The 57,152-nt window shown below is 61.7% G+C and carries 53 protein-coding genes and 1 pseudogene (1 of these 54 running past the window's edge); 31 read left to right on the top strand and 23 right to left on the bottom strand.

Going from position 1 to position 57,152, the window contains the following annotated elements:
• Positions 1-785, bottom strand: partial view of a penicillin-binding protein 1B gene (gene mrcB / locus AC1RMG_RS32180; protein ID WP_011063492.1) — the start only. Its footprint begins 1,540 nt before the window's first position; the window shows 785 of its 2,325 coding nt (coding positions 1-785); the start codon lies at positions 783-785; its stop codon lies beyond the left edge, outside the window.
• A gap of 115 nt (positions 786-900) precedes the next feature.
• Here mrcB and AC1RMG_RS32175 point away from each other — a divergent pair, with 115 nt between their 5' ends.
• The 4 genes from AC1RMG_RS32175 (at position 901) to AC1RMG_RS32160 (ending at position 4,210) form a co-directional block, all read left to right on the top strand.
• Complete coding sequence (locus AC1RMG_RS32175; RefSeq protein ID WP_493171062.1) at positions 901-2,457, top strand: bifunctional aminoglycoside phosphotransferase/ATP-binding protein; 1,557 nt, start codon at positions 901-903, stop codon at positions 2,455-2,457.
• 93 nt (positions 2,458-2,550) lie between these two features.
• Entirely contained in the window at positions 2,551-2,895 is a 345-nt protein-coding gene (locus AC1RMG_RS32170; RefSeq protein WP_011063494.1) for a pentapeptide repeat-containing protein, read from the top strand.
• 228 nt (positions 2,896-3,123) lie between these two features.
• The gene (locus AC1RMG_RS32165; protein ID WP_011063495.1) at positions 3,124-3,396 is read left to right on the top strand and encodes a TfoX/Sxy family protein; all 273 of its coding nucleotides are present in this window, start codon (positions 3,124-3,126) and stop codon (positions 3,394-3,396) included.
• A 13-nt stretch (positions 3,397-3,409) separates the two neighbouring features.
• Positions 3,410-4,210: a Crp/Fnr family transcriptional regulator gene (locus tag AC1RMG_RS32160; RefSeq protein ID WP_011063496.1), complete on the top strand. Its 801-nt coding sequence runs from the start codon at positions 3,410-3,412 to the stop codon at positions 4,208-4,210.
• A 234-nt stretch (positions 4,211-4,444) separates the two neighbouring features.
• Here AC1RMG_RS32160 and AC1RMG_RS32155 read toward each other — a convergent pair whose 3' ends face one another.
• The 4 genes from AC1RMG_RS32155 to AC1RMG_RS32140 are packed head-to-tail and all read right to left on the bottom strand — an operon-like array spanning position 4,445 to position 8,006.
• Positions 4,445-5,308, bottom strand: coding sequence for a ChaN family lipoprotein (locus AC1RMG_RS32155; protein ID WP_493171060.1), 864 nt, complete (start codon positions 5,306-5,308; stop codon positions 4,445-4,447).
• 21 nt (positions 5,309-5,329) lie between these two features.
• Positions 5,330-6,097, bottom strand: a complete 768-nt coding sequence (locus tag AC1RMG_RS32150) for a heme ABC transporter ATP-binding protein (protein ID WP_072445072.1) — start codon at positions 6,095-6,097, stop codon at positions 5,330-5,332.
• Positions 6,097-7,134, bottom strand: coding sequence for a FecCD family ABC transporter permease (locus tag AC1RMG_RS32145; RefSeq protein WP_019092860.1), 1,038 nt, complete (start codon positions 7,132-7,134; stop codon positions 6,097-6,099). The genes AC1RMG_RS32150 and AC1RMG_RS32145 overlap by 1 nt, the downstream gene beginning before the upstream one ends.
• On the bottom strand, positions 7,131-8,006 hold the full coding sequence (locus AC1RMG_RS32140; protein WP_493171057.1) for a heme/hemin ABC transporter substrate-binding protein: 876 nt from the start codon (positions 8,004-8,006) through the stop codon (positions 7,131-7,133). The genes AC1RMG_RS32145 and AC1RMG_RS32140 overlap by 4 nt, the downstream gene beginning before the upstream one ends.
• A 219-nt stretch (positions 8,007-8,225) precedes the next feature.
• Between AC1RMG_RS32140 and AC1RMG_RS32135 the strand changes: the two genes are divergently transcribed.
• Positions 8,226-8,543 (top strand): Rieske (2Fe-2S) protein, encoded by a 318-nt coding sequence (locus tag AC1RMG_RS32135; protein ID WP_015637056.1) that lies wholly within the window; start codon positions 8,226-8,228, stop codon positions 8,541-8,543.
• Here the strand turns inward: AC1RMG_RS32135 and sfsA are convergent.
• Positions 8,540-9,253 carry a DNA/RNA nuclease SfsA gene (gene sfsA / locus AC1RMG_RS32130; RefSeq protein WP_493171053.1) on the bottom strand — a complete coding sequence of 238 codons (714 nt, stop codon included), beginning with the start codon at positions 9,251-9,253 and terminating at the stop codon, positions 8,540-8,542. The genes AC1RMG_RS32135 and sfsA overlap by 4 nt on opposite strands.
• Positions 9,253-10,425, bottom strand: coding sequence for a pyridoxal phosphate-dependent aminotransferase (locus tag AC1RMG_RS32125; RefSeq protein ID WP_011063503.1), 1,173 nt, complete (start codon positions 10,423-10,425; stop codon positions 9,253-9,255). The genes sfsA and AC1RMG_RS32125 overlap by 1 nt, the downstream gene beginning before the upstream one ends.
• Positions 10,426-10,767: 342 nt before the next feature.
• Here AC1RMG_RS32125 and dksA point away from each other — a divergent pair, with 342 nt between their 5' ends.
• The 16 genes and pseudogenes from dksA (at position 10,768) to AC1RMG_RS32045 (ending at position 32,299) form a co-directional block, all read left to right on the top strand.
• A complete protein-coding gene (gene dksA, locus AC1RMG_RS32120; protein WP_011063504.1) occupies positions 10,768-11,208 on the top strand; it encodes an RNA polymerase-binding protein DksA in 441 nt (146 codons plus the stop codon).
• 138 nt (positions 11,209-11,346) lie between these two features.
• The gene (gene gluQRS, locus AC1RMG_RS32115) at positions 11,347-12,243 is read left to right on the top strand and encodes a tRNA glutamyl-Q(34) synthetase GluQRS (RefSeq protein ID WP_011063505.1); all 897 of its coding nucleotides are present in this window, start codon (positions 11,347-11,349) and stop codon (positions 12,241-12,243) included.
• Positions 12,244-12,320: 77 nt separating this feature from the next.
• Positions 12,321-12,497, top strand: coding sequence for a hypothetical protein (locus AC1RMG_RS32110; RefSeq protein WP_003176118.1), 177 nt, complete (start codon positions 12,321-12,323; stop codon positions 12,495-12,497).
• Complete coding sequence (locus AC1RMG_RS32105; protein WP_011063507.1) at positions 12,481-15,435, top strand: sensor histidine kinase; 2,955 nt, start codon at positions 12,481-12,483, stop codon at positions 15,433-15,435. Before AC1RMG_RS32110 ends, AC1RMG_RS32105 begins: the two co-directional genes overlap by 17 nt.
• A gap of 22 nt (positions 15,436-15,457) precedes the next feature.
• Positions 15,458-16,885 carry a sigma-54-dependent transcriptional regulator gene (locus AC1RMG_RS32100; protein ID WP_011063508.1) on the top strand — a complete coding sequence of 476 codons (1,428 nt, stop codon included), beginning with the start codon at positions 15,458-15,460 and terminating at the stop codon, positions 16,883-16,885.
• A 745-nt stretch (positions 16,886-17,630) separates the two neighbouring features.
• Positions 17,631-19,022 (top strand): polynucleotide adenylyltransferase PcnB, encoded by a 1,392-nt coding sequence (locus AC1RMG_RS32095; protein WP_011063509.1) that lies wholly within the window; start codon positions 17,631-17,633, stop codon positions 19,020-19,022.
• Positions 19,023-19,025: 3 nt separating this feature from the next.
• Entirely contained in the window at positions 19,026-19,505 is a 480-nt protein-coding gene (folK, locus tag AC1RMG_RS32090) for a 2-amino-4-hydroxy-6-hydroxymethyldihydropteridine diphosphokinase (protein ID WP_493171051.1), read from the top strand.
• 394 nt (positions 19,506-19,899) lie between these two features.
• Positions 19,900-20,700, top strand: a complete 801-nt coding sequence (gene panB, locus AC1RMG_RS32085) for a 3-methyl-2-oxobutanoate hydroxymethyltransferase (protein ID WP_015637061.1) — start codon at positions 19,900-19,902, stop codon at positions 20,698-20,700.
• Positions 20,697-21,557: a pantoate--beta-alanine ligase gene (panC, locus tag AC1RMG_RS32080; protein WP_011063512.1), complete on the top strand. Its 861-nt coding sequence runs from the start codon at positions 20,697-20,699 to the stop codon at positions 21,555-21,557. Before panB ends, panC begins: the two co-directional genes overlap by 4 nt.
• A gap of 123 nt (positions 21,558-21,680) precedes the next feature.
• A pseudogene (locus AC1RMG_RS32075) lies at positions 21,681-21,830 on the top strand (aspartate 1-decarboxylase); the annotation flags it as partial.
• A gap of 246 nt (positions 21,831-22,076) precedes the next feature.
• Positions 22,077-23,741 (top strand): glucose-6-phosphate isomerase, encoded by a 1,665-nt coding sequence (gene pgi, locus AC1RMG_RS32070; RefSeq protein ID WP_011063513.1) that lies wholly within the window; start codon positions 22,077-22,079, stop codon positions 23,739-23,741.
• 128 nt (positions 23,742-23,869) lie between these two features.
• Positions 23,870-25,807: an acetate--CoA ligase gene (gene acs / locus AC1RMG_RS32065; protein ID WP_125063811.1), complete on the top strand. Its 1,938-nt coding sequence runs from the start codon at positions 23,870-23,872 to the stop codon at positions 25,805-25,807.
• A 53-nt stretch (positions 25,808-25,860) separates the two neighbouring features.
• Positions 25,861-26,727: an oxygenase MpaB family protein gene (locus AC1RMG_RS32060; protein ID WP_011063515.1), complete on the top strand. Its 867-nt coding sequence runs from the start codon at positions 25,861-25,863 to the stop codon at positions 26,725-26,727.
• 159 nt (positions 26,728-26,886) lie between these two features.
• Positions 26,887-28,065 (top strand): acetyl-CoA C-acetyltransferase, encoded by a 1,179-nt coding sequence (locus tag AC1RMG_RS32055; RefSeq protein WP_077935048.1) that lies wholly within the window; start codon positions 26,887-26,889, stop codon positions 28,063-28,065.
• A gap of 193 nt (positions 28,066-28,258) precedes the next feature.
• Complete coding sequence (locus AC1RMG_RS32050; RefSeq protein WP_011063517.1) at positions 28,259-29,275, top strand: class I SAM-dependent rRNA methyltransferase; 1,017 nt, start codon at positions 28,259-28,261, stop codon at positions 29,273-29,275.
• Positions 29,276-29,380: 105 nt separating this feature from the next.
• On the top strand, positions 29,381-32,299 hold the full coding sequence (locus tag AC1RMG_RS32045) for a DUF748 domain-containing protein (protein ID WP_125063618.1): 2,919 nt from the start codon (positions 29,381-29,383) through the stop codon (positions 32,297-32,299).
• A gap of 210 nt (positions 32,300-32,509) precedes the next feature.
• Here AC1RMG_RS32045 and AC1RMG_RS32040 read toward each other — a convergent pair whose 3' ends face one another.
• Complete coding sequence (locus tag AC1RMG_RS32040; protein WP_011063519.1) at positions 32,510-32,866, bottom strand: BON domain-containing protein; 357 nt, start codon at positions 32,864-32,866, stop codon at positions 32,510-32,512.
• Positions 32,867-33,094: 228 nt separating this feature from the next.
• Complete coding sequence (locus AC1RMG_RS32035; RefSeq protein WP_011063520.1) at positions 33,095-33,511, bottom strand: pilin; 417 nt, start codon at positions 33,509-33,511, stop codon at positions 33,095-33,097.
• A gap of 329 nt (positions 33,512-33,840) precedes the next feature.
• Here AC1RMG_RS32035 and AC1RMG_RS32030 point away from each other — a divergent pair, with 329 nt between their 5' ends.
• Genes AC1RMG_RS32030 through yacG form a run of 4 tightly spaced genes read left to right on the top strand, consistent with a single transcriptional unit; the run spans position 33,841 to position 36,753 of the window.
• Complete coding sequence (locus AC1RMG_RS32030) at positions 33,841-35,058, top strand: type II secretion system F family protein (RefSeq protein WP_125063617.1); 1,218 nt, start codon at positions 33,841-33,843, stop codon at positions 35,056-35,058.
• Between the two features lie 2 nt (positions 35,059-35,060).
• A complete protein-coding gene (locus AC1RMG_RS32025) occupies positions 35,061-35,933 on the top strand; it encodes a prepilin peptidase (protein ID WP_072445006.1) in 873 nt (290 codons plus the stop codon).
• Positions 35,930-36,553, top strand: coding sequence for a dephospho-CoA kinase (coaE, locus tag AC1RMG_RS32020; protein WP_125063616.1), 624 nt, complete (start codon positions 35,930-35,932; stop codon positions 36,551-36,553). The genes AC1RMG_RS32025 and coaE overlap by 4 nt, the downstream gene beginning before the upstream one ends.
• Positions 36,550-36,753: a DNA gyrase inhibitor YacG gene (gene yacG / locus AC1RMG_RS32015; protein WP_011063524.1), complete on the top strand. Its 204-nt coding sequence runs from the start codon at positions 36,550-36,552 to the stop codon at positions 36,751-36,753. Before coaE ends, yacG begins: the two co-directional genes overlap by 4 nt.
• Before the next feature lie 19 nt (positions 36,754-36,772).
• On the opposite strand, the gene AC1RMG_RS32010 is transcribed toward yacG, so the two are convergent.
• From AC1RMG_RS32010 to AC1RMG_RS32000, 3 genes are all read right to left on the bottom strand, one after another.
• Entirely contained in the window at positions 36,773-36,988 is a 216-nt protein-coding gene (locus AC1RMG_RS32010; protein WP_011063525.1) for a hypothetical protein, read from the bottom strand.
• A gap of 63 nt (positions 36,989-37,051) precedes the next feature.
• Positions 37,052-37,741, bottom strand: coding sequence for an energy-coupling factor ABC transporter permease (locus AC1RMG_RS32005; protein ID WP_047289276.1), 690 nt, complete (start codon positions 37,739-37,741; stop codon positions 37,052-37,054).
• Positions 37,738-38,205 (bottom strand): hypothetical protein, encoded by a 468-nt coding sequence (locus AC1RMG_RS32000; RefSeq protein ID WP_026019989.1) that lies wholly within the window; start codon positions 38,203-38,205, stop codon positions 37,738-37,740. The genes AC1RMG_RS32005 and AC1RMG_RS32000 overlap by 4 nt, the downstream gene beginning before the upstream one ends.
• A 143-nt stretch (positions 38,206-38,348) precedes the next feature.
• On the opposite strand from AC1RMG_RS32000, the gene AC1RMG_RS31995 reads away from it, so the two are divergent.
• The 3 genes from AC1RMG_RS31995 to AC1RMG_RS31985 all read left to right on the top strand — a co-directional run bounded on the left by AC1RMG_RS31995 (position 38,349) and on the right by AC1RMG_RS31985 (position 40,700).
• On the top strand, positions 38,349-38,978 hold the full coding sequence (locus tag AC1RMG_RS31995; protein WP_011063528.1) for a DUF1780 domain-containing protein: 630 nt from the start codon (positions 38,349-38,351) through the stop codon (positions 38,976-38,978).
• Between the two features lie 189 nt (positions 38,979-39,167).
• A complete protein-coding gene (locus AC1RMG_RS31990; protein ID WP_015637073.1) occupies positions 39,168-39,341 on the top strand; it encodes a DUF3094 family protein in 174 nt (57 codons plus the stop codon).
• Between the two features lie 60 nt (positions 39,342-39,401).
• Positions 39,402-40,700 carry an NAD(P)/FAD-dependent oxidoreductase gene (locus AC1RMG_RS31985; RefSeq protein WP_125063615.1) on the top strand — a complete coding sequence of 433 codons (1,299 nt, stop codon included), beginning with the start codon at positions 39,402-39,404 and terminating at the stop codon, positions 40,698-40,700.
• A gap of 57 nt (positions 40,701-40,757) precedes the next feature.
• Here the strand turns inward: AC1RMG_RS31985 and AC1RMG_RS31980 are convergent, their stop codons facing one another.
• Both AC1RMG_RS31980 and AC1RMG_RS31975 read right to left on the bottom strand, forming a co-directional pair.
• The gene (locus tag AC1RMG_RS31980) at positions 40,758-41,648 is read right to left on the bottom strand and encodes a proline iminopeptidase-family hydrolase (protein WP_125063614.1); all 891 of its coding nucleotides are present in this window, start codon (positions 41,646-41,648) and stop codon (positions 40,758-40,760) included.
• Positions 41,649-41,743: 95 nt separating this feature from the next.
• Positions 41,744-42,502 (bottom strand): LuxR family transcriptional regulator, encoded by a 759-nt coding sequence (locus AC1RMG_RS31975; RefSeq protein ID WP_053160093.1) that lies wholly within the window; start codon positions 42,500-42,502, stop codon positions 41,744-41,746.
• 284 nt (positions 42,503-42,786) lie between these two features.
• Between AC1RMG_RS31975 and AC1RMG_RS31970 the strand changes: the two genes are divergently transcribed.
• Complete coding sequence (locus tag AC1RMG_RS31970) at positions 42,787-43,998, top strand: aminopeptidase P family protein (RefSeq protein ID WP_125063613.1); 1,212 nt, start codon at positions 42,787-42,789, stop codon at positions 43,996-43,998.
• 64 nt (positions 43,999-44,062) lie between these two features.
• Here the strand turns inward: AC1RMG_RS31970 and AC1RMG_RS31965 are convergent, their stop codons facing one another.
• The 9 genes from AC1RMG_RS31965 to AC1RMG_RS31925 form a co-directional block, all read right to left on the bottom strand.
• Complete coding sequence (locus tag AC1RMG_RS31965) at positions 44,063-44,617, bottom strand: fimbrial protein (protein ID WP_125063612.1); 555 nt, start codon at positions 44,615-44,617, stop codon at positions 44,063-44,065.
• A gap of 8 nt (positions 44,618-44,625) precedes the next feature.
• The gene (locus tag AC1RMG_RS31960; protein WP_125063611.1) at positions 44,626-45,135 is read right to left on the bottom strand and encodes a fimbrial protein; all 510 of its coding nucleotides are present in this window, start codon (positions 45,133-45,135) and stop codon (positions 44,626-44,628) included.
• Positions 45,132-45,626, bottom strand: a complete 495-nt coding sequence (locus tag AC1RMG_RS31955; RefSeq protein WP_125063610.1) for a fimbrial protein — start codon at positions 45,624-45,626, stop codon at positions 45,132-45,134. The genes AC1RMG_RS31960 and AC1RMG_RS31955 overlap by 4 nt, the downstream gene beginning before the upstream one ends.
• Positions 45,627-45,636: 10 nt before the next feature.
• Positions 45,637-46,188, bottom strand: coding sequence for a fimbrial protein (locus AC1RMG_RS31950; RefSeq protein WP_262211772.1), 552 nt, complete (start codon positions 46,186-46,188; stop codon positions 45,637-45,639).
• A gap of 94 nt (positions 46,189-46,282) precedes the next feature.
• A complete protein-coding gene (locus AC1RMG_RS31945; RefSeq protein ID WP_125063608.1) occupies positions 46,283-47,038 on the bottom strand; it encodes a fimbria/pilus periplasmic chaperone in 756 nt (251 codons plus the stop codon).
• Positions 47,039-47,053: 15 nt separating this feature from the next.
• The gene (locus tag AC1RMG_RS31940) at positions 47,054-49,555 is read right to left on the bottom strand and encodes an outer membrane usher protein (RefSeq protein ID WP_262211771.1); all 2,502 of its coding nucleotides are present in this window, start codon (positions 49,553-49,555) and stop codon (positions 47,054-47,056) included.
• A 46-nt stretch (positions 49,556-49,601) separates the two neighbouring features.
• Positions 49,602-50,144: a fimbrial protein gene (locus tag AC1RMG_RS31935; protein WP_125063606.1), complete on the bottom strand. Its 543-nt coding sequence runs from the start codon at positions 50,142-50,144 to the stop codon at positions 49,602-49,604.
• 74 nt (positions 50,145-50,218) lie between these two features.
• Positions 50,219-50,752 carry a fimbrial protein gene (locus AC1RMG_RS31930; RefSeq protein ID WP_262211770.1) on the bottom strand — a complete coding sequence of 178 codons (534 nt, stop codon included), beginning with the start codon at positions 50,750-50,752 and terminating at the stop codon, positions 50,219-50,221.
• A gap of 354 nt (positions 50,753-51,106) precedes the next feature.
• Entirely contained in the window at positions 51,107-51,736 is a 630-nt protein-coding gene (locus AC1RMG_RS31925; protein ID WP_493171041.1) for a response regulator, read from the bottom strand.
• 308 nt (positions 51,737-52,044) lie between these two features.
• Here AC1RMG_RS31925 and AC1RMG_RS31920 point away from each other — a divergent pair, with 308 nt between their 5' ends.
• Positions 52,045-53,220: an EAL domain-containing response regulator gene (locus AC1RMG_RS31920; protein WP_125063603.1), complete on the top strand. Its 1,176-nt coding sequence runs from the start codon at positions 52,045-52,047 to the stop codon at positions 53,218-53,220.
• A gap of 111 nt (positions 53,221-53,331) precedes the next feature.
• Positions 53,332-56,976, top strand: coding sequence for a transporter substrate-binding domain-containing protein (locus AC1RMG_RS31915; protein ID WP_493171039.1), 3,645 nt, complete (start codon positions 53,332-53,334; stop codon positions 56,974-56,976).
• Positions 56,977-57,152 lie beyond the last annotated feature (176 nt).

Below are 57,152 nucleotides of genomic sequence, written 5' to 3'. Positions count from 1 at the left end.
AGAATCTCGCGCTTGTCGTAATGCAGCTCCAGCAACAACGCCATCATCGCTTCATTGAGCTTGCGCGACAGGCTGCGCTCGTTGGTCAGGAAGAAGTTTTTCACCAACTGCTGGGTCAGGGTACTGCCGCCCTGGCGCATCTGGCCGGACGAGGTGTTGACCCAGATCGCACGGGCAATCGACTTGGGCGACACCCCGTGGTGTGAATAGAAGTCGCGGTCTTCGACCGCCACCAGAGTTTCCAGCAGATACGGCGGAACCTGATCGATCTTGATCAGGATCCGGTCTTCGAGGTTCTTCGGGTACAGGCCGCCGATCAGCAATGGCTCCAGGCGCACCACCGCGAGCTTGGCCCCCTTGCTGCCGGACAGTTCCGCCACGTAATCGCCGGAGAAGCGCACGCGCACTGGCTGAGCCTGCTCCAGCCCTTCATAGAACTGGAAGCCGCGGGTGTTCAGGTCCACGGTATTGCCATTGACCGAGGCTGCGCCCGGGCCGTTGGCGACACTTTCACGGCGATAGCCCAGAGCGTCGAGTTCCGTGAGGAAATCGTCCTTGCTGAGCTTTTGTCCGACGAACAGCTCAAGCGGGCGGGCGTAGACCTTGGCCGGAATGGTCCAGCGCTTGCCGGAGAACTTTTCCTGGACCACGGCATCGAGGTAAACCGCAAAGCCGGCGAGCACCACCAGACCGACCAGACTGAGCTTGAGGGCCCAGCCCAGCCAGGGGCGCAGGCCACCAGACGGCGTTTTTTTAGCAGAACGAGGGGATCGGGTACGAGTCATGGCGGCGGATTATACGCACTTTATTCATCGTCAACATGCGCCACCCGAGGTTTGCCTTAGCGCGCTCAGCGGCCATAATGGCGCCCTCGATTTTCCCGACTCTGAAGGATCGCCTGTGAGCCAGTCACTGATCGCTGCCCTGCAAAACCCCGCCTTGTTTCCTCATCCCGTAGAAGGGTTTCAGGTCATCGAAACCCACATCTCCTGGGTTCTGCTCACCGGCCCCTTTGCCTATAAAGTGAAGAAGCCGGTCAATTTCGGCTTCCTCGACTTCACCAGCCTGGACGCCCGCGAGCACTTCTGCGGCGAAGAGCTGCGCCTGAACCAGCGCCTGACCGAAGACCTGTACCTGGAAGTCCTGCCGATCACCGGTAGCGCCGAAGCCCCGGTACTGGGCGGCGATGGTCCGGCTATCGAATACGTACTGAAAATGCGTCAGTTCCCGCAAAGCCAGTTGCTCAGCACCTTGCAGGCCAACAGCGAGCTGACCACTGCGCACATCGATGAGATGGCCAGGCAGATCGCCCACTTCCACCTCAACGCGCCCAAGGTTCCAGCTGAGCATGAAGCCGGCACCCCGGAGAGCGTGATGGCTCCGGTGCGTCAGAACTTCGAGCAAATCCGCCCGTTCCTCAGCGACAAGGCCGACCTGCAACAACTTGAAGCCCTGCAAGCCTGGGCCGAAACCAGCTTCGAACGCCTCAAGCCTCTGCTGGCCCAACGCAAGAACGAAGGTTTCATCCGTGAATGCCATGGCGATATCCACCTGGGCAACGCCACCCTGATCGACGGCAAGGTGGTGATTTTCGACTGCATCGAATTCAACGAACCGTTTCGTTTCACCGACGTCTACGCCGATACCGGCTTCCTTGCCATGGACCTGGAAGACCGCGGCCTGAAGAGCCTGGCGCGACGCTTCATCAGCCAGTACCTGGAGCTGACCGGCGACTACCAGGGCCTAGAGCTGCTCAATTTCTACAAGGCCTACCGTGCCCTGGTACGCGCCAAGGTCAGTCTGTTCAGCATGCCTGCCGATGCCACGCCGGTGCAGCGCGCTACCACCCTGCGCCAGTACCGCAACTACGCCAATCTGGCGGAGAGCTACAGCACCATTCCATCGCGTTTCCTGGCCATCACCTCAGGCATTTCGGCGGTCGGCAAGAGCCGCGTGGCCATGCGCCTGGTAGAGGCACTGGGCGCCATTCGCCTGCGCTCCGACGTAGAGCGCAAGCGCCTGTTCGGCGAGCAACAGGTGCCCAACGACCCACACGCTGGCATCTATAGCAGCGAAGCCAGCAGCGCCACCTACGCGCGCCTGCATGAAATCGCCGAAACCATCCTGCGTGCCGGCTTCCCGGTAGTGATCGACGCGACCTACCTCAAACGTGCCCAGCGCGATGCCGCGGCCAAAGTGGCCGAGGCCACTGGTACGCCCTGCCTGATCATCGACTGCAACGCTCCTGAGGCAGTGGTTGCCAGCTGGCTGGCCCAGCGCCAGGCCGATCAGAACGATCCATCCGACGCCACTTTGGAAGTGATTGCCAACCAGCAAGCCACTCGCGAAGCGCTGACCGACGAAGAGCTGCTGCGCAGCAAGCGCATAGAAACCAACGAAAGCGGCAGCCTGGACGCCCTGGTTGCCAACATTCGCCAACGCCTCCCAGGCCTGTAAACGGTCATTTCAGCCGTGAAGTGGCAAAGACTTCACGGCTGAAAAATAGTGGCACTATACTGGCGTCATAAATCCAACACTGGTGACGTCGCCATGAGCCAACCGAAACTTCTCGACACTCCGCTTTACGCCCTGCTGCATAAAGACGACATCGTCGGCTTCAACCGCGAACGCCCGAAAGATCAACCCATCGACATGCGCGGCGGGGATTTCCGCGGCCTCGACCTGCGGGAACTGAACGCACAAGGCATCGATTTCACTGACGCCTACTTTCGCTCCGCGGATCTGCGGGGGCTGGACTTGAGAAACTCGTCCATGGAAGGCGCCAGCCTCGCCCATGCACAGATTTCCGGCGCCTACTTTCCGGTGGAACTGAGCGCCGACGAGATTCTCATGTCGGTCAATTTCGGCACCCGCCTGCGTTACCGCACTCGCTGACCCCCGCCACCCGTCTTTGTCCGGCGCTCTGTTCAGCGCCGGACCTGGTCCGCTTTCTCGCCTGCACCCTGCCCTTCGCATGGCCTGCCCCCTCCTCCCTCCGAGCTTCACCGCTGCGCCCTTAGAAGCATTTGCGCCAAACCCGACCAAAGAACAGCGCGTTTTCTACTGAGCGCTACACTCCTCTGAGGCTGCCCACTCACCATTCGGCCATCGCCAGGAGGCTTAATGAATGATGAACTGCAACACCTGAAGAACCTTGGCAAGACATCGGCACAATGGCTGCATGCAGTGGGCATCCATAGCGCTTCCGACTTGCGCCGCCTGGGTGCGGTGGACGCCTACCGGGCCGTGCGGACCCGTGGTTTTCGTGCGTCGAAAGTCTTGCTCTATGCCATCGAGGGCGCCCTGATGGACATGCACTGGAACGACCTTCCCGCCGAACGCAAAGAGGCGTTGAACAAGCAACTGGACGCCATTTCCTCTCGTCACAAAAACTGACTGGCAGAGCCAAATGTATCTAATGGGGGAGCAGCCGGCTTACGCCGACGCCTTGATCAACAGACTGCAGAGCATTCCGCCGCAATTGCTGGACGGGCTTGCGCCCAGCGGCCCGACGTTGGAACTTGGCCCCATCGCTGAGCTGTCCAGCGTATTGCCCGGCGACCAGTTGTTCCTGCTGGCAAGTGGCGTGATCCAGGCCAGTGTCGAAGAGCGGCCACTGTTCTACCTGCATGAAGGCGACCTGGTGGGGCTGCGGCGCGGCATCGAACTCCCGCAGTGGCAACTGCACTGCGATACGCCGCTGCAACTGATTCCCTATCTGAGGACTGAAGTGTTTCGGCACATCCAGGCCGACGTACAACGCTCGGAACTGCTCGTACAGTACCTGATCGGCCAGACCGCCCTGCTGTCCGATGCCATTGCTCGTCTCAAGCCGCCAGAGTTGCGCAGCAGCAACGGCTTCAAGCGCGTGGAGGCGGGCGAAAGGCTGATTACCCAGGGGGATGAGGCAGATCATGTGTTTGTAATACTCGAAGGCCATGCACAGGCCTTCGTCGACGGGCACAAGGTCGGCGACGTCCCCAAGGACGAGATTTTCGGCGCCATGGCAGTGTTCACCGGAGAAAAACGCAGCGCCAGCGTGATCGCCAGCGAACCCAGCACCATCATGCTGATTCCCAAGGACCAGTTTCTCAGCCTGACCCAGAGCAATCCGCGCATTGCCCACAGCCTGATCGAAAGCATGGCGCGCCGCATCGACCTGTTGAACAAGGAAGTGACCCGGCTCATGACCTTGAACAACCCGAACTGACCCCGGATTCCAGGCAGATCCAAACGGACGTTTGGCAAAATATGCAGAAATCTGAAAAGCCTTGTTGACTTCGAAATGAGAATCGTTATGATTATCACAACTGGTCGCGAGATCAGTCGATAACCTGGAAGACCAGTGGTTCGGACTCTCAGATTATCTCCTCATCAGGCTAATCACGGTTATTTGACCCGGCTCTTGCCGGGTCTTTTTTTTGCCCGCAGAAAAGCCCTCCGATCAGGGCCTCAGTTGCGCGCAATAGTCCTGGGCGGGCTGGGGCGGCGTATACCAGACGTAGTCGGCCGATGCCGCGGCAACCTGATGCCCCTGCTCCGCCAGAATCAACACCACCACCTCCTGGCTTCGGTCCAGATCGGCAAGATGCAGGGGCACGCCAAGATCCTTGCGACCGTGAAACGCCCCGGCCAGCAACAGGGCCGGAGCCGGAGCCGCCAGCAGCTGTTCAGCCATGCGCCGGTCCCGTTGCTGCTGCACCGCCCGCATTGCCGGCACCTGGCTCTCCGGCAGCAAGCCACAGTGCGATTCGCGGATTTGCCCGGCCAATGCCTCGATCACCGACGGTGCGTTGCTCCGTGTGCCGGTCAGGACGGGCGCCCGTGCATAAATGGCACGCACCTCCTGGCGATCCAGATTGGCAGCGAGCAAGGGATAGGGCTGACGCAGGGCAAAACCCACCAGCGGGCCGTAGAGGCTCCAGTCCCAGCCTGATTGCCAGGCCAACCTGCCGGGTAGGTCATCAGGCAAACGCCCCCCATCAATGGAGCGTTTTACCCCATCGACTTCTGGCTGCTGATCCGGGTTGAGCATTTCCAGCAACAGGCTGCCCTGTGGCCGCTCCCGGGCCATGGAGCGCAAGAGCCAGAGTTGCAGGGCATGATGATCGGGATTGTCATGCTGCTCGCCAATGATCACTCGGGGGGCCCGTGCCAGGCGCCCTACCAGTTCGACAGGGGTCAGCGCCTTGGCACTGCGCAGCTCAATGATACTGCCGGGCGCCGAAGCCACCGGCGGCGGCAGGATCCCCGGCATGCTGTGACAGGCGGCCAGCAGCATGGCCAGCAACAATGGCAATACGCGCATCAGGTCTCTCCGGGCTTCGCCTCAGCGGGCGATGATCAACGGGTGCCCGCGTTCGGGATGCTCCTGCACCAGAACTTCCAGGCCGAACACCGCCTTCAAGGGCTCGGGCCGCAGTACTGCGGTCGGTGTTCCCAATGAATGCGGGCGGCCGCCTTCAAGCAACAAGACCCGGTCACAATAACGCGCAGCCAGATTCAGGTCATGCAGGATGACCAGCACCGCCGCGCCGCGGTCGGCGAAGGCTCGAATGGCCTGCAAGGTGACGTGCTGGTGCAAGGGGTCGAGTGCAGAAGTGGGCTCATCCAGCAGCAGGTTGTGCCCTGGCTGGCCCGGCCACAGTTGCGCCAGGACCCGCGCCAGATGCACCCGCTGGCGCTCGCCGCCGGACAGCGCGAGATAGCTGCGCCCCGACAGGTGCGCCACATCGGCAGCATTCAAAGCAGCGTCGACGATTTCCTCGTCACGCACGCGCCCGGTCTGATGGGGCAAACGCCCCAGCGCCACCACCTCCTCCACACGAAAGGCGAAATCCAGGCTCGAAGCCTGGGGCAGCACTGCCAGGCGCTGCGCACGCTCGGCGCCCGACCAATGAGCCAGTTCCTGATCATCCAGCAGCACCTGTCCCTGATGAGCCGCCAGTTCACCACTCAAGCCCCCCAAGAGGCTGCTTTTACCTGCACCATTAGGGCCGAGGACTCCCAGCACCTCGCCCGGCAGCAACTGCAGGTCGATGCCAGCCAGGACGTCTTTGCCTCCGCGCCGCACATGCAGGTTCTCGACTCGCAGCATCAGGCACGCCCTCGCAACAACAGGTACAGAAAGAATGGCGCACCGATAAAGGCCGTGACGATACCGATGGGCAACTCGGCAGGCGCCAGCGCCAGGCGCGCCACCAGGTCAGCCAACAGCAGCAGGCTGGCTCCGGCCAGGATCGAGGCCGGGAGCAAGGTTCGGTGATCCGGACCGGACAACAGGCGCACCAGATGCGGCACCACCAGGCCGACAAAACCGATCATTCCCGCCGCCGCCACGGCAGCGCCCACACCCAGCGCGGTGCAGAACACCAGCTCGCGCTTGAGACCTTCGACATCGATGCCAAGGTGCTTGGCCTCGGACTCGCCCAACAGCAGTGCATTCAACGCCTTGGCCCGGCGCGGCAGCCACAGCGCAACCGCGGCGGTCACCAGCAGCAAGGGCCACAAGCGCTGGTAACTGGCACCATTCAGGCTGCCCAGGTTCCAGAAAGTCAGAGTGCGCAACGTGGCGTCGTCCGCCAGATAGGTGAACAACCCCACCGCCGAACTGGCCAGCGCCGTCAGGGCAATCCCCGCCAGCAGCATGGTTGCCACATGGGTCTGCCCGTTGCGCCGCCCCAGGCGATACACCAGCGCCGTCACCCCCAGGCCGCCAAGGAAGGCACACAGGGAGAGCAAATAAGGGCCGACAGCCTCTGGCAGGCCGCCGAACATCGAGCCGCCAACAATGGCGATGGCCGCACCCAATGCTGCACCACTGGAAACCCCCACCAACCCCGGGTCCGCCAGGGGGTTGCGAAACAGCCCCTGCATGGCGACCCCGGACAGCGCCAGAACTCCGCCCACCGCAAGACCGAGCAGAGTCCGGGGCAAGCGAATCTGTCCCAGGATCAGTTCCGCCTGCTCCAGGCCCTGCCCGTCGATCGGCAATCCAAGCAGGCGCAAGGCGGCACGCAAGGTATCAAACAAGGGCAGGCTGACAGGGCCCAGGGCCAGGGACAGCCAGATCGCCACAAGGCACAGGACGCCCAGCCCGATAAACAGTGTTCGAGGCTTGACCAGACGATTCATTGGGCCGGCTTGGCCTGGGGATAAAAGGCGCTGGAGAGGCGTTTCAGGCTATCAGGCAAGCGAGGGCCCAGGCCTCCCACCAGCAAGGTCGGGTCCAGTTCCACCACCCGCCCGGCCTTGGCCGCCGGTATGGATGCCAGCACCGGGTTCTCCTTGAACAGTGCGGCACGAGCGGCATCGCCGGTCAGGCTGCGATCGGAGAACACCAGCACATCCGGATTCAAGCCCGCCAGGGATTCGACCGAGAATGGCTTATAGCCGGTATGAGTCGCCAGGTTGCGCCCACCGGCCTGTTGCAATAGCCAATTCGCGGCGGTGTCCTTGCCGGCGATCAGGGGTTTGCCGCCGGCATGCCCGAGCAACAACAGCACCCCGGGCGCCGCGTGCTGCGCTTGAGCCTGGGCGACCCACGCCTGCTGCTGCCCAAGTTGTTGCTGATAGCCCTGGAACAGTTGCCCGGCCTGCTCTTCTCGGCCCAGCAATAGCCCCAGGTGCTGCAGGGTAGCTTGCAAGGTCGGCAAGTCGGCCTTGGCAGAAAACAGTTCGACCTTGACCCCGGCACTGCGGATCTGCGAAAGCACTGGCGGCGGCCCCATCTCCTCGGTACCCACCAGAATCTGCGGCCGCAGGCTGAGAATGCCTTCGGCCGACAACTGACGCTGATAGCCGATGCTCGGCAGCGCCTTGAGCGACTCCGGGTGCTGGCTGGTGGTATCGACGCCCACCAGCTTGGACTCGGCCCCCAGAGCCGTTATCCACTCGGACAAGGCCCCACCGGCACTGACCCAACGCTGCGGCAACTCATCAGCGGTGGCCCACTGGCTCACCAGCAATCCGGCACAGAACGCAATGGCGCAGGCACTCAGGCGCATAAGAACATTTCCTTCATTAAAGTGGGGGCCCGCGCAGCTGCTGTCCATGTGACATGCCGGACAGGCCGGGCATCGAAAGGAACAAGCGCCCCGTAACGGGCGGGGCGGCCATTTGATAATTGTTTTCATTTAGCCGTCAAGCGCCGACATGTTTCATCCTGCAGCCGGAAAGAAACTGTGACAGCCTGGACGCAGAGCCTTCGGACCAAGAGGATAGCCATGAAATTTCTTTGCGCCGGCAACGATCTGCCCGAAGCCGGCAGCCGGGGCTTCCAGCTCGCGGGGCTGAAGCTGTTCGCCGTGCGGCGCGAGCAGCGGGCCTATGTCTATGCCAATCGCTGCCCGCACCGGGGAGTGGCGCTGGAGTGGCAGGCTGACCAGTTCCTCGACCCCAGCGCCAGCCTGATCCAGTGCGCCACCCATGGCGCCCTGTTTCTGATCGAGAGCGGAGAGTGCGTGGCCGGACCTTGCGCCGGCCAGTTCCTGGAGAGCATCGGCTGCCATGAAGACAGCCTGGGGATCTGGGTGGACCTCTAATCCCCGAGCAACACTTCAAGACGTCGGTCGATGCACACTTGCTCGGCCGTCAGGCACACACCATAGGCCAGCACCTCAACCCCCGCCGCGCGGGCTTCGCGCAGGGCAGCGGCGTAACCCGGATCGATCTCCTGCGCCGGCCGCACCGCGTCGATGCCCGAAAGGTTGACGCAATACAGCTGAACCGCCCGCACGCCCTCCCGGGCCAGGCTCGCCAGTTCCCGCAGATGCTTGGCGCCGCGCTGGGTCACGGCATCGGGAAACGCTGCCACCGGCGTGCCATCGAAGCCCAGGGTGACGCTTTTGACCTCGACGTACGCCGGACCGTCCGGGTAATCCAGGCGAAAATCGATACGGCTGTTCTCTTGCCCGTAAGGCACCTCGCGCTTGAGCCCGGTGAAGCCGTTCAACTCGCTGATAAGCCCCGAGCGCAAGGCTTCTTCCACCAGCACGTTGGCCCGCCCGGTGTTGACGCAGGCCAGGCGGCCTTGAGGGGTTTCGCTGATTTCCCAGGTGCCCGGCAACTTGCGCTTGGGGTCATTGGAGCGGCTGAACCACACCTGCCCGCCCTCGACCATGCAATTGAGCATCGAGCCGGTATTGGGGCAATGGATGGTCAACAGCTCGCCGGTGGTGGTTTCGATGTCCGCCAGGAAGCGCTTGTAACGACGCAGCAGACGCCCCTCTTCCAGGGGAGGATCGAAGCGCATCAGGCGTGCCAGCTCTGCAGGCCACGGGCGATACGCTCAACCGCCTCCTGCAGGCGTTCCAGGCTCTGGGTATAGGCAAAGCGCACATGATGGCCAGCCTGATGCCGGCCGAAGTCCAGGCCAGGGGTAAAGGCCAGGTGCTCGGTTTCCAGGAAGTGCCGGCAAAAGGCGAAGGCATCACCGCCGAAGGCGCTGATGTCCGCGTACAAGTAGAACGCCCCTTCAGGTTCCACAGCGATGCCGAAGCCCAACTCACGCAAGGCTGGCAGCAGGAAATCCCGGCGGCGCCCGAACTCGGCGCGGCGCTCCTCGAGGATCTCCAGGGTCTGCGGTTCGAAGCAAGCCAGCGCAGCATACTGGGCCATGCTCGGCGCACTGATATAGAGGTTCTGTGCCAGCTTTTCCAGTTCACCCACGGCTGCCGGCGGAGCTACCAGCCAGCCCAGGCGCCAGCCGGTCATGCCGAAATATTTGGAGAAACTATTCAGGACGAAAGCGCTGTCATCCACTTCCAGAACGCTGGCGGCATCGGTGCCATAGGTCAGGCCATGGTAGATCTCGTCCACCACCAGATGCCCGTTGCGAGCCTTGATCGCGGTGGACAACCCCGCCAACTCGTCCCGGCTCAGGACCGTGCCGGTGGGGTTCGCCGGCGAGGCCACCAGGGCGCCCACGCTGTCCTGATCCCAATAGCGCTCCACCAGGTCCGGCGTCAGTTGGTAACGCACATCCGGCCCCACCGGGACCAACTGCGCAGCCCCTTCCACCAGACGCAGAAAATGCCGGTTGCACGGATAACCCGGGTCCGCCAGCAGCCAGTGCTTGCCCGGGTCCACCAGCAGGCTGCTGGTCAACAGCAGGGCACCGGAACCACCGGGGGTGATCATGATCCGCTCGGGATCGATGTCCAGGCCGTAACGCTGCTGATAAAAGCCGGAAATCGCCCCTCGCAGCTCGGGAATTCCGCGGGCTGCGGTGTAGCGCGTCTTGCCGGCGCTCAGCGCGGCCTGCCCGGCCTTGATGATCGGCTCGGCGGTGGTGAAGTCCGGTTCGCCGATTTCCAGGTGAATCACATCATGCCCGGCGGCTTGCAGCTCATTGGCGCGGGCCAGCAAGGCCATGACATGGAAAGGTTCGATAGCGCGACTACGCGCACTGTAGGGCTGAGCCATTAGCCTTCCTTCATTGATTCGAGGGGGGAGCAAAGGACCGATTCTACCCATGTGATCAAGCCCGGGAGAACCCAGGCGGATCCGAGCGGTCTGTTGCTTGCGCCAACTGGCGCCAACACAACCCGCAGACTTGACTAAAATCAATGATTGAACGAACCGATCAGCAAGCCATGTCAGGCTTTTCCCATATCCATGGACGAAGCAGGACATAGGCTCGACAACCGGGAGTAGCGCGCTCTGGTTTGATCTGGTAAGTTCGCCCGCTTGCAGCCGCAGGGCCGGCAAGTGTCGGAGATGGAGCAATCCTGCGCAATGGATTACAAGAGTAGAGGCGGTCCATTCATGCCCACCCAAGCAAAGCAACAGATTCAATCGATCAGCGGTTTTGAACCTTACGTTGAAACTGCGGGCGAAGAGTACATGGGCAAGCCCATGCGCGAGCACTTCACCAAGATCCTGAACAAGTGGAAACAGGACTTGATGCAGGAAGTCGACCGCACTGTTGATCACATGAAAGACGAAGCGGCCAACTTCCCCGACCCGGCTGACCGTGCCAGCCAGGAAGAAGAGTTCAGCCTCGAACTGCGGGCCCGCGATCGCGAGCGCAAGTTGATCAAGAAGATCGACAAGACCCTGCAACTGATCGAAGACGAAGAATACGGCTGGTGCGAATCCTGCGGCGTCGAGATCGGTATCCGCCGGCTGGAAGCCCGCCCAACCGCCGACATGTGCGTCGACTGCAAGACACTGGCGGAAATCAAGGAAAAACAGGTCGGCAAGTAATCGCCGGCTGGAACCTGAAACGGAGCGTACCCACGCTCCGTTTTCGTTTCTGCCTTCCCTGCAAGGGCAAGCCCGCTCGCCAAAGCGATCCCCCGGCACCATCGTCACCCCGGGGCCAGACGAAGTAACATCCGCTCCATGACTGCCTCCACCTCTTCCTCGTACATCGGGCGCTTCGCCCCCACTCCCAGCGGCTATCTGCATTTCGGCTCTCTGGTTGCCGCGCTTGCCTCCTATCTTGATGCCCGCGCCGTCGGCGGCCGCTGGCTGCTGCGCATGGAGGACCTTGACCCGCCCAGGGAAGAGCCCGGTGCCCAGGCGGCCATTCTCAAGGCTCTGGAAAGCTACGGCTTCGAATGGGACGGGCAGATGATCCGCCAGAGCGATCGCCACGACGCCTATGGCGAAGTCCTCAATCGCCTGTTCCAGCAGGGCCTGGCCTATGCCTGCACCTGTTCGCGCAAACAGCTGGAGCCCTACCATGGCATTTACCCGGGACTGTGCCGCAACCTCGGCCACGCCCAGGACGACGCCGCGATCCGCCTGCGGGTACCCGAACTGGAGTATCGCTTCGTCGACCGGGTCCAGGGCGAATACCGCCAGCACCTGGGCCGGGAAGTGGGGGACTTCGTGATCCGCCGCCGCGACGGTCTCTACGCTTACCAACTGGCCGTGGTGCTCGACGATGCCTGGCAAGGCATCACTGATATCGTGCGCGGCGCCGACCTGCTGGATTCCACACCGCGCCAGCTGTACCTGCAGGAACTGCTGGGCCTTTCCCAGCCCCGCTACTTGCATGTACCGCTGATCACCCAGCCGGACGGGCACAAACTGGGCAAGTCCTACCGCTCGCCCCCGCTGACCGAGGATCAGGCCCCGCCCCTGCTGCTGCGCGCCCTGCGGGCACTGGGCCAGAAGCCACCGGCCGACCTCGATGGCGCCAGCGTCGCGCAGATAATGGCCTGGGGCATGGCCCACTGGGATGCCGCCCTGATTCCACGCACACTGAGCGTGCCGGAAGCGCAATTAAGCTGACGCCACTTGCAGCTTGGCGCCCATCCGTTACCATCGCCGCACGTTTTCGGGCACGCACACAATAAAGAGAGGCCGAGATGTACATCTATCGCTTGGTCCTGCTCCTGGTAGTGGGGATCTATCTGTTCTCCCCCGCCATCATGGATTGGTGGATCGATGCTACTGGCGCCTGGTATCGCCCGTATCTGCTCTGGCTGATTCTGATCGTCGTGACCTTCATCCTGCAGAGCCAAAAAGATGCCGATGAGCTTTAGCCTGACCCAGATGATCCTGATCAGCGCCGCCTACCTGGCGGTGCTGTTCGGCGTTGCCTGGATCAGTGAGCGCGGGATGATCCCCCGCTCGATCATTCGCCACCCGCTGACCTACACCCTGTCACTCGGGGTCTATGCCAGCGCCTGGGCGTTCTACGGCACGGTCGGCCTGGCCTACCAGTACGGCTATGGCTTCCTGTCCAGCTACCTGGGGGTTTCCGGGGCCTTCCTGCTGGCACCGGTACTGCTCTACCCGATCCTGAAAATCACCCGCACCTACCAGCTTTCATCCCTGGCCGACCTGTTCGCCTTCCGTTTTCGCAGTACCTGGGCCGGTGCGCTGACCACGATCTTCATGCTGATCGGCGTGCTGCCATTACTGGCGCTGCAGATCCAGGCCGTGGCCGACTCCATTGGCATTCTCACCCACGAGCCGGTGCAACATCGGGTGGCGCTGAGCTTTTGCGCGCTGATCACCTTGTTCACGATCTTCTTCGGCTCGCGGCATATCGCCACCCGGGAAAAACATGAAGGCCTGGTGTTCGCCATTGCCTTCGAATCGGTGATCAAGCTGATCGCCATTGGCGGTGTCGGCTTGTACGCGCTGTACGGGGTATTCGACGGCCCGCAACAACTGGAACTCTGGCTGCTGCAGAACCAGACTGCCCTTGCCGCACTGCATACGCCCCTTCAGGAAGGCCCGTGGCGCACCCTGCTACTGGTGTTCTTCGCCTCGGCGATCGTCATGCCGCACATGTACCACATGACCTTTACCGAGAACCTCAACCCTCGCGCCCTGGTCAGCGCCAGTTGGGGGCTGCCGCTGTTCCTGCTGCTGATGAGCCTGGCAGTGCCGCTGATTCTCTGGGCCGGCCTCAAGCTCGGCGCTACCACCAACCCGGAATACTTCACCCTGGGCATCGGCATCGCCGCCAACAGCCCGGCCCTGGCTCTGCTGGCCTATGTCGGCGGGCTGTCGGCCGCCAGCGGCCTGATCATCGTCACCACCCTGGCGCTCTCGGGGATGGCCCTGAACCACCTGGTGCTGCCGCTCTACCAGCCGCCGGCGGAGGGCAACATCTACCGCTGGCTGAAGTGGACCCGCCGCGCCCTCATCGTCGCCATTATCATGGCCGGCTACGCCTTCTACCTGCTGCTGGGCGCCGAGCAGGACCTGGCCAACCTGGGGATCGTGGCCTTCGTCGCCACCTTGCAATTTCTTCCGGGCGTGCTGTCGGTACTGTACTGGCCGACCGCCAACCGCCGGGGCTTCATCGCCGGCCTGCTGGCGGGGATCCTGGTGTGGCTGGTGACCATGCTGCTGCCTTTGATCGGCAACCTGCAGGGTTTCTACATCCCGCTGCTGAACATGATCTACGTCCTGGACGACACCAGTTGGCATATGGCGGCCATCGCCTCGCTGGCGGCCAACGTCCTGATGTTCACCCTGATCTCGCTGTTCACCAATGCCAGCACCGAGGAGGCCAGCGCCGCCGAAGCTTGTGCCGTGGACAACGTGCGCCGTCCGCAACGCCGGGAACTGCACGCCGCCTCGCCCCAGGAGTTCGCCACCCAACTGGCCAAGCCGCTGGGGGCCAAGGCAGCCCAGAAGGAAGTGGAGCAGGCCCTGCGTGATCTGTATCTGCCCTTTGACGAACGCCGACCTTACGCCCTGCGGCGCCTGCGCGACCGCATCGAAGCCAACCTGTCCGGATTGATGGGCCCCAGCGTCGCCCAGGACATGGTGGAAACCTTCCTGCCCTACAAGGCCGGTGGAGAAAACTACGTCACCGAGGACATCCACTTCATCGAAAGCCGGCTGGAGGACTACCACTCACGCCTCACCGGCCTGGCCGCCGAGCTCGATGCCCTGCGCCGCTATCACCGGCAAACCCTGCAAGAGCTGCCGATGGGGGTCTGCTCCCTGGCCAAGGACCAGGAGATCCTCATGTGGAACAAGGCCATGGAGGAGCTCACCGGCATACCAGCCCAGCACGTGGTGGGCTCACGCCTGAGCACCATTACCAACCCGTGGAAGGACCTGCTGCAGGGCTTTATCAACCTGCCGGACGAACACTTGCACAAACAGCACCTGGCCCTCGATGGCCAGACTCGCTGGCTGAACCTGCACAAGGCCGCCATCGATGAGCCTCTGGCCCCGGGCAACAGCGGCCTGGTACTGCTGGTGGAAGACCTGACCGAAACCCAGACCCTGGAAGACAAGCTGGTGCACTCCGAACGCCTGGCCAGCATCGGGCGCCTGGCGGCCGGGGTGGCCCATGAGATCGGCAACCCGATTACCGGCATCGCCTGCCTGGCGCAGAACCTGCGCGAAGAACGGGAAGAGGACGGCGAACTGACGGAAATCAGCGAGCAGATCCTCGAACAGACCAAACGCATCTCGCGCATCGTCCAGTCGCTGATGAGCTTCGCCCACGCCGGCAGCCATCAGCACAACGACGAGGCGGTGTGCCTGGCCGAAGTGGCCCAGGACGCCATTGGCCTGCTGGCGTTGAACCGGCGCAATTTCGAGGTGCAGTTCTTCAACCTGTGCGATCCCGACCACTGGGTCGACGGTGATCCCCAGCGCCTTGCCCAGGTACTGATCAACCTCCTTTCCAACGCCCGCGACGCCTCCCCTCCTGGCAGCGCGGTACGCGTCAAGAGCGAGGCTTTCGAGCACACGGTCGACCTGATCGTGGAGGACGAAGGCAGCGGCATTCCGAAGAACATCATGGACCGATTGTTCGAACCGTTTTTCACCACCAAGGACCCTGGGGAAGGCACCGGTCTGGGCCTTGCACTGGTCTATTCCATCGTTGAAGAGCATTATGGACAAATCACCATCGACAGCCCGGCCGATCCTCAAAGCCAACGCGGCACCCGTATCCGGGTGACTTTACCGCGTCATGTCGAAGCGACGTCCGCTGTGAACTGAGACCGTCGAGAGAATTGAATCAATGCCGCATATTCTGATCGTCGAAGACGAAACCATTATCCGCTCCGCCCTGCGCCGCCTGCTGGAACGCAACCAGTACCAGGTCAGCGAAGCCGGCTCAGTGCAGGAGGCACAGGAACGCTTCAGCATTCCCACTTTCGATCTGATCGTCAGTGACTTGCGCCTGCCAGGCGCCCCGGGCACCGAATTGATCAAGCTCGGCCAGGGCACTCCGGTGCTGATCATGACCAGCTACGCCAGCCTGCGCTCAGCCGTGGACTCGATGAAAATGGGCGCGGTGGACTACATCGCCAAGCCGTTCGACCACGATGAAATGCTCCAGGCCGTGGCGCGGATCCTGCGGGATCGGCAAAGCGCCGAAAATGCCCCGCCAGACCGTCCGGCCGCCAAGGCTGGCGCCACTGCGGAGCGGGCCGGTGCGGGCAACAACAATGGCGAAATCGGCATCATCGGTTCCTGCGCTCCCATGCAGGATCTGTACAGCAAGATCCGCAAAGTGGCGCCCACTGACTCCAATGTACTGATTCAGGGTGAATCCGGTACCGGCAAGGAACTGGTAGCCCGGGCCCTGCACAACCTGTCCAAGCGTGCCAAGGCACCGATGATTTCGGTGAACTGCGCAGCCATTCCGGAAACTCTGATCGAGTCCGAACTGTTCGGCCACGAGAAAGGCGCGTTCACCGGCGCCAGCGCCGGCCGTGCCGGCCTGGTAGAAGCTGCGGACGGCGGCACCCTGTTCCTCGACGAGATTGGCGAGCTACCGCTGGAGGCGCAGGCGCGATTGCTGCGAGTACTGCAGGAAGGCGAGATCCGCCGTGTCGGCTCGGTACAGTCACAGAAAGTCGATGTGCGCCTGATTGCAGCCACTCACCGCGACCTGAAAAGCCTGTCGAAAATAGGCCAGTTCCGTGAAGACCTGTACTACCGCCTGCACGTGATTGCCCTGAAACTGCCGGCCCTGCGTGAGCGCGGTGCAGACGTCAATGAAATTGCCAATGCCTTTCTGGCCCGCCAGAGCGCACGCGTCGGCCGCACGGACCTTAAGTTCGCCGCCGATGCAGAACAGGCCATCCGCCATTACTCCTGGCCGGGGAACGTGCGCGAACTGGAGAACGCTGTCGAGCGTGCGGTCATTCTGTGCGAAAGCCCGGAAATCTCGGCCGACCTGCTGGGCATCGACATCGAACTGAGCGACCTGGAAGACGACGACTTCGTCGGCCTGCCCCCACAAGCGGGTAACACCAGCCACGAACCGACCGAAGACCTGTCTCTGGAGGACTACTTCCAGCACTTCGTCCTCGAACACCAGGACCACATGACCGAGACCGAGCTGGCACGCAAACTGGGCGTCAGCCGCAAATGCCTGTGGGAACGTCGTCAGCGCCTGGGCATCCCACGGCGCAAGAGTGGGGTCGCCAGCGAAAGCTGAACCACGGCTGACGAAAACGCGGGTAACACTCGCTTTTGTGAAAAAAACTGTTACCTGCTCCATCGCACGTAACAGGAACCGGGGCTAAAGGTAACGAAGCCCCGGTTTTTTTTGCCCTGAAAAACACCCAACGGCACGCCTAACCCCTTGTTTTACTGGGGATCGCAAAAGTTGGCACGGCACCTGCTATATGTTTGGTACAAGAACAATAACAAGCAATGCACAAGACAATAAAAATAAGACGAATCGACTCACGCATAATAAAAACAACACGGCGGAGGCGCAGCTAACTGATTCTTTTGGAGAGGCGTTGTATTTGGGGCTTGCCCCACAACCAGGCCGAGAACAACAAAAACTGCCCTAAGGCAGAGCCTGAACTGGTTGGATCGAAAGGTCATTGCAACTCAGCGATCAAAGCAATCCGTTTGCTCTTGGCTCCCGATTGGGAGGGTCATCCTGGGTAAACCAGATGACAAGGGCGTTTAACAAAAACAAGAAGCCCGAAACCAATAATAAAAATAGAGCACGCAACTATTCTGGGGGAGCTTCGGCTCCCCTTGTGGTTTCCGGAATTCGTGTTTTCACTCCCCCGCCCCCCATCCAACCTCGCCAAACCGCAGCTCAGCGCCAGCCTGTACAAGTCGCGGCAGCTTCCTACACCATCCTTCGACTAAATGCTAGAATCCCCGCCCATCATGCGGCCACTCTTCGTTTTGGCCGAATATTCCTTCAAACAGTGCATCCCATGCTGAAGAAGCTGTTCCAGTCATTCCGTTCTCCCTTGCGTCGTACGCAACATAAACGCAGCACGCCTGAAGTGCTCAATAGCAGCCAGCATTCGCTGCAACGTGCCCAGTTCAGCCGGTATGCGGTGAATATCGTCGAACGCCTGCAGAACGCCGGCTACCAGGCCTACCTGGTGGGTGGCTGCGTGCGCGACATGCTGCTCAATATCACCCCCAAGGACTTCGACGTCGCCACCAGCGCCACGCCGGAACAGGTCAAGGCCGAGTTCCGTAACGCGCGCATCATTGGTCGGCGTTTCAAGCTGGTGCACATCCACTTCGGTCGCGAAATCATCGAAGTTGCGACTTTCCGCGCCAATCACCCGCAAAACGAAGACGACGAGGACAGTAACCAGTCATCGCGCAACGAAAGCGGGCGGATCCTGCGGGACAACGTCTATGGCACCCTGGAAGAGGACGCGCAACGTCGCGACTTCACCATCAATGCCCTGTACTACGATCCGGTCAGCGAACGCATTCTCGATTACGCCAATGGCGTACACGACATTCGCAACAACCTGATCCGCCTGATCGGCGATCCTCGCCAGCGTTATCAGGAAGACCCGGTACGTATGCTTCGAGCAGTACGCTTTGCAGCGAAACTGAACTTCGGCATCGAGAAACACACCGCCGCGCCCATTCGCGAACTGGCACCGATGCTGCGGGAAATCCCCTCGGCGCGCCTGTTCGAAGAAGTGCTCAAGCTGTTCCTCTCCGGCTACGCGGCGGACACCTTCGAAATGCTGGTGGACCTGCAACTGTTCGACCCGTTGTTCCCGGCCAGCGCCGAAGCCCTGGAGTACAACCCGACCTACACCCATACGCTGATCAGCGAAGCCTTGGTCAACACCGACCTGCGGATCAAGCAGAACAAGCCGGTGACCCCAGCCTTCCTGTTCGCCGCCCTGCTCTGGCCAGCCCTGCCGGCCCGGGTGCTGCGCCTGCAGGAGCGTGGCATGCCGCCGATTCCGGCCATGCAGGAAGCCGCCCACGAGCTGATCGCCGAACAGTGCCAGCGCATCGCTATTCCCAAGCGTTTCACCATGCCGATCCGCGAAATCTGGGATATGCAGGAACGCCTGCCACGGCGCAGCGGCAAGCGCGCCGACCAGTTGCTGGACAATCCGCGCTTCCGTGCCGGCTACGACTTCCTGCTGCTGCGCGAAAGCGCCGGCGAGCAGACCGATGGCCTGGGAGAATGGTGGACCGACTATCAGGACGCCAATGACGCCGAACGCCGCGACATGATCCGCGACCTCAGCGGCAAGGAAGACGCCAGTGGCGCGCCACGCAAGCGCCGGCGCAGCAGCGGTGCCAAGCGCAAGCGCAGCAGCGGCGCATCGGGCGAGTAATAGATGGAACGCATCTATATCGGCATGGGCAGCAATCTGGCAGCCCCTGAAGCACAACTGCGCAGTGCCACCGAGGCCCTCGCGCAGTTGCCCGAAAGCCGCCTGCACAGCGTATCGGCCTTCTACCAGAGCGACTCATTGCTCCCAGGCCAGCCACGCTATACCAACGCCGTCGCGGCGCTGGACAGCGCGCTGGCGCCGCTAGCCCTGCTGGACGCCTTGCAGGCCATCGAAAACCAGCAAGGCCGTGAGCGAAATGAGCGCTGGGGCCCACGTACCCTGGATCTGGACATCCTGTTGTTCGGCGATCGACTGATCGACGAACCCCGCCTCAAAGTCCCCCATTACCACATGCAGGCACGCCCCTTCGTGCTCTACCCGTTGGCGGAACTGGCCCCTGCCGACCTGCAACTGGCTGACGGCCGCACCCTGCACGAACTGCTCGCTGCCTGCCCATTTGTCGGCCTGGAACGCCTGGCCTGACCGCTGAAACGCATCAGTAACGGCGGTAACACTGGCAGCGTAACAATGCGGTAACACATCTAATTGACTTCCCGAGTTCTCCTCACGACTATAGGCGTCCCGTTGCCGCCATCACGGCGCTAAAGGGCGCAATTCAAGTGAGGCCGGTTCGCGGCGAGCCCGGGAAACGCCAGGCAGGGGCAGTTGTGCAACGGCGGTGGCACCCGCTGGCATGGCACCTCTTCTGGGCACAGAATGATGGGCCCGACGCCACAGGCGCGACTCCCGCAAGCCCGTTCAAATCGCTTGGAACCAGGCTGTATAAGCACGACAAAAGACCGTGCGCCTGAATAACGAAGAATCACGCGCGTTACTCGCAGTAGTTTCCAAAGCGCCTGAAATGAGGACCCCTTTCATGCCAGATATCACTCTGACCACCCTGCAAAGCCTCAAGCAGAAAGGTGAGAAAATCACCATGCTGACCTGCTACGACGCCACCTTCGCCCACACCTGCTGCGAGGCAGGCGTCGAAGTCCTGCTGGTAGGCGACTCCCTGGGCATGGTGCTGCAAGGACACGACAGCACACTGCCCGTCAGCACCGCTGACATGGCCTATCACGTCGCGGCGGTCAAGCGCGGCAACAACGGGGCGCTGATCCTGGCCGACCTGCCATTCATGTCCTACGCCACCACTGAACAGGCCCTGAGCAGTTCGGCCCAGCTGATGCAGGCCGGCGCCCATATGCTCAAGATCGAAGGCGCAGCCTGGCTGGCCGAGCCTGTGCGCCTGCTGAACGAGCGTGGAGTGCCGGTCTGCGTGCACATGGGGCTGACGCCACAGACCGTGAACGTTCTGGGCGGCTACAAGGTGCAGGGCCGCAATGAAAGCCAGGCGCGGCAGATGCGTGCCGATGCCATCGCCCTGGAGCAGGCCGGCGCGGCAATGCTGCTGCTGGAGTGCGTGCCCAGCGAGCTGGCGGCGGAAATCACCCAGGCGGTGAAGATCCCGGTAATAGGTATCGGTGCCGGCAGTGCTACCGACGGCCAGGTCCTGGTGCTCCACGACATGCTGGGGCTGTCCCTCAGCGGCCGCTCGCCGAAGTTCGTGAAGAACTTCATGGCAGGCAAGGACAGTATCCAGGCCGCCTTGAGCGCCTATGTCGAAGAAGTCAAAGCCGTCACCTTCCCTGGCGCCGAACACGGGTTCTCTGCATGAATACAGTCAAAACCGTGCGCGAATTGCGCGCCGCGGTCGCCCGCGCGCGCAGTGAGGGCAAGCGGATCGGCTTCGTGCCCACCATGGGCAACCTGCACAGTGGCCACGCCGCCCTGGTGGCCAAAGCCGCCCAGCGGGTGGACTTCGTGGTCGCCAGCATCTTCGTCAACCCACTGCAGTTCGGTGCCGGCGAAGACCTGGACAAGTACCCACGCACCCTCGCCGCCGACCAGGAAAAATTGCTGGAAGCCGGTTGCCACCTGCTGTTTGCCCCCACCGTCGAAGAAATGTACCCCGACGGCATGGCCGGGCAGACCCGGGTCAGCGTTCCCCAGCTGTCCGAAGGCCTGTGCGGCGCCAGCCGTCCCGGGCATTTCGAAGGCGTGGCTACAGTGGTCAGCAAGCTGTTCAACATGGTCCAGCCCGATCTCGCGGTGTTTGGCCAGAAGGACTACCAACAGTTGGCAGTGATTCGGGCCCTGGTGCACGACCTGAACATGCCGATCCAGATCATCGGTGAGCCAACGGTACGTGCCGCCGACGGCCTCGCCCTGTCGTCGCGCAACGGCTACCTGAGCGAAGAGCAGCGCGCTATCGCCCCGGTGCTGTACCGCAGCCTGAGCCAGATTGCCCAGGCCATCAGGAACGGCGAACGCGACTATCCCAAGCTTGTGGCCGAACAACAGCAGCAGCTTGAAGCCGCCGGTCTGCGCCGTGACTACCTGGAAATCCGCCAGGCACAGAACCTGCGTCCAGCCACCGCGCAAGACCGTGAACTGGTGATTCTTGTGGCAGCCTATCTGGGCGCGACACGGTTGATCGACAACCTGCACCTGGACCTCGACACACCGGCATGAACGCCCGATTGCCCGAACTCCAACCTTCGGGCAAACTGCCGCCGGCTGGGGCCTGCAGCCCATGACTGCGGGCCCCGTTCAAGGATCTGCCCCAGGGAACACCCCATGTACACCATCATGTTCAAGGCCAAGGTCGGTGATCGAGCGACCCTCTGTACCTATGCTCCCTGCAGTGAAGCCGAACTGCTCGGTTTCAAGCCGCGCATGCTGCACATGGCCCCTGGCAATGAGCAGAGCCTTACCAGCCCTGCGATTGCGGATCAGGTCGCCTGACGCTTCCCCCTATTTCTACCCATTGAAAGCCCGAATCCAGACCAGGCAGGCCCGCTGAGTACAAAATAGTACTGGCCACCAGTCGGACAAAGCCAAGACAGAACAGCACGCCGGGGTTACTGTTATCCCCCCGAGTGATTAAACGTATCAGCACAGGGCCGGCCCAACGGGTCCTTGAGACCGCGCAGGACGTTCCGGGCTTTTCAGTGTCCAAAAGGCAGTTCAAGCAAAAGGAAAACCGCAGCGATGGCGTACTACCGCACTCCTCATGACGTTACCGCTCTGCCCGCCTGGCAAGCGTTGAAAGACCACCGCCAAGCCATGCAGGATTTCAGCATGCGCGAGGCGTTCAATGCCGATCCGCAGCGCTTCAGCCAATTCACCCTGAGCAGCTGCGGGCTGTTTCTCGACTATTCGAAGAACCTGATCACCAGCGAAACCCGCGACCTGCTGGTGAACCTGGCCAAGGAAGTCGGCCTTTCAGACGCCATCAAGTCCATGATCACCGGCGAACTGGTCAACGCTTCCGAAGGCCGCCCGGCCTTGCACACCGCACTGCGCCGCCCGGTGGGCGACAAGCTGTCGGTGAACGGTGTCAACGTGATGCCCGAAGTGCACAAGGTACTGAACCAGATCACCGAGCTGGTGGGCCGCATCCACGACGGCCTGTGGCGCGGCTACACCGAGAAGCCCATCACCGACGTGGTGAACATCGGCATCGGCGGCTCCTTCCTCGGCCCGGAGCTGGTTTCCGAAGCGCTGTTGTCCTACGCCCAGAAAGGCGTGCGCTGCCATTACCTGGCGAACATCGATGGCAGCGAGTTCCATGAGCTTTCTGCGAAAATCCGTGCAGAAACTACGCTATTCATCGTTTCCTCCAAGTCTTTCAATACCCTCGAAACCCTGAAGAACGCCCAGGCAGCACGGGCCTGGTACCTGGCCCAGGGCGGCTCGGAGGCCGAACTGCACCGCCACTTCATCGCCGTGTCGAGCAACAATGCGGCGGCAGTGGCCTTCGGCATTCGCGAAGAGAACATCTTCCCGATGTGGGACTGGGTCGGCGGGCGCTACTCGCTGTGGTCCGCCATCGGCCTGCCGATCGCCCTGGCCATCGGCATGTCCAACTTCAAGGAGCTGCTGTCCGGTGCCTACACCATGGACCAGCATTTCCAGAGCGCCCCATTCGAACAGAACATGCCGGTGCTGCTGGCGCTGCTGGGCGTGTGGTACGGCAATTTCTGGGGCGCGCAGAGCCACGCGATCCTGCCGTACGACCACTACCTGCGCAACATCACCAAGCACTTGCAACAATTGGACATGGAATCCAACGGCAAGAGCGTGCGCCAGGACGGCACCCCGGTGGCCACCGATACCGGCCCGGTGATCTGGGGCGGCGTGGGCTGCAACGGCCAGCATGCCTACCACCAGTTGCTGCACCAGGGCACCCAATTGATTCCGGCCGACTTCATCGTGCCGATCGTCAGCTTCAACCCGGTGGCCGACCACCATCAGTGGCTGTACGCCAACTGCCTGTCCCAGAGCCAGGCACTGATGCTGGGCAAGACCCGCGCCGAAGCCGAGAGCGAACTGCGCGAGAAAGGCCTGAGCGAAGCCGAAATCGCGAAACTGGCACCGCACAAGGTGATTCCCGGCAACCGTCCGAGCAACACCCTGGTGGTGGAGCGCATCAGCCCGCGGCGCCTTGGCGCACTGGTGGCGCTGTATGAACACAAGGTCTTCGTGCAAAGCGTGGTCTGGGGCATCAACGCCTTCGACCAGTGGGGCGTGGAGCTGGGCAAGGAGCTGGGCAAAGGCGTCTACAACCGCCTGGTCGGCAGCGACGAAACCCTGGCCGACGACGCATCGACCCAAGGCCTGATCAACTACTTCCGCGGCCGTCACCGCGGCTGATCGACCCTGTCACCCCAGGAGCCGGCCACACCGGCTCCTGTCCGGGCCCCGGCCCTTCCCCACTTGAACCTTCCCGGCACTTGTGCGCACCCTTATGACTTGTCGCAAAACAAGAATAAGGAACCGTCATGTTCGATATCAGCACTTTTCCGAAAGCCGATGCCGTCCGCCGGGCGGCACAAATGAGCCAGGACGACTACCACCACCTCTACCGCCAGTCCATTGAGCAGCCGGACCAGTTCTGGGCCGAGCAGGCCAGGCGTTTCCTGCACTGGAGCAGCCCCTGGGACAGCGTCCACAGCCACGACATGCGCACCGGCGAGGCCAACTGGTTTCGCGGTGGCCAACTCAACGTCAGCTACAACTGCATCGACCGTCATCTGGAAAAACGCGGCAATCAGGCGGCGATCATCTGGGAAGGTGACAACCCGGCAGACTCCCAGCGCATCACCTACCAGGAACTCCACGACCGGGTCTGCCGCCTGGCCAACGTGCTGAAAAGCCGTGGCGTGAAGAAGGGCGACCGGGTGTGCATCTACATGCCGATGATTCCCGAAGTGGCCTACGCCATGCTCGCCTGCACCCGGATCGGCGCGGTGCATTCGGTGGTGTTCGGCGGTTTTTCGCCGGAGGCCCTGCGCGACCGCATTCTCAACGCCGACTGCCGCACCGTGATCACCGCCGATGAAGGCGTGCGCGGCGGCAAACTGATTCCGCTGAAGAGCAACGTCGACAAGGCCCTGCTCAGTTGCCCGGATGTCAGCAGCGTGCTGGTGGTCGAACGCTCCCGCAACCCGGTGAACTGGGTGCCAGATCGCGACATTTCCTATGAACAGGCCGTGGCTGGCGCCAGCAACCAATGCGCCCCCGAGCCGATGGACGCCGAAGATCCGCTGTTCATCCTCTACACCTCCGGCAGCACCGGCAAACCCAAGGGCGTGCTGCACACCACCGGCGGCTACCTGCTACAGGCCGCCATGACCTTCAAGTACGTGCTGGACTACCGCGACGGTGAGGTCTTCTGGTGCACCGCCGACGTCGGCTGGGTCACCGGCCACAGCTACATCCTCTACGGCCCCCTGGCCAACGGCGCGACCACGCTGATCTTCGAAGGCGTGCCCAACTACCCCAGCACCTCGCGTTTCTGGGAGGTGGTGGACAAGCATCAGGTGAACATCTTCTACACCGCGCCCACCGCTCTGCGTGCCCTGATGCGCGAAGGCAGCGCCCCGCTACAGAACACCTCCCGCGCCAGCCTGCGCTTGCTCGGCAGCGTCGGCGAGCCGATCAACCCGGAAGCCTGGGAGTGGTATTTCAACGTGGTCGGCGAACAACGCTGCCCGATTGTCGATACCTGGTGGCAGACCGAAACCGGCGGCATCATGCTCAGCCCCCTGGTCAGCGCCCGGCAGATCAAGCCCGGATGCGCCTCGACCCCGATGTTCGGCGTACAACCGGTGCTGCTGGACGACCAGGGCAAGGAAATCCATGGGGCAGGCAGCGGCATCCTGGCAATCAAGGCCAGTTGGCCGGCGCAGATCCGTAGCGTCTATGGCGATCCCAAGCGCATGGTCGAAACCTATTTCGCTCCCTACCCCGGCTATTACTTCACCGGTGATGGTGCCCGGCGCGACGAGGATGGCAGCTACTGGATCACCGGGCGCATCGACGACGTGATCAACGTTTCCGGGCACCGCATCGGCACCGCCGAAGTGGAAAGCGCCCTGGTGCTGCACGACAGCATCGCCGAAGCGGCGGTGGTCGGTTACCCCCATGATCTCAAGGGCCAGGGAATCTATGCCTTCGTCACACCGATGCAGGGCGTCGAGCCCGACGAGGCACTGAAGAAGGAACTGCTGGCCCTGGTCAGCCGCGAGATCGGCAGTTTCGCCAAGCCGGAGCTGATCCAGTGGGCTCCGGCCCTGCCGAAAACTCGCTCGGGCAAGATCATGCGGCGTATCCTGCGCAAGATCGCCTGCAACGAACTGGATACCCTGGGTGACACTTCGACCCTGGCGGACCCCAGCGTGGTGGACGGCCTGATCGACAAACGCCTGAACGTTTGAAACCGGCGCGGCATCCGCCGCGCTTCTTTTTTAAATAGCCACACCGAGCTGTCATGGAATTCATTCGCAGCCGCATCGAAAGCCAGGTCATGAGCCTGTCCGGCCTGTCTCTGGGCCAACTCGACCTGGAACATCCCAAAGGTGACCCCGGCCTGTTCGGGCCGGGGTCCGTCAGTTGGCAGGTGCACGCCGACTTCAGCAGCATGCTGATCGGCGGCATCAGCGCCCTGTTGATGCAGGCCCTGCATCCTCTGGCCTTGGCCGGCGTCTGGGATCACTCGAACTTTCGCCAGGACATGATCGGCCGCCTGCGCCGCACCGGGCAGTTCATCTCCGGCACCACCTTCGGCTCCCGCCAGGACGCCGAATGGCTGATCGACAAGGTACGCAGCATTCACTTGCACATAGTCGGCACCGCCCCCGATGGCCGCCCCTATGCCGCCAGCGACCCCGATCTGCTGACCTGGGTTCACGTGGCTGAGGTCAGCAGCTTTCTTGCCGCGCACTTGCGTTACCTCAACCCTCATCTTTCCGGGGCTGACCAGGATCGCTACTACGACGAGATCGCCCTGATCGCCGAACGCCTGGGAGCCCGGGACGTGCCGCGCTCGCGACGCGCCGTGGCCGACTACCTGCAGGCCATGCGCCCCCAACTGCTCTGCGACCAGCGCAGCCGGGAAGTCCTGCGCCTGCTGCTGGCTGCCCCAGCCCCCAGCCGCCTGGCCAAACCCTTCGGTTCGTTGATGATGCAGGCCGGCATCGACCTGCTGCCGGACTGGGCCAGCGCCATGCTCGAGGTCAATCAGAACCCGCTGCAACGCCAACTGATTCGTGCCAGCGTCAAGCGCAGCACGCCGATGCTGCGCTGGGCGGTACGGGACAGTTCCGTGCACCGGGCGAAACGACGCATGGGCCTGTAAAAACCGACCGTTCAAGCACAACCCGACCGGCCGGTTCGCGATTGGCCGGCTCCCGGGGTTGTGTGCAACCATGATTTCGCCAATTTCCAGTGCCTGTGCCGCCCGGCCAACACCCGCACCACGCCACAGGTCCCCGCCACCGAACACAAGGACCCGATCATGCAAGACGTCGTAATCGTTGCCGCCACCCGCACCGCCGTGGGCAGTTTCCAGGGCTCCCTGGCGAACATTCCCGCCGTTGACCTGGGCGCCGCGGTCATCCGCCAATTGCTGGCCCAGACCGGCATCGACCCGGCCCAGGTCGACGAAGTACTCATGGGCCAGGTGCTCACCGCCGGCGCCGGGCAGAACCCCGCCCGCCAGGCCGCGATCAAGGCCGGCCTGCCCCACGCTGTGCCCGCCATGACCCTGAACAAGGTCTGCGGCTCCGGCCTCAAGGCCCTGCACCTGGGCGCCCAGGCCATCCGCTGCGGCGATGCCGAGGTGATCATCGCCGGCGGCCAGGAAAACATGAGCCTGTCCAACTACGTGCTGCCCGGCGCCCGCACCGGCCTGCGCATGGGCCACAGCCAGATGGTCGACTCCATGATCAGCGACGGCCTGTGGGATGCCTTCAACGACTACCACATGGGCATCACCGCCGAGAACCTGGTGGAGAAATACGGCATCAGCCGTGAAGCCCAGGACGCCTTCGCCGCCGCTTCCCAACAGAAAGCCGCGGCGGCCATCGAGGCCGGGCGCTTTGTCGACGAGATCACCCCGATCCAGATTCCCCAACGCAAGGGCGAGCCTCTGACCTTCGCCACCGACGAGCAGCCACGCCCCGGCACCACCGCCGAGGCCCTGGCCAAGCTCAAGCCGGCGTTCAAGAAAGACGGCAGCGTCACCGCCGGCAACGCCTCGGCGCTGAACGACGGCGCTGCCGCGGTGATGCTGATGAGCGCCAGCAAAGCCCGGGCCCTGGGCCTGCCGGTGCTGGCAAAAATTGCCGCCTACGCCAACGCCGGCGTCGACCCGGCGATCATGGGCATCGGCCCGGTCTCGGCCACCCGCCGCTGCCTGGACAAGGCCGGCTGGACCCTGGACCAGCTGGACCTGATCGAAGCCAACGAAGCCTTCGCCGCGCAGTCGCTGTCGGTGGCCAAGGAGCTGGAATGGGACGCCAGCAAGGTCAACGTCAACGGCGGTGCGATCGCCATCGGCCACCCGATTGGTGCATCGGGCTGCCGGGTGCTGGTGACCCTGCTGCATGAAATGATCAAGCGTGATGCCAAAAAGGGCCTGGCGACCCTGTGCATCGGCGGCGGCCAGGGCGTGGCCCTGGCGATCGAGCGCTAACCTCCGCGCAAAACCGCCCTCCTTGTAGGAGCTGGCTTGCCAGCGAAGGCGCCCGTGAGAGCGCCTTCGCCAGCAAGCTGGCTCCTACGGGGAAGACCTGCGCATGATCGTCTTTGCCGGCAAGCTGGCTCCTACAACGGACGGGACGCTGGTAAACTGCCGCGCCTCACTCCTCAGCTCCAAGGCGCTCCGCATGTCCTCCTTGAATCAGGCGCTGCGCGCCGCTCTCGATCACCGCCAGGACCTGCTCGCCGAGCTGCATCAGCAAGGCACCGACTGCTATCGCCTGTTCCACGGCAGCCAGGAAGGTGCCGGCGGCCTGACCATCGACCGCTATGGCCCGCAATTGCTGGTACAGAGCTTTCACCAGACGCTGGAACGCGACGCCCTGCTGCAACTGCACGACAGCATCAATCAGCATCTGAACCTGTCGACCCTGCTGGTCTACAACGACCGCTCCCGGGGCAACTCACGGATCGACCGCGAAGACTCGGTGTACCGCGCCGAAGAGGCTGCCCTGGAGGACCTGGTTGGCCACGAATGGGGCCTGAATTACCGCGTGCGTGGACGCCACGCCGGGCAGGACCCGCTATTGTTTCTCGACCTGCGCAACGCCCGTGGCTGGGTCAAGCAGCACAGCGCGGGTAAAAGCGTGCTCAACCTCTTCGCCTACACCTGTGGCGTAGGCCTCAGCGCCGCAGCTGGCGGCGCGCGCGAGGTGTGCAACCTGGACTTCGCCGAGGGCAACCTGGCCGTCGGACGGGAGAACGGTCAGCTCAACCCGCAATTGCCACAGATGCAGTTCGTGCAGTCGGACTATTTCCCGGCCATCCGCCAACTGGCGGGCCTGCCCATCAGCCAGCGCCGCGGGCAGAAACTGCCCAGCTATCCGCGCCTTGAACAGCGCCAGTACGACCTGGTACTGCTGGACCCGCCAGCCTGGGCCAAGAGCGCCTTCGGTACGGTCGACCTCCTGCGTGATTACCAGAGCCTGCTCAAGCCGGCACTGCTGGCCACCGCCGAAGACGGCGTGCTGATCTGCTGCAACAACCTGGCCAAGGTCTCGATGCCGGACTGGCGTGAACAAGTATTGCGCTGCGCCGAGAAGGCCGGGCGTCCGGTGCGCGACTGCCAGGTCCTGGTACCCGCCGCGGACTTCCCTTCCCAAGACGGGCAACCTCCACTGAAAACCTTGATCCTGCAACTTTGACCAAGAGCAGGAAATCTGAACAATCCTGAAGACTGGAGTGGTTTCGGAACCGTAAACGCGTGCCATACTCCAAGGCACTTCCGATTCAGATAGATGAAGCCTCGCATGACCAAAGGATTGATTCGCGCTCTTTGCGCCTTGTTGACCGCTCTCGCCCTTTACAGTCTGCTGGGCTTTCTGATTCTGCCGGGCATTGCCTTGCGGGTGGCCAACCAGCAATTGGCCAACTACGCCACCACCCCAGCCCATATCCAGCGCATCGAGCTCAACCCCTTCAGCCTGGAGCTGACCCTCTGGGGCCTGAGCATCGGTGAACCGGGCAAGGAGCAGATCGCCTTCGATCGCCTCTACGCCAATCTGCAATTGGACAGCCTGTGGAAACGCGCGCTGCACCTGGCGGATGTCGAGCTGGACCAGCCCAAGACCGAAATCCTCTTCGACAAGGAAGGCAAGCTCAACCTCCTGGCCCTGTTCAAGCTGCCGGCCAGCGAACCGACCCCAAGCGACCCCAACGCCAAACCCTTCCCGGTACGCATCGAACGCATCAAGCTGGCCGGCGGCTACCTGCATTTCCAGGACCTGCGCCCCAGCGAACCCATCGAATTCCTCTACAACAAGCTCGATTTTGAGTTGAAGAACCTCAGTACCCTGCCGGACGACAGCGCCGACATGACGCTGGTCGCCACCGGCCCCGAGGGCGGGCAGATCGACTGGAGCGGCAACTTCAGCGTGACGCCGCTGACCTCCGAAGGCACCTTGAAAGTCACCGACGGCAAGATGAAAGCCTGGTGGCCCTATGTGCGCGATGCGGTGCCGCTGGTGCTGGAAGACGGCGTGGTCAACCTCAGTACCCACTACAAATTCAGCCTGACCAAGGAAACCGAGCTGCTGCTGGACAACACCTCCATCAGCGTCGCGCCCTTTGCCATCAAGGCCCCGGACGGTCGCCCACTGGCGCGTCTGGAGCGCCTGGACGTCAGCGAAACCACAGTCGACCTGGCCAAGCAGCACGTGATTGTCGGCAAGGTCCGCAGCCAAAAGCTCGAAACCTGGGCCGCCCTTGAAGCCGATGGCCAGTTGGACTGGCAAAAGCTCTTCGCCAGTCAGCCGGCCAAACCGGCGCCAAAACCCGAGCCGGCCGCCGCTGACGCGCCCAAGGAACCGGCAGTACCGAGCAAACCCTGGCAGGTGCTGCTCAAGGACGTGCAACTGCGCAACTACCAGGTGCACCTGGCCGATCGCAAGGCCAAGCCCGCCGTAGCCCTGGAGCTGGGGCCGCTGAACCTGGACCTGCAGAACTTCGACAGCCTCAACCAGTCGCCCTTCACCCTCAAGCTCGATACCGGCCTGGGCAAACAAGGCAAGGTCAACGCCACCGGCGAGGTCAACCTCAACCCCGTCAGCGCCAAACTCAAGGTGCAGACCCGGGACATCGACCTGCGCGTCGCCCAGTCCTATATCAGCCCGTTCATCCGCCTGGAACTGCGCAGCGGCATGCTCGGCAGTGACCTGGCAGTGGACCTGAAGAAAGTCGAACCCCTGACTTTCAGCGTCACCGGCCGGGCCAATGTGGACCAGTTGCACACCCTGGACACCCTCAAGACCCGCGACTTCGTGAAATGGAAACAAGTGGTGGTCGAAGGCCTGAACTATCAGCACGGTGACAGCCTGACCATCAGCCGGGTCAACCTGATGCAGCCCTATGCACGCTTCATCATCAACGATGACCGCACCACCAACATCGACGACCTGCTGATTCCACAACCACCCAGCAGTGCTGGCAAATCCTCGACGAAGGCCGAGCCCAGCTCAAGCAAGCCTCTGGGCATCCACATCGGTGAAATCGCCATCAACGACGGTTCGGCGAACTTCGCCGACCTGAGCCTGACGCCTAACTTCGCTACCGCCATCCAGCAGCTCAACGGCCATGTCGGCACCATCGACAGCCGCCAGGCCAAGCCGGCAGACGTGGACGTCAAGGGCAAGGTCGACCGCTATGCGCCGGTGACCATCAAGGGCAGCGTCAACCCGTTCGATCCGATGGCCGCCCTGGATATCGCCACCAGCTTCAAACGAGTGGAACTGACCACCCTGACCCCCTACTCCGGGAAATTCGCCGGTTTCCGCATCCGCAAGGGCCGGCTCAACCTCGACCTGCACTACATGATCACCAAGGGCCAGCTCAAGGCCGAGAACAAACTGGTGGTCGAGCAGTTGCAACTGGGGGAAAAGGTCGACAGCCCGGACGCCGTGGATCTGCCGATCCGCCTGGCAGTGGCCTTGCTGAAAGATACGGACGGCAAGATCTCCATCGAGCTGCCTATCTCCGGTGATTTGAACAACCCGCAGTTCAGCGTGATGCCGATTGTCTGGCAGACCCTGCGCAATCTGGTGCTGCGCGCCGCCCAGGCACCCTTCAAGTTCATTGGCGGGCTGGTCAGCGGTGGTGGCTCGGAAGACCTGAGCAATGTGTCCTTCGCTCCAGGCTCCAGCGACCTGAGCAAGGAATCCGAGTCGGCCCTGACCACCCTGGCCAAGGCGCTCAAGGAGCGTCCGACCCTGCGCCTGGAAATCGAAGGTACCAGCGCCCAGAGCAGTGACGGCCCGCTGATCGCCGAACAGCGGCTGGAGCGCGAATACCAGTACAACTACTACAAGATCCTCCAGCGCCGCGGTGACAAGGTCCCCGCCCAGGCGTCCCTGCTGCAGGTTCCCGAGGGCGAAAAAGCCCCTCTGCTGGAAGGCATCTACCGCACCCGCCTGAAACAGCAGCCGCCGGCGGAATGGACCCAGCTCAGCCGCGACGAACGCAGCGCCAAGCTGCGTGAAGGTTTGATCAAGTTCTGGAGCAGCAGCGACGTGCTGTTGCGACAACTGGGTCAGGAGCGCGCCAGCAGCATCAAGGACTTCCTGGTGGACAAGGGCCAACTGGCCGACGACCGGGTCTACTTCATCGATGCCAACCTGGGCCAGGCCGAAAGCGATGGCCGGGTCGTCACCCCGCTGCACCTGGACAGCGAATAAACCTCTCGCGCCGGGCTCCACCCAGCCCGGCCGGTCTCTCCTGCAGCGCCTGCCTGGCGCCCACAATAGAACAGGCCCCGACACTCAGTGCCGGGGCCTGTAATGATCACGTCCTTGTGATCTTCCGCATGAACCCTTTTGAGAAGCGGCAGACGTATCACTCGGCTCGTCTACCGCACCCTCTCCCTGTCCAGGCGAGAAGCGTGAGTGTTACTCGGCTTTCAGGCCGTCAGCGGAAACTGCCTTGACGCCTTTGATTTTCTTGGTGATGGCCACGGCGGTAGCTTTCTGAGCCTCGGTTACCGCAACAGTGGACGACAGCGAAACAACGCCCTTGTTGGTTTCAACCTTGATGTCGGTGCCAGGAATGCCTTTCTCGGTTACCAGATCGCTTTTCACTTTGGTGGTGATCCAGGTATCGGAGGTGGCCTCTTTGGCCTTGGTCACTTCACCGGCAGCCACCACCATGGGCGACTGGGTGTTTTGAGTGGTCTGCGCAAATGCTGCGTTAGCCATGGTCAGGGTCAGAGCGGTAGCAGTTGCGGCAGCGATAGCGAACTTCTTCATACGAGTAACTCCTGTTCTTTAAGAAAGCCTGCGCCGTGTCCTGGCAACAGGGTTATGAGGGATGTTGCAGGTGCTGTGCCAAGTCTGGGAGACTATAAATATTCATAAAAATCAATAAGTTATAAAATCTTTAATAATTCGGCATCATGCAAAATGCATGACTGCCCGCCAATCTGCATGCAAGTTGCGGCTTTTTCAGCGCGGCCTGGCCAATCGTGAAAAGCCTCCTCAAGCCCCCTCCGCACCACAGCCTTTGGGCGCATAGTCGGCCTCCACAGTGGTGGTGCATGTCCATCCTGAAGTCGCCGAACGGGTCAGGGTCAGGGTCTTGTTCAGCACCGGCCCCGGCGCATTGAGCAGGGTGCAGCCAATGCTTCCTTCACCGGTGGCCGCCGTCCCGCCGGCACTCATCCGGCAGTTGGCGGTCTGGGCCGTGCCCCCGGCCAGGGCCAGGGTCGGATCGGTCCCCTGGTTCAGCAGATCCTCGACGTTGACCTTCAGGGCCGACGCCTCGGCCAGGGCGGCAATCACCTTGGCCCGCGCCTGGTACTTGGCATACATCGGCATCGCCACGGTGGCGAGGATGCCGATGATGGCTACCACCACCAGCAATTCGATCAGGGTAAAACCGGATTGATGTTTCATGGGTTGCCTCCTGGCATGGACGAATGTTGCATGAGCACAAAGGCGTGAAGCACAGCCTGTGCCAGGGGATAACCCACGGATTACGTGGCCTGCAGGCGCGATAGCCCATGGCCTTGAGCGCAAGGAGTCGCACAAACTGACAAATTTCGTCAGCCCCTGCCCCTCTCCGGCAGCGCCTCGCCAGCTAGGCTTGGACAGGTGCATGGCGACCCGACAGTCGGCTCGCGCCCCCACCAAGGAACGTCCGGGGGTCAGGGTGATCTATCACCCGTTCGAACACAGCAGGGCGCTTGCGCCTCCCTATCCACCCTTGCACCAAGGATCGAACCATGGCGGTAAAAGCACCCGCGACCAGTGTCTATCTCTGGCACGGCACCGACAGCCAGGGCCGCCCCCTCACCGGAGAACTCAGCGCCGCGACCCCGGCCCTGATCAGGGCGCAATTGCGCAGACAGGGCATCACCCCAACCCGAATCCGACGCAAACCCAAGGGCTGGCTGCGCCTGCATCAGCGAGTAGGGGCACGGGACATTGCCCTGCTCACCCGGCAGTTGGCCACGCTGATGCAGGCCGGGGTGCCGCTGCTGCAATCCTTCGACATCATTGCCGAAAGTTTCGAGCATCCGCAGATGCGCCAACTGCTGGCCAGCCTCAAGCGCGACATCGAGGCCGGCTCCAGCCTGGCCACGGCATTGCGCAGACAACCGCGCCACTTCGACCCGCTGTACTGCAATCTGGTGGACGCCGGCGAGCAGGCCGGCGCCCTGGATACCCTGCTGGAGAGAGTCGCAACCTACAAGGAAAAGAGCGAGAACCTGAAGGCGCGGCTGAAGAAGGCCATGGTCTATCCCTTGGCGGTGATCGGCGTGGCGGTCGTGGTCAGCAGCATCCTGCTGCTCAAGGTGGTCCCCCAGTTCCAGAGCCTGTTCGCCGGTTTCAATGCCGAGCTGCCACTGCTCACCCGGTGGGTCATCGCTCTGTCACATTTCATCCAGCAGCAGGGGGCGCTGCTGCTGGCCGCCGGTGTGCTGGGCGGGCTTGCGGCGCGCCTGGCCTATCAGCGCTCCCCGAGCTTGCGTGACCGCCTGGATGTCGGCCTTTTGCACATGCCCCTGGCCGGGCCACTGCTGCACAAATCCGCGGTGGCCCGCTACGCACGGACCCTGGCCACCACCTTCGCCGCCGGCGTTCCCCTGGTGCAGGCCCTGGATTCAGTGGCCGGAGCCAGCGGCAACCCGGTCTTCAGGCAAGCGGTGCAACGGATCCGCCAGCAGGTCGCCGCCGGCATGCAATTGAACTTTGCCATGCGCGCCAGCGGCGTCTTCCCGACCATGGCGATCCAGATGACCGCCATCGGCGAAGAGTCCGGAACCCTGGATCATCTGCTGGAAAAAGTCGCGATCCATTACGAGGTCGAGGTGGACAACCTGGTGGACAGCCTGACCAGCCTCATGGAGCCGTTGATCATGGTGGTCCTGGGGGGTATCGTCGGCGCCCTGGTGGTTGCCATGTACCTGCCTATCTTCCAACTCGGTACAGCGATCTGAACATGCCCCTGACTGACGCCCTCACTCTCTACCCCATGGCCTTCGTGGCTGCGGCCCTGGTATTGGGCCTGATCGTCGGCAGCTTTCTCAACGTGCTGGTGTGGCGCCTGCCGAAAATGCTCGAACGCGACTGGCGAGCCCAGGCCCGCGACGTGCTGGGGCTGGAGCCGGAACCTGTGGCTGCGCCCTATAACCTGATGCTGCCGCACTCCCAGTGCCCGCACTGTGCGCAGCCGATCCGCCCCTGGGAAAACATTCCGCTGCTCAGTTACCTGTGGCTACGTGGCCGCTGCGCCCACTGCAACAGCTCCATCAGCCCGCGCTACCCGTTGACCGAACTGGCCTGCGGGCTGATCTCGGGTTTTATCGCCTGGCACTTCGGCTTCGGCTGGGCGGCCGGGCTGATGCTGATCCTCAGTTGGGGGCTGCTGGCAATGAGCCTGATCGACGCCGATCACCAGCTGCTGCCGGATGTGCTGGTGCTGCCACTGTTGTGGCTGGGGCTGATCGCCAACAGCTTCGGCCTGCTGATCAGCCTGGAGGATGCGCTGTGGGGGACGGTGATCGGCTACCTGTTCCTGTGGTCGGTGTTCTGGCTGTTCAAGCTGCTGACCGGCAAGGAGGGCATGGGCCACGGTGATTTCAAGCTGCTGGCCCTGTTCGGGGCCTGGGGCGGCTGGCAGATCCTGCCTCTGACCCTGCTGCTGTCATCCCTGTTGGGGGCGATTCTCGGCACGATCCTGCTGCGCCTGCGCCGGGAAAAGACTTCGACGCCAATCCCCTTTGGACCCTTTCTGGCCATTGCCGGCTGGATTGCCTTGCTCTGGGGTGGTCAAATAACCGACTTCTATCTGCAGTTTGTCGGTTTCCAATGACTCGCTCCATAAACACACCCTGGACCCTCGGCCTGACCGGCGGCATCGGCAGCGGCAAAAGTGCCGCTGCCCAGCACTTCATCGACCTGGGGGTGCATGTGATCGATGCCGATCATGCCGCCCGCTGGGTGGTGGAGCCCGGCCGCCCGGCCCTGGAACAGATTGCCCGGCACTTTGGCCAAGGCGTGCTGCAGGCCGACGGCCAACTGGATCGCGCGGCTCTGCGCAAGCTGATCTTCGAGGTGCCCGAACAGCGTCGCTGGCTGGAAGCCCTGCTGCACCCGCTGATCGCCGAGGAAATTGTCAGCCACCTGGCCCGCGCCGAATCGCCCTACGCAATCCTGGTGTCGCCGCTGCTGATCGAATCCGGCCAGTCGCGGATGACCCAGCGGATTCTGGTGATCGACGTGCCCCAGCAACTGCAGATCGAGCGTACCCTGCAGCGCGACCAGATCAGCGAACAGCAGGTCCAGGCGATTCTCCAGGCCCAGGCCAGCCGTGAGGAACGCCTGCGCCATGCCGATGACGTACTGGTCAACGACCGCGACCACGCCTGGTTGCGCAGCGAGGTCGAGCGCCTGCATCACTTTTACCTAACTTTGCGTGGAGGCCAGTCATGAGCCAACCCCTGACCGTCGAATGCCCAACCTGTGGCGCCCCTGTGGAATGGACCGCGGCCAACATCAACCGGCCCTTCTGTTCCGATCGCTGCAAGCTGATCGACCTGGGCGCCTGGGCTGCCGAGGAGCACAAGATTCCGGTGAGCCCGGATGCCGAGGACGAGCTGTTCTCCGAAGAGCTGCCCCCTCGCGCTCACTGAGTGCTCACCCCGGCGCCGGTCAGGGCCGCATGAAGCTGTAGTCCTGATCGTCGTCGAGGTTTTCCGCTAGAAACTGCAGCTCGTCTGCCAGGTCCTCGATGCTGCGCACACTCTTGCTTTGCTGCACCACCGCACTGAGCAGGGCGCGCAGGCTCAACCCCGGTTCAAAACCTTCCTGCTGAGCATTGTGCAGACTGTCGCGCACTTCCTGCCGGGCCCACTGGTAGACACTCATGACCGCACTCCTGAGATTTTTGCCGAGCATGCAGCTCGGCAAAACACCGTGGATTGATATGGATCAAGGGCGCGGATCCTCGTCTTTCCAAGGAGCCGACAGGTAGCGGGTGCGGTTGAAGGTTTCCAGCCATTCCGGGCAGAACACCACCAGGGCACTGATCACCATGCCGTTGATAAAGGCTTCCGGGAAGATGATCAGCCATAGGTAGCCGACAAAATCTTCCAGCCATTCGGGCATGGCAAAGCGTTCGTCGAACCACAGCAGGCCCAGGCCGCAGAGCAGGCATAACAATGCCGAGAGTGCCGCGGCAAAGAACCCCGAGCAGAAGATATAGACGAAGGGATTGCGCGGCTGGGCCCGTTCCACGAGCCAGGCGCAGGCCTCGGTGACCGCCACCGGCAGCAGGATCAGCAAGGCTCCATTGACCCCCAGCGCCGCCAGGTCCTGCCGGCCCAGGGCCAGCAGGCCCAACTGTGCGATCAAGCCGCCAACTATCGCCAGCGGCCAGTCCAGCAGCAGGGTTACTGCGGTCATGCCGATGAAGTGGTAGGAGACCCCCGTGTCGAAATCCCGGCGCACCAGCCACAGCAGAAACAAGGCGAACACCGTGCCAAACAGCAAGTGCTGGCGCCGGCTGTCGGTAAACAGCTCGACCCAGGGCGCCCGCAGTACCGCCCAGATCAGTACTGGCACATACAGCAGCCAGCCGCCAATCAGGCTTTGCGGCGACAGCAGCGCCGCGCTGATCATGGCTGGGCCCGCTCCAGCGCCGCAGCTAATTGCGCGGCCGTGGCGAACGCCTGCCGGGCGACCAGTTGCCCATCCTGCAGCTGCAGCCACAGCACCTGATCCTCGGCGGCGGGATAGCGTGGTGCCACGCGCCCATCGCGATCGAGCATCACTCGGTAGGGGTAATCCTTCATGGCCGGCACCGCAAACAGTTTGGCGATCACTGTCGGCATGCGCTGGATATCGGCGACAAACACCCCGTGGCGCTCCTGCAGGTAGCCCTTGGGTTTGTCCTTGAGCGCCGCGTTCACCACTTTGGCGGCGTCCATGCTGCGTGCCACCAACAGGATCCGCGCCTGGGAATCGAGGCTGTAGGGCTGGTCGAATTGATCCAGCAAGGTCCAGGGCGCCAGGCGCTCTCCTATTTCCAGGGCCTGGGCCCACAACGGCAACAGGGCCAGCAACAGCATTGACCAGCGCTTCACTGCGCACTCCTTATCGAATGGTTGGACGGCAAACAGTCTACACCGCCCTTGGGCAGGCTCCAGCGAGGTTGCCGGCAACGCCTGCGGAGGTTTTTGCACGGCCGTGGTTTTTAAGGTCATATTTGAGCGCTAAGCTTGGGGGTATGGATGACTCAGATTTTTTGCGCCTGCTTACCATCCAGGCCGAACAAGCCAACGCGTTCCTGTCCAATGCCCGCAAATGGGAGCGTGAGCGTTGGGTCTGCCAGCGCCTGCTGCAAGGCCTGAACATTCCCTACCGCAACGACGAGTTCACCGCCGCCGGGCAAGAGCCCCCCGATGTGCTGTTTCGCGAGGCCAGCTTCGAAGTGTTCTTCGTCCTCGACGAAGGCCGCAGGCTCAACGATGAATGGCGCGACGAACTGCAGCGCCGGCGCAGCGCGTTCTCCCTGAGCCAACTGGTGCGCCGCGAAGCCAAGCCCAAGCGCATCCCGGCCAGCGAACTGTTGCTGCGCCTGGCACCGACCTTGCGCAAGAAGGCCCACAACTATCAGGAGCGCGGAATGAACCTCGGCGAGCTGGACATCATTGCCTTCGCCGCCCTGAAACGCGAAGTCCTGGACCTCAACAGCCACTTCCCGCCCCCCACCGAATACCTGCGCCAGGGCTGGCGCTCGCTGTCCCTGGTGGGGCCGACGTTCGCCCGCGTGCTGTTCGCCCACCCGGATGCACCGGAGTTCCTGCGCAGCAACCTGGGCCGCAGCATCCTCTTCGACGTCGGCATCAGTTTGTAACGCCGGTCAATGCGCCCTGTGTAGCCATGGCGCAATCCGCCCGGCAATGGTAAAAAAGCACACTTGCCTGCCAACGCCGGGCCCGTGCCAGCGAGCCCTCACGCGGCAGCGGCTATGCTCCGTTCATGCCGGATAACACCGCGCTGTAACATTCCTCAACGTTGCGACGTCTATCTGACGAGGTCTTTTATGAGCAGCCGCCTGAACCCCGACGACCAACGCCATGTCGAAGAATACTTGCAACTGCCCCAGCATCGAGTCGAGCGCCGGCCCTTCCGGCCGTGGATGCTCCTCGTGGTGGTGATTGCGGTGACTGTCGCCCTGGGCCTGTTGAGCCGTTTCATCAGTTACCTGACGCTATGAGCTGCTTCGCGCTCGCTCGGTTGACTGCACCGATTTCTTTTAGCCTTGCGAGATATCCCCATGACTCATCGTATTGTCATCGTTGGCGGCGGCGCCGGCGGCCTGGAGTTGGCGACCCGCCTGGGTAAGACTCTGGGCAAGCGCGGCATCGCCAGTGTGATGCTGGTGGACGCCAACCTGACCCACATCTGGAAACCGCTGCTCCACGAAGTGGCTGCCGGTTCGCTGAACTCCTCCGAAGACGAACTCAACTACGTCGCCCAAGCAAAATGGAACCACTTCGAGTTCCAGCTGGGCCGCATGAGCGGGCTCGATCGGCAGCGCAAGAAGATCCAACTGGCCGCCACCTACGACGAAGAAGGCGTGGAGCTGTTGCCGGCCCGGGAGCTGGGCTACGACACCCTGGTGATCGCCGTGGGCAGTACCACCAACGACTTTGGCACCCAGGGCGCGGCCCAGCATTGCCTGTTCCTCGACACCCGCAAGCAGGCCGAGCGTTTCCACCAGCAACTGCTCAACCACTACTTGCGAGCCCATGCCGGGCAGACCGATGCCGTGGAGCAGATCAGCGTGGCCATCGTCGGCGCCGGCGCCACTGGCGTGGAACTGGCGGCAGAACTGCACAACGCGGCCCATGAACTGGCGGCCTACGGGCTGGACCGGATTCTCCCGGAAAACATGCACATCACCCTGATCGAGGCCGGGCCACGGGTGCTGCCTGCCCTGCCCGAACGCATCAGCGGCCCGGTGCACAAGACCCTGGAGAAACTCGGGGTCAAGGTGCTGACCAACGCCTCGGTCAGCGAAGTGACCGCCGACAGCCTGATCACCGCCGACGGCCAGACCATTCCCGCCAGCCTCAAGGTCTGGGCCGCGGGCATTCGCGCGCCAGGCTTCCTCAAGGACATCGACGGCCTGGAGACCAACCGCATCAACCAACTGCAGGTACTACCGACCCTGCAGACCACTCGCGACGAGAACATCTTTGCCTTCGGCGACTGCGCCGCCTGCCCGCAACCAGGCAGCGACCGCAATGTGCCGCCACGGGCCCAGGCCGCGCACCAGCAAGCCTCGTTGCTGGCCAAGTCGCTGAAGCTGCGCATCGAAGGCAAGGACCTGCCGACCTACAAGTACACCGACTACGGCTCACTGATCTCGCTGTCGCGCTTCTCGGCGGTGGGCAACTTGATGGGCAACCTCACTGGCAGCGTGATGCTCGAAGGCTGGCTGGCGCGGATGTTCTACATCTCGCTGTATCGCATGCACCAGATGGCGCTGTACGGAGTCTTCCGCACCGCGATGCTGATGCTTGGCAGCCGAATCGGCCGCGGTACCGATCCACGCCTGAAGCTGCACTAGGCCCCTGAAAAACCACGCCCCCCGCTACGTAACGTAGCGGGGGCTGCTGGCGTGCGGTTACAGGCATTCATCGAGAAAATTCACGACGGTGCCCATGCAGGCGACCCGCTCCTCGACGTGGGGCATGTGGCTGGAGTGTTCGAACAACGCCAGGCGAATGCCGGGAATCTTCTCCAGGTAGGGTCTGACCACAACTGGCGTGGCTTCATCGTAGCGGCCACAGATCAAAAGCGTCGGCACCTCGATGCGTTCCAGGCGCTCGACGATGCTCCAGTCCCGCAGGTTGTCCATCAGCGGAAAACCTCCCCCCCGCTCCGCGCCATCGGTACCACGGCCCTGGGCAAACATCCGCGCCACCTCTTCAGGCCACGGGCGCAGCCGACATACATGCCGTTCAAAGTACAACTGCCAGGCCTGCACATATTCGGCGCCACGAGGGGAGCCCGGCTGCTCATGCCAGGCCAGCACCTGCAACGCCTCCTCAGGCAGGGCTGCGCGCAGTTTCAGGGTCTCGGCTTCCCAGGTGCGCATGTCGGCTGGGGCATTGGCCAGGATCAGCGCACGCAAGCCGGCCGGCGCGCGCACCCCGTGCTCGCTGGCCAGCGCAGCTCCCCAGGAGTGTCCCAGCAGGGCGTAGTCCTGGCTGATGCGCAGGTGGTCCAGGAGGTTGTCCAGCTGCTCCAGGTAGAGTTCAAGGCTCCAGAACGACGGCGGCTTGCCATTCAGACGAGTGGAGAGGCCACTTCCCAGGTGATCGAATTGAACGATCGCCCGACCACTGGCGGCCACATCCCTGAAGGCGTCCAGCGTGTCATGGGTGCAGCCCGGACCGCCGTGCAGAATCACCAGGGGCGTAAGTCCGCTGTGCAGATCCCCGGTGACCCGATACCACGTCTGATGGACGCCAAAGGAGGCATAGCCTTCCAGTGGTGGTTTGCTTGCATTCATTGCGCATCGCTCCCTGATGACAATCAGCCTGTGTCGTTCAATCTTCCGTTCCGCGCTCCGACGCCTCCAGTGCGGCAGAGCCTGTGCTACTCGCCTCAGTTACCCAGCAGGCGATAGTGAACCGCGCGAACCACCGCCTGAACCCGATTCCTGGCCCCCAGCTTGTGCATCGCCGAGGTCAGGTGCAGGTTGATCGTGGCCTGCGAACGCTGCAGGCGCTCGGCAATCTCGCCGGAAGTCATGCCCTCTGCAGCCCATTTCAGGCACTCGCGTTCACGCCGGGTCAGATCAACCGGATAACTGCGAACGCATTTGCTGAGCTGTGGATAGAGATGCTCCTGCAACGCATGAGCAAGCAGGGTGAAGTGGCCCTGAACCTGTTGCAAGTCCTGTAATGCCACCGTGGCATTGCCGGAGCGCAAACCGGTGAGGCTGGCGAAACCGCCCCTGGGTAAATGGATGGGCACGGTCATGCCGTGGGCCATTTGATGATGGTGCAGGTAACTGGATACCGGAGCGTGCTGCTGCCCGAGGGCCTGGCGCAGGACGGTTTCCGCCTCGGGCTTGTAGGACCAGATAAAGGGCGAGGAGCTGTCCAGAGCAACCTGCTGGACCGGGTCGATATGGTAGTAACCCTGATCGCACCAGAGCTCCAGCCAGTCACTGGGGGTATTGCAGACCATGGCACTGGGGATGATCAGCTCGCCTGCCTGATCGAAAGGCACCGGGCTGTAGTCATAAACCAGGGCATCGAAACCCAGTTCCGAGGCCAGTGTCATGGTTCCCGTCATTCGCTCATGCAGCGAGTTTCCGGACAAAAGATGGGTATCAAATTCCGCGAGCCTGCTCTGCATCCTTGCCGCTTCCTTACTGTTGATCCTTAACAGCGAAGGGCCAGAATGCCACGCCCGGCAGCAACGGGCCAGGCAAAACCTATAAGAAATACCAGGTTTGCGGCACAACCAGCGCTTGCCCCAGCGTCATCGGCGCCCATGGCCATGACCCGCAAAACAGCGCTGACAACCAGCTCAAGGTCGGTACCGCACATGCCTGCCCCCGCCCTATCTGCTGCAATGCAGTGTCACGGCCCACCCCGTGTGGCGCCATGCATCGCTCATAGCAGACAAGGACCCAGGCCATGCAGATGCCCCAGACGCTTGAGTTGCACAACGGTGACAAAGCCCCTTCCACCTTCTCCCCCAAAGAATACGCTCGACGCCTGGTCGCCCTGCGTGCCTACATGGCGCAACAGGACATTGACGCCGCGCTGTTCACCTCGTACCACAACATCAACTACTACGCCGGCTTCCTGTATTGCTCCTTCGGCCGCCAGTACGCCCTCGTGGTGACCCAGGAACACAGCGTGCTGATCAGCGCCAATATCGACGGCGGCCAACCGGGGCGGCGGGCGACCTGCGATGCCCAGGTGATCTACACCGACTGGCAGCGGGGCAATTTCTTCGTCGCGGTCAAACAGGCCCTGCCCCGCGCTTCGCGCCTGGGGCTGGAGTTTGATCATCTGACCCTGCCCAATCACCGGGCCTTTGCCGAGCTCTATCCCCAGGCACAGTTACTGGACATCGCCGCGCCCTGCATGAACCTGCGCATGCTCAAGTCCGCCGAAGAGCAAGCGCTGATCCGCCAGGGTGCGCGGATTGCAGACATCGGCGGGGCCGCCGCCATCGAAGCCCTGCACGACCAGGTACCGGAATACGAAGTGGCCGGACACGCCACCCAGGCCATGGTGCGGGCGATTGCCGAGGCGTTTCCGGGGGCCGAACTGATGGATACCTGGACCTGGTTTCAGTCCGGGCTCAATACCGATGGCGCCCACAATCCACTGACCTCGAGACGGGTCAGCCCAGGAGAAGTGCTGAGCCTCAACTGCTTCCCGATGATCGCCGGCTACTACACCGCCCTGGAGCGCACGCTGTTCCTCGGCCATTGCCCCGACGCCTGCCTGCGATTATGGGAGATCAACGTCCAGGTGCATGAAGCCGGGCTGCAACTGGTCAAGCCCGGCGCACGCTGCAGCGATATCGCTCGACAACTGAACGCCCTCTACCTGGAGCACGACCTGCTGCAATACCGTACCTTCGGCTATGGCCATTCGTTCGGCATCCTCAACCACTACTATGGGCGCGAGACCGGGCTGGAGTTTCGTGAGGATGTGGAGACCATTCTTGAGCCCGGCATGGTGGTGTCCATCGAACCGATGATCAGGCTGCCCGAAGGCCTGCCCGGTGCCGGCGGTTATCGGGAACACGACATCCTGATCGTCGACGAGCACGGCGCGTGCAATATCACCGGGCTGCCGTACGGGCCGCGGTACAACATCATTGGCGGCTGAAACTTCACGCCACACGGTGCGCTGTGTGGCGTTGTTCAACCACTACCACTACGGGAGACTTTCTTCAGTCATAACTCAAGATAAAACTCAACGTTGCCAAAATATTACCGCCCTTGATCGAACGAGCAACCAAGGCCTCCGCCTCTGCCTTGAGATAGGCCATGAAGGAAATCTGATTGTCTCCATTGCTCAGCCGCCCCATCGGATTGCTCTGATGCAGCGGCAGTAACTGCCCGTCCTGGGTTTCCAAGCCGATGAGCACGCCCTCGGCCATACCCTCACCAGAGGCCGGCTTGAGATAGGCCGGGTCGGCACTGCTGCTTGCTCCGTCGAACAGAATCTTGATCTGAACCTCTTCCTGCCCGACGTCACAGTTCAGCAGGCGCAGAACGATGGGCTCGCCGCGGGTGCGACCACTGCGGTAAAGCTCCTTGTCGGTGGCAACCAAATGCGGCGCCGCTTTCTCCCGGTCTTCGGGCATCAAGGTGCAGGGCTCGGCCACCAGCGCCCCGGAGAAGAACAGGTTTTCCGTGGCAGCAGCAGGCAAGGTGATGAGGGCAAAGCCCGACAGCACCAGCAGATATCCCAGCCAGGACAGACAACGAGCGTATGGCTTCATGGGGGCTCCTAGTAGAGTTCGGCCATCAACGAGGCAGAGGCGGAAAAAAGACTATTGGGCAGTTTCACCCCTGATTCCTTGACCGGCACGGCTTCAAGCCTTGGCAAGTCCGCGAGATTGACCGGTCTGGATTGGTCAACGGCGAAGTCCTCATCGCCCAGCCGCAGCTTGATCCCCAGGCCCGTGACGGAGGTCTTCAAGACCTTGGGATCGAAATCCGCCGGTATGCCCTTGAACGTCAGCTTCACGCGCCAGACCAGGCCCGCGCCACCCTGCCCCTCGCAGTCGACCTGATAGGGCACCTGCTGGCGATAGTTCTCGCCATCGATCTTGCCGATCGCGATCTGGCTCTTGAACTCCACCTCCAGGCGTTGCCCCTGGTCACCGACCGTACAGGCGGGCGCTATCAGCCGGCCGTGGAACTGCACGTTCTCCTGCCCAAACCCAAGCCTCGGCAGGGCCGCCAGCAACAGACTCAGCCCCAGAGCTAGAGGCTCACTGCTCCGTCGACGGTTCATTGATAGTCCACCACCAGGGTGGCCCCGGTCTTGAATTCACCGGCAGCCACCGAGCTGCCGCGGCCCCTAACCAGTACCGCCTTCAGCAGAGGCGGCATGGCCGGATTGAAGTTGAACCATTCATTGCGACTCATGGCGTCGTTACCGTTTTTCAAGGCGATTCCCAGATTGTCGTGACCCACGACAGCCAAAAGCTTGTTGTCGAAGCCTGCCGCGTTGCCGGTGATCCGCATGCGCAAGGCGTGATTCGTGGCGTGGCTGCAATCGAGGCCATAGTTGATGGGTACGGTCTTGTAGGCGCCGTCGATCCTGGCAATCTGCACGTCGCCGAAGGGCACATCAATCAGCGCCGTGTTACTGCCCTTGATCACGCAAGGGATCGCCGCCTTGATTGAACCGGTGATGGAGATCTGCACGTCACCATGGGCCGGTAGCGCCAGCCACAACACTGGCAGCGCCCAACCCCGCAATAGCCATCGGCTGATATTCATGCCGTGCACCTCAGTCGTAGCTCAAGTGGAAGTTCAGGTTGGCGCGAAAGTGCCCCGGCGATAGGGGCGCGGCCGTGCGCTCGGGAATGATGTAGTAGGTCAACAAGTTGTTGCCAGGGGACACAAGCCAGGTGTGCCCGGCACGTTCCAGGGCAATCGGCCTCTGCTCGGCATCGGTCAGGCGCAGACCAAAGCCGCCAGCGCCCTGGACCTTGACCAACTGAGGGTTGTCCGGATCGGACATCGCACTGAAGCGCAGGCCCATCACCGGCTCGATCGCACTCCAGACCAGCGTGCCACCCTGGGCCTCGTGCCTGCCGCCACGAGTTCTCACGCAGTCGCGCAGCTTCAAGGTCAGCGCCACCGCTGTGCCCTGGTCGCCGGGGCGGGCCAGATGAGCAGTGCTCAATTCTCCCAGCCCGACTTCCTGATAAGCCGACCCCATGTCCAGTTGGCAGGCACTTTCAAGCAACGCGCCGGAGACCTGAAGGATCGCCGTTTGATCGTCACTGGCCGACTGCGCCCAGGCCGGTTCGGCGCAGGGCAACGCAAGCAGGGCCAACAGTGTAAGAACCCTGCCCTGCCCGCCGCTGCAAATCCGTAGGTTGCGCTTCATACTATTCGCCTCGCCCTGTAGATATTCCACCAAGGTCACATCAACCCGGGTTGTTCATGGACCGGGCACTGCACTGGCCGCTCGTGCACTGGAACTCCAGCAGAGGCCGGCCACCGTAGTCATTCACATAGGTCAGCACCGGCTTAGCCCCGAGGCTCTTGGCGCTGACATCCAGCAGCAACTGGCCCCTGGGCTCGACCATGAAGGGCTGGAAGCCGTCCACTGTCTTGCCACCCGCGCTGCTGCTGGCATCAATCAGGGTCACGTAATAAGGCGTGGGGTTGTGCACCGTGTAGCGGTCCCCTGCCAGGCTCAAGGTCAATTTTTCCTGCCACGGCGTCTGTGTCGGGTTGAGACCTCGAGCAATGGCAGCGGGGCGATAGAACAGCTTGATCCGGGTCTGCAGTGCAATCTGCAGCGTGTTGGGCTTGTCGCTGCGCGGCGGTACTTCCCGCAGGTTGAAATAGAACAGCGTCTCGCGGTCCTGGGGCAGTTGGTTGGCCTGCGCCAGCTTGAGAATTTTCACCTGGCTGCTGGAGCCGGCTTCGAGCCGCTGGATCGGCGGTAGCACCACTAGAGGGCTGGTGACCTTCTGGTCCTGCTCGTTCTCGATCCAGGCCTGTGCCAAGTACGGCAACTGGGTGTTCTGGTTGTTGATGTTAAGGCTCACGGATTTGTCGTCACCGTTGAGAATCACCCGCGTACGGTCCAGAGAAACAGCCGCTTGCAGTGACGGCATCGCTGTCAGGGCAAGCCAGGCGACAAGGAAGAGGTATTTCTGATCAAGCGATTTCATGGAAGCCACTGATGGTTATCCGTTGATGGGGGATTGAGAGTTGGCGTCGGAGAACAACCGACAGAGAAACTGCGATTCGACATCGTCGACAGGGGCCGTTTCGGGCAGCACGAAACGACACTGGTCCTTGCCATCCCAATGCAGGGTCATGGCTTCCCCGGGCTGCATACCGCTCAGGTACACCAGGCCGTCCTCGCTGATAATCCCGGTCTCCTGACCGCGGCTATTGCGCACGGTACTGCCGAAAGGCGGGGGCCGGTCATCGGTCAGAAGCACCCGTACCATGGCCTTGTGCCCGGCGATAACGCCAAAGCTGCGATAGCCGATCGCCCCTTCGGTCAGGGTGAACTCCGTCACTGACTGAGTGGCCTCGACATCGTCTGCCAAACGGCCAAGGTCTATGCTGGCCTGGTTGCGGTAGTAGCTGTTGACGTCAGTGATCACCGCCTTGCCGAAACGGTTGGTACGGCTGGGCGCGCCGCTGCCACGCACCGGTACGCCAGGCACGCCCTGGGTATCCACCAGTATCCGGGTGCCGCCCATGCTGTTGCTGCGGTGCAGGGCGCCACCTTCAGCGGTCAGGGTCGCGCCGCCCTGCACAGCCAACCCCGCAGAGCGGTATTGGCCGGTCTGATAGCTGGCACTGGCCACTACCTGGGCCTGGCTGCCTTCATGGGTCAGGTAACCACTGGCGGTATTGCCTGCCTTGGCCGTGCCCGCACTGAGCATGTAACTGTTGCGTTCGTCCACGCGATCGAAATAGCTCAGGTTGTGGCTGGTGGCATTACGGCTGGCGGTGGAGCTGTAACTGACCGAACCACGCTCGCCCCATGGCAGGCTGACGGACAGATAAGCCCCCTCATCAACACTGCCGCCGTAGACCTGGTTGCGATAGGCCGTCAGAGACAGGCTGAGGTTCTTGAGGTTTCCCAGATTGAAATAACGCGACAACGACAGACTGTAGCGATCGCTGGGCGAACTGTTCCAGTAAGTCTGGTGGTGGTAGTCGAGATAGAGGCTGATGTTCTGGTCACGAAAGTTCTTGCTGACCGAGGCTGTGTACATTTCTTTGTTCTGCTTGATCGCCTCGCCACTGCGCCGGGCATCGATGAATTCGTTCATGCTCATGAAGTCCTCTTCCGAGAAGCGATAACCGGCAAAGGTCACCTGACTGTCGTAATCCTCGAAACGCTTGGAATAACTGGTGCGATAGGATTTGCCCATCAGGCTGTCGCCCTGGGGCAATTGCGCCCGGGACTGGGTCACGTCCACCGACAGCGCACCGAAGGCCAGCAGGTCACGGCCAACCCCCACGGCCACCGAGCCATAGTCCTTGGCGCCCAGGCCGCCGCCATACAGCGACCAGCCGTTGCTCACCCCCCAGGAAAACTCCCCGGACGCGAAGGCCGGCCCTTCCAGGCTGTGGTCCCACTCTGACGGCTTGCCCGCCGCCAGGCGGTAGCGCACGGTGCCGGGGCGTGTGAGGTAGGGAATGCTCGCCGTATCCACCTGGAACTCCTGGTGACTACCGTCCTGCTCCTCTACCTGGACATCCAGCTTGCCGCTGACGGCATCATTCAGGTCCTGGATGCGGAACGGGCCAGGCGGCACCTGGGTGTCGTACAGCACACGCCCCAACTGGCGTACAACCACTCGAGCGTTGGTCCGCGCCACACCAGCAATTTCTGGCGCATAACCCCGCAGGTTGGGCGGCAGCATGCTGTCGTTGGTGGCCAGGCTGGCACCGGTAAAGCGGAAGCTGCCGAACAAAGTGGAGTTCAGGTAGTCCTCGCCCAAGGCCAGGTTGGAGCCCAACGAGGGTACGGCGCGCAAGGCATAGAAGCGGCTCCAGTCAAATTGCCGATAGCTCTGCTGCCCGGATGCCTGTTGCATCTGAGCTTGCCAGTCTCCTCGCAGCCGCCAGGCCCCCAGGTTGAAGCCGGCGGTACCGTTACCACTGAGCTGGTTGCTGCGGCTCCTGGACTTCAACTGTTCGGTGGTCTGAGCGTTGAAGTTGTAATCCAACAGGGCTCCGTTAATCCCGTCCTCCCAACGCGACGGCGGGTCCCAGTTGGCTGCGGTGTATTCCAAAGACTCTTGGGGAATGCTCACGTACAGGGTCGCTGTTCCCAGATCACCGCGCACCTGCATACCGGGAATGCTGGAGATATCCAGGCATGCGCCCTCGTGCCACCACGCCAGGGTCTTGTGCACTTGAGCCTTCAGACCGAGCTCGTTCACAAGCTCCGCAGAGATGCATGCGAGACTGCCCTTGGGGTCGTCCTGCGGAGCGATGAATTGCACTGTTCTTTCGGACAAGGAATCACGGTTGACCTGAATCAGCAGACTGTATTGGCCAGGCAGAATAAAGTTGGCCCTGGAGAACAAACTAAGATCCAGACTCTGTTGTTCCTTGATATCCAAAACATCGGTATTGAATTGAAACTCTTCGGCTGCGCCAGCCATGCCGGCTATACACCACAAAGTAGTGGCAACCCATACTCTGTGTTGACTCACGGGCTAACTTCCTTGGCAATTTAATATCGTGACAGAACTCTTTACTTCAGAAATGATGAATTCCGAGCCTGATGGTTGCGTGATAGTCGCCGGCACTCAGCGAAGCACCACTACCTACAAGTGTCAGCAAATAGTTAAGTGCCATGTTAGTGATGGAAACTTCGCTGCCTTTAACTGGCACCCCGGGTATAACCGGATTACCGTTGGTATCCTTTATATGTATGGCGATACCTTTAGCGGTACCTTGAGTGGCGAAATACCTGTCGTTACCCTCACCCTCAAAAACCACCGCGAAGGAGTTGAGCAGCGACTGCCGGGACAACCGACTGGTCGAGCCACAGTTGACGATCTGTATGTCGAACGCCTGCTGGGGCGAAGCTTGCCCACTGACCAGACCACGTATCGGCGCCGGGGCCATGCTGATGGTCTGGTACTGGCTTTGCACCTGTATGGCACAGGCGGCATCAAAGATCTCTCCGACCATCTGCAACTGACCTCTTTGCAGCGGTGGCTGCGCGTGAAGCGGTGCCGCACTCCCGGCCGCCAGAAGCGCCAAGGAGTTGAGCCAAATAACTGTCGAGCGTCTCATGGCACCCCCGGGAGGCGCTCCCGAAGCATGCAACTGCACATGCTCCGAGACGCCCCTGCTCGCTATACCTGTAGTTACTGGTACGCCAGGGTAAAACCGGCGGTGGCGTCGAAAGAGCCGCCCACGATCTCGGCCGCTTGGCCACCGACGACATCACCCTGCAGGTAGGCGCTGAAACGCAGGTTGTTGCTGCCCGAAGCCAGGTCGAACACCGGCGACGCCTGACCCAGCTTGATCAAAGTGCCACCGTCGTCAGCAATCGCCAGGCTGGCGCCTTCCACGCCCCCAAGCTTGAGCAGGCCGTCGACGTCCGACTTGGCACCGGTAAAGGTTGCAGTCACAGTCCTCAGCGCACTGTTGTCACAGCCCGTCAGCTTGAGGACGAATTTTTTCAGATTGGACTTGCCGCCGTTCTTCAGAACACTGCTGGAAATCGAGTCCATCGGCAGGGTTTGAAATTGCGTGTCACTGGTGAGGGTGCACGGGGATTCGTTGATTTCGCCAGTGAAGCGAATCTCGCCCTTGGTGTCCCCTGCCGCCATGCTTGCCGCTGATGCGGCCCCCAGAACAATGGCTGCAACCGCTGCTGTGATTTTGCTGAGTTTCATTCTTGAGTCCTTAATGGAAGTCCTTGAAGTTAAGTAACACTCACAAAAAGCAATTAATCGGAAAACATAGATTGCAAGAAAAACCCGCAACTTAAATCTACCCTCAATCATTAATCGCTTAATGCTTGGTCACCATTCTATTTCCACGAAGAACTTGCAACGATAAGACGCGATCGATAGCTCTACCGGAAATTTCCCAAGCAGAACCAATAACGCCTTAAGAGGTAAACACCAATACTTCCGATATATGACAAAGCGCACCGCTACAATTTACTTGGACACAGCTACTCGCCCACCGTATTGCACGGAGGGCGAGAAAATTGAATGCCGTAAGTTAAAGCTCGATGGGGGTATTCAAGGAATAAGCGCGTTGCGCTTGGCAAACTCTGCCAAGCTGACCTGCGAACCCAGGCCAAGCTTCTGCAGCAAGCGGGTCTTATAGGTACTCACCGTCTTGTTGCTGAGAAACAATTTTTCACCGATTGTCTTGTTCGAATACCCCTGGGCCAGATACTGCAGCACGATCATCTCGCGGTCGGTCAGCGAGGCGATCTGCTCGGCCTCGGACTGTTGCTGCGCCACTGGCGTGGACACATCCAACACCGGGGAAGGATAAAAGGTGTAGCCGGCCAGTACCGCGTTCAAGGCTACCACCAGGTTGTTCAGGTCCTCTTCCTTGTTGACGAAGCCTCGCGCGCCCAACTGGATACAGCGCCTGCAGAAGCTTTCAACAGGCTGCGAGGTCAGCACCAGTACCTCTGTGGGCAAACCCAGAGCCTTTATGCGTGAAAGCACCTTGAGGCCATCCAGCTTGGGAATGCCAATGTCGAGAATCACCACATCCGGCACATGTTCGCGAACCAGCTCCAGCGCATCCAGCCCATTGTCCGTTTCGGCAACCACCTGCATGTTGTTCTTTTCCAGCAAGACCTTAACGGCAAGCCGTACAACAGGATGATCGTCAACAATCAATACACTGGGCATCAGCTCATTTCCCCTCAAAAGTTTGGCCGCCGGACAAATGTGACTGCCTGGAAAATACACGGGATTGCACTAAACAACAGGCCGCTTACGAAGCTACGCGCGAAAACCCGATGCATACGCCAGCCCCCCAAAAAACTCAGATTCCCGGCAATGACCACTAGTTACAAGTGCTTGTCGAGACTGACTGAGATATTCAGAAAATCTTGTTTTTTGGTAGGAAATTTCCTACGCCGCAAGAAGATTCACCTAATAGCCATACCTCAAGAGTCTTACGCAACATAGCCGGCAAATAATGAAGTGAGCCAGCAATGCATCCCTTGAACGTACTGGTCCTGGAAGATGACCCCCTCCAACGCCTGGTCACCGTAACCGCGCTGAAGAAAGTCATGCTGGGGCAGATCCAAGATGCCGCCAGCGGCAGTGAAGCGCTGATGCTGCTGGAAAGCTGCCACAACATAGATATCGCCATCTGCGACTTGAAGATGCCCGGAATGGATGGCCTGGCGTTCCTACGCCACGCCAGTCGGGGAGGCAAGCTGCGCTCGGTGATCCTGTGCAGCCAGATTGACCCGATCCTGCGCCAGGCCACCATTGTGATGATCAAGCATCTGGGCCTCAGCTTTCTCGGAGATTTGGGCAAACCCTTCAATCTTGAGCGTCTGACAACCTTGCTGACTCGCTACCGAAGCCTGCGCCATCACCTGCCCAGCCCTTTACTGCCGTCCGAGTTCCCCTCCTTGGCCGATGTGGTCCGCGGCCTGGACAATGGCGAGTTCGAGCCCTACTACCAGCCCAAGGTGGCGCTCGGCGATACCTCGCTGCTGGGGGTCGAGGCATTGGCCCGCTGGAATCACCCACGATTGGGGGTGCTGCCACCCTCGCACTTCCTGCACATCATGGAACACTACAATCTGCTGGACCGCCTGTTCTGGCAGGTGCTCGATCAGGGACTGGCGCTGCGGCGGGTCATGGCAGCCAAGGGAACCGCACTGAGCTTCTCGTTCAACCTGCATCCCTCGCAGTTGGCGAGCGAGACCCTGACCGAGTCCATTTCCTCATTGCTGACACAGTTTCAAGTGCCTTCCACCAGCATCATCTTCGAGATCAGCGAGACCCGCCTGACCGACGCACCCGCCAGCCAGCTGGAGAACCTGGTACGCCTGCGCACCATGGGCTGCGGCCTGGCCATGGACGACTTCGGCACCGGCTACGCCTCGCTGGACCGCCTGTGTGAACTCCCATTCAGCCAGATCAAGCTTGAAGGGGCTTTCGTACGCAAGATGCGCCATTCCCCCCGGAGCAGCCTGATCATCAGTTCTACCGTGGCCCTTGCCCGTTCTCTGGGTATCTCGCTGGTCATCGAAGGAGTAGAAACACTCGAACAGAAAGAGCGCCTGCAGGAGCTGGGATGCACCGTAGCCCAGGGCTTTCTGTTCGCACGCCCCATGCCAGAAAGCCACTTCATCGCCTATTGCATGCGGTGACCCTGCATACGCCACATTTTCCCATCGCCGGAACAGCAATCTACCCAACGTCCTTCGCCAGTTCATTCATGGACGCCCCCCCAACCCGCCCCTCTTTTGTTTGAAGCGATCATGCATTCACGACTTATGTGGCTTTTCATCTACCTGCTGATCAACGGCGCTCAACCGTTAGCGGCACAGCCCCTGAACCTGCCCAACACGCTGTACAGCAAGGTACAGCTCGATCATCACAACCTCACGATCGCGGAGGAGGACTGGTACTGGCTACGCCAAAAGTCCGAATTGAAAATAGGGGCTGTCGCCACAGAATCACCGCCCTTCAACATCCGCTACAACGACAGCCATTACGAAGGCATTACTGCCGATATCACTGCGCTGATCGGGCAGATGCTCGGGATGCGCATCAAAGTAGTGCCCTTTGCCAGTCGTACCGATGCGATCCAGGCCTTGCAGGCGGGTGACATCGACTTTCTGGGCGGTTATGACCCCGTGCTGCCGGGCCCCTCCATCAGGCTCACGCAGCCTTATGCGACCAGTCGCCTCGCACTGTTCAAACGCAGCCATGGACAACACCGTTTTCCATCGGACCTTGCCGGATTGCGGGTAGCGGTCACTGAAGAGCACAGCCATAAGTTGCAGTCACTTTTCCCCCTGGCACAGCCCATGCCCTTCCCTTCACATGAGGAGGCAATCGCCGCAGCGGCCTTCGGCGAGGCCGACCTGTATTTCGACGACCTGCTCAGCGCCTACTACAACCTCAATCGCTCCTATTACGGCATTCTCAAATTCGATCGTTTCTCCGAGTCTGCACAACGCGGATACAGCTATGTCCTGAAAAGCGACAACCAGCGCCTGCAACGCATACTGGATCAAAGCATCTACGCCATCGGCAAAGAGCGACTGGTCGACCTGAGTCGCAGTTGGGTGGGCAGCGGCATCATTCCTATAGACGAGAAAGTGCTGCTTACCCCAGAGGAAACACGCTGGATCGCCCGCAACCCCAGGGTGCGGCTGATGATCAACGACGACCTGGCTCCTGTGGCATTTTTTGATACCGACGGGGTCTTCTCCGGCATTGCTGCCGAGTTGCTGGAAGCCATTACCCAACGCACCGGCCTGAAGTTCCAGGTCATCACCCGCAACGGCAGTTACCCGCAACAGATCGAGGCACTGCAAAAGTCAGAAGCGGATCTGGCCATCATGACGCGCAACGTGCAACGAGAGGAAACCCTGCGTTTCAGCCGCCCATTCCTGACCAGCCCCTTCGTTCTGATCACCGGTTCAGGCAACGAGAAAATAGCCCTCTCGCCCAACAGCCTGGCAGGTAAGCGCCTGGCCATTCCCACCGGCCATGTGACGTTGCAGGAGGTGCGCAGGCTCTATCCGCAGGCCGAGGTAATCGAGGCCGGCACCTCGCTGGATAGCATGAACATGGTTTATGCAGGCAAGGCGGATGTGGCAGTGGTCTCAATGCACGCCGCTCGTTACTACATCGTTCGACTGTTTCAGAACAACCTGGAGATTGCCGGCAGGATCTCCACATCCCAGGCCAACGCCAGTTTCGCCCTGCGCCGCAGTAGCTCGGAACTGCAATCGATTCTCGACAAGGCCCTGCTCAGCCTGCCCGCGGACGACTTGAATGCCATCGCCAACCACTGGCGCTCACCACCGGGCATGAGTGGTGAAACCTGGCGCGACTATGAATGGGTGATCGCCAAAATCATCGCCGGTGCGGCCTTGCTGCTCCTGCTGGTACTGGCCTGGGTCTTCTATCTGCAACGCCGGGTCAAGGCCGAAAAAAACCTCAATGAACAATTGCGCTTCATCGAGAACATCACCGAAAACATGCCACCCGTGCTCTACATACGGGACGCCACAGGAAAAATGCTCTCCTGCAACTGCAGCTATCTGCAAAGTGTCGGTCTCAGTGCCGAGCAGGTCGTGGGCAGGACTATAGAGGAACTGCCCTCCGAGCACTTCAGTGCCGAACCCGACCTTCACCAGCACTACCTGCAAGCCATCCGCGACGGCCAGACCGTGACCTCGGTCTGTACCATTCAACTGCAGGGCAAGGATGCCTGGGTCGAGCACTGGATCCAGCCATTCCAGGACACCAAGGGCGCCATCAAGGGGGTGATCTGCGGCTGGCTGGACATTACCAAGCACCGTCATCTGGTGCAGGAACTGAAAGAGGCGAAGAACCTCGCCGATGAAGCCAGCCGAGCCAAGACCACGTTTCTAGCTACCATGAGCCACGAAATACGCACGCCCATGAACGCCATCATCGGCATTCTGGAACTGGCGTTGAAACGCGCCGAGAGCGATCGGATCGAACGCTCAAGCATCGAAATCGCCTATAGCTCGGCAAGAAGCCTGCTGGAACTGATCGGCGACATTCTCGACATTGCCCGCATCGAGTCCGGACGCCTGAGTCTTTCGCCCAAGCGCGCCAACCTGCGCGAGCTGGTGGAGTCGGTGGCTCGGGTTTTCGAAGGACTGGCCAGGCAGAAACAACTGAGCCTGATGCTGGAAATCGACTCCAGCATCAACGGCGATGTCCTGGTGGACGGAATGCGTTTCAAGCAGATTCTGTCCAACCTGGTAAGCAATGCCATCAAGTTTACCGAAGCCGGCTTTATCAAGGTCACCATTACCGGCGATCTGCTGGAAACCTCGCTGCTGCAGGTCACGCTCAGTGTCGAAGACTCTGGGATCGGCATCTCCCCGACCAACCAGCAACGCTTGTTCCGACCTTTCGCACAGGTGGAGCGCAACGTACAGAACGCTGAGGGGACTGGCCTGGGACTGGTGATCTGTCGATCCCTGTGCGAAATGATGGGCGGGCATGTGACGATGAACAGCACCCTCGGCCAGGGGACCCGGGTCGACATCGAGCTGCGCCTGCAGGTTCTGGAGCGCATGCTCTGCGAGCAACGCCCAGCCCTGAACAAGAAACGTCAGGCGTACCGTCTGCAGATCCTGGTGGTGGATGATCACTCGGTGAATCTTCAAGTGCTGCGCCAGCAGCTGTGCTTTCTCGGGCATGACGTGGCCGAGGCGGAGAATGGCCTGCAGGCCTTGCAACGGTGGCGTACCCAGGACTTCGACATGATCATCACTGACTGCCACATGCCGATCATGAACGGCGCCGAGCTGGCTCGGGCGATTCGCCAGGACGAACATGAAAACGCACACGAGCCAGTGATGATCATTGGCCTGACGGCCGATGCCCAGCCCGAGGAAGTGGAGCGTTGCATCCAGGCCGGGATGAACGATTGCCTGATCAAGCCCATCAGCCTGGATGAACTGGAGGAGCGCCTGCTGTGCGCGGGGAAGATCGAGGATGAAGAACGGGAAGTGGTCTCGCCGCAACAGGCCTTTGCCCGCTCTCCACAGGTATTCGATCTGGAGTCGTTGCACACCTTGGTCGGCAGCGAGCCGACGATACTGCATCACATACTCAATGAGTTGCTCAGCAACAATCGTACAGACCGAAAAATCTTGACCTCGTTGATGCAGGAGCAGGCAACCGCTGAACTTGCGGAGCTGGCCCATCGCATCAAGGGCGCGGCCAGAGTGGTAAAAGGCGAACAACTGGTGGAAAGCTGCCGCCAGCTTGAAGAAGCCTGCCTGAGCCCGGAACCAGTCATGAACCTGGTCACGGAGTCTGTGGAACAGGTCCTCCAGGCGATGCAGACTCTCGAGCAGCGCCTGCTTGAACAGGATGGAATCTGGGGAGACACGCCCGACGAATAGTGGCCGTGGGCGCTGCCTAGCGGGCAGCACCGGGGTTCGTGGGCTTTTCTACGGACAAACAAAAAAGGGCACCTCAATGAGGTGCCCTTTTTCGTGAATATGGTCGGGGTAAGGGGATTCGAACTCCTGACATCCTGCTCCCAAAGCAGGCGCGCTACCGGACTGCGCTATACCCC

The organism is Pseudomonas sp. GW822-FHT04H02 (assembly GCF_058800645.1).
This window is presented reverse-complemented; position numbering and strand designations above follow the sequence as displayed.

Coding starts and splice junctions, on each gene's coding strand:
- AC1RMG_RS32170 (WP_011063494.1), top strand. CDS start 2,551: ATGAGCCAACCGAAACTTCTCGACACTCCGCTTTACGCCCTGCTGCAT.
- AC1RMG_RS32165 (WP_011063495.1), top strand. CDS start 3,124: ATGAATGATGAACTGCAACACCTGAAGAACCTTGGCAAGACATCGGCA.
- AC1RMG_RS32160 (WP_011063496.1), top strand. CDS start 3,410: ATGTATCTAATGGGGGAGCAGCCGGCTTACGCCGACGCCTTGATCAAC.
- AC1RMG_RS32155 (WP_493171060.1), bottom strand. CDS start 5,308: ATGCGCGTATTGCCATTGTTGCTGGCCATGCTGCTGGCCGCCTGTCAC.
- AC1RMG_RS32150 (WP_072445072.1), bottom strand. CDS start 6,097: ATGCTGCGAGTCGAGAACCTGCATGTGCGGCGCGGAGGCAAAGACGTC.
- AC1RMG_RS32145 (WP_019092860.1), bottom strand. CDS start 7,134: ATGAATCGTCTGGTCAAGCCTCGAACACTGTTTATCGGGCTGGGCGTC.
- AC1RMG_RS32140 (WP_493171057.1), bottom strand. CDS start 8,006: ATGCGCCTGAGTGCCTGCGCCATTGCGTTCTGTGCCGGATTGCTGGTG.
- AC1RMG_RS32135 (WP_015637056.1), top strand. CDS start 8,226: ATGAAATTTCTTTGCGCCGGCAACGATCTGCCCGAAGCCGGCAGCCGG.
- sfsA (WP_493171053.1), bottom strand. CDS start 9,253: ATGCGCTTCGATCCTCCCCTGGAAGAGGGGCGTCTGCTGCGTCGTTAC.
- AC1RMG_RS32125 (WP_011063503.1), bottom strand. CDS start 10,425: ATGGCTCAGCCCTACAGTGCGCGTAGTCGCGCTATCGAACCTTTCCAT.
- dksA (WP_011063504.1), top strand. CDS start 10,768: ATGCCCACCCAAGCAAAGCAACAGATTCAATCGATCAGCGGTTTTGAA.
- gluQRS (WP_011063505.1), top strand. CDS start 11,347: ATGACTGCCTCCACCTCTTCCTCGTACATCGGGCGCTTCGCCCCCACT.
- AC1RMG_RS32110 (WP_003176118.1), top strand. CDS start 12,321: ATGTACATCTATCGCTTGGTCCTGCTCCTGGTAGTGGGGATCTATCTG.
- AC1RMG_RS32105 (WP_011063507.1), top strand. CDS start 12,481: ATGCCGATGAGCTTTAGCCTGACCCAGATGATCCTGATCAGCGCCGCC.
- AC1RMG_RS32100 (WP_011063508.1), top strand. CDS start 15,458: ATGCCGCATATTCTGATCGTCGAAGACGAAACCATTATCCGCTCCGCC.
- AC1RMG_RS32095 (WP_011063509.1), top strand. CDS start 17,631: ATGCTGAAGAAGCTGTTCCAGTCATTCCGTTCTCCCTTGCGTCGTACG.
- folK (WP_493171051.1), top strand. CDS start 19,026: ATGGAACGCATCTATATCGGCATGGGCAGCAATCTGGCAGCCCCTGAA.
- panB (WP_015637061.1), top strand. CDS start 19,900: ATGCCAGATATCACTCTGACCACCCTGCAAAGCCTCAAGCAGAAAGGT.
- panC (WP_011063512.1), top strand. CDS start 20,697: ATGAATACAGTCAAAACCGTGCGCGAATTGCGCGCCGCGGTCGCCCGC.
- pgi (WP_011063513.1), top strand. CDS start 22,077: ATGGCGTACTACCGCACTCCTCATGACGTTACCGCTCTGCCCGCCTGG.
- acs (WP_125063811.1), top strand. CDS start 23,870: ATGTTCGATATCAGCACTTTTCCGAAAGCCGATGCCGTCCGCCGGGCG.
- AC1RMG_RS32060 (WP_011063515.1), top strand. CDS start 25,861: ATGGAATTCATTCGCAGCCGCATCGAAAGCCAGGTCATGAGCCTGTCC.
- AC1RMG_RS32055 (WP_077935048.1), top strand. CDS start 26,887: ATGCAAGACGTCGTAATCGTTGCCGCCACCCGCACCGCCGTGGGCAGT.
- AC1RMG_RS32050 (WP_011063517.1), top strand. CDS start 28,259: ATGTCCTCCTTGAATCAGGCGCTGCGCGCCGCTCTCGATCACCGCCAG.
- AC1RMG_RS32045 (WP_125063618.1), top strand. CDS start 29,381: ATGACCAAAGGATTGATTCGCGCTCTTTGCGCCTTGTTGACCGCTCTC.
- AC1RMG_RS32040 (WP_011063519.1), bottom strand. CDS start 32,866: ATGAAGAAGTTCGCTATCGCTGCCGCAACTGCTACCGCTCTGACCCTG.
- AC1RMG_RS32035 (WP_011063520.1), bottom strand. CDS start 33,511: ATGAAACATCAATCCGGTTTTACCCTGATCGAATTGCTGGTGGTGGTA.
- AC1RMG_RS32030 (WP_125063617.1), top strand. CDS start 33,841: ATGGCGGTAAAAGCACCCGCGACCAGTGTCTATCTCTGGCACGGCACC.
- AC1RMG_RS32025 (WP_072445006.1), top strand. CDS start 35,061: ATGCCCCTGACTGACGCCCTCACTCTCTACCCCATGGCCTTCGTGGCT.
- coaE (WP_125063616.1), top strand. CDS start 35,930: ATGACTCGCTCCATAAACACACCCTGGACCCTCGGCCTGACCGGCGGC.
- yacG (WP_011063524.1), top strand. CDS start 36,550: ATGAGCCAACCCCTGACCGTCGAATGCCCAACCTGTGGCGCCCCTGTG.
- AC1RMG_RS32010 (WP_011063525.1), bottom strand. CDS start 36,988: ATGAGTGTCTACCAGTGGGCCCGGCAGGAAGTGCGCGACAGTCTGCAC.
- AC1RMG_RS32005 (WP_047289276.1), bottom strand. CDS start 37,741: ATGATCAGCGCGGCGCTGCTGTCGCCGCAAAGCCTGATTGGCGGCTGG.
- AC1RMG_RS31995 (WP_011063528.1), top strand. CDS start 38,349: ATGGATGACTCAGATTTTTTGCGCCTGCTTACCATCCAGGCCGAACAA.
- AC1RMG_RS31990 (WP_015637073.1), top strand. CDS start 39,168: ATGAGCAGCCGCCTGAACCCCGACGACCAACGCCATGTCGAAGAATAC.
- AC1RMG_RS31985 (WP_125063615.1), top strand. CDS start 39,402: ATGACTCATCGTATTGTCATCGTTGGCGGCGGCGCCGGCGGCCTGGAG.
- AC1RMG_RS31980 (WP_125063614.1), bottom strand. CDS start 41,648: ATGAATGCAAGCAAACCACCACTGGAAGGCTATGCCTCCTTTGGCGTC.
- AC1RMG_RS31975 (WP_053160093.1), bottom strand. CDS start 42,502: ATGCAGAGCAGGCTCGCGGAATTTGATACCCATCTTTTGTCCGGAAAC.
- AC1RMG_RS31970 (WP_125063613.1), top strand. CDS start 42,787: ATGCAGATGCCCCAGACGCTTGAGTTGCACAACGGTGACAAAGCCCCT.
- AC1RMG_RS31965 (WP_125063612.1), bottom strand. CDS start 44,617: ATGAAGCCATACGCTCGTTGTCTGTCCTGGCTGGGATATCTGCTGGTG.
- AC1RMG_RS31960 (WP_125063611.1), bottom strand. CDS start 45,135: ATGAACCGTCGACGGAGCAGTGAGCCTCTAGCTCTGGGGCTGAGTCTG.
- AC1RMG_RS31955 (WP_125063610.1), bottom strand. CDS start 45,626: ATGAATATCAGCCGATGGCTATTGCGGGGTTGGGCGCTGCCAGTGTTG.
- AC1RMG_RS31945 (WP_125063608.1), bottom strand. CDS start 47,038: ATGAAATCGCTTGATCAGAAATACCTCTTCCTTGTCGCCTGGCTTGCC.
- AC1RMG_RS31935 (WP_125063606.1), bottom strand. CDS start 50,144: ATGAGACGCTCGACAGTTATTTGGCTCAACTCCTTGGCGCTTCTGGCG.
- AC1RMG_RS31930 (WP_262211770.1), bottom strand. CDS start 50,752: ATGAAACTCAGCAAAATCACAGCAGCGGTTGCAGCCATTGTTCTGGGG.
- AC1RMG_RS31925 (WP_493171041.1), bottom strand. CDS start 51,736: ATGCCCAGTGTATTGATTGTTGACGATCATCCTGTTGTACGGCTTGCC.
- AC1RMG_RS31920 (WP_125063603.1), top strand. CDS start 52,045: ATGCATCCCTTGAACGTACTGGTCCTGGAAGATGACCCCCTCCAACGC.
- AC1RMG_RS31915 (WP_493171039.1), top strand. CDS start 53,332: ATGCATTCACGACTTATGTGGCTTTTCATCTACCTGCTGATCAACGGC.